Here is a 54,674-nt window from a genome sequence, read left to right on the forward strand (position 1 = left end):
GCCTTGAGGAGGCGCGAAAAGCCCGTCCGTGTTTCCGTCGCGACCGATATCGGCGGCGGTTCCAGCTATTCGATGCTGAAGACCATGGACGAGGCCTACAAGATCCAGCAACTGCTGGGCGAACGTCTTAATCCGCTCGAAAGCTACTACCTGATGACCCGCGGCAATGCCGAGGCGCTGGGCATGGAGGCCGACATCGGCACGCTCGACATCGGATCGATGGCCGACCTCGTCATCCTCGACGCCGGATCGACACCCGCAATGCGGCTTCGGATGGAAACGGTGAAGACCCTGCCCGAAGAGCTGTTCCTGCTACAGACCATGGGCGACGACCGCGCGGTGGTGGAAACCTATGTTGCGGGCAAGGCGATGAAGACGGGGCTGGGCGGCGATGAAATGCAGACTGGTGCCGCCGTGGAGGCCTGACGTCTCGAAGTAGCCGGGCTGTCGGGACAGGATACCCCATCCCTCCGGGCGCAACCGGCGAACGAAACACCAAGTCTAGAATCCAGTCGTGATGCATTTTCACTGTAATATCAGCGCTTAATTATATTTAAACTATAACTTATTACGCCTGTCTGCGACAGAATATCCCCTGGCAGCCATGAAGGCAGAGCGCAGCTGTCATGCCACACAAGTTTGCCTGACCAATCGATCAGTTTGCATGCGCTCCAGCGATCCCGGCTGGCGCCAGCAACGCTGATGGAATGGAGGCTTCTCCGCTACTCCACGAGGGGTTCTATGTCGTTTTTGAAAAATGCGAGTATTCGCACCAAAATACTGTCTGTCCTTATCCCGCTCTGCGTCGTTGGCCTGGGCGCTACAAGCTTCGTTGCAAGCCGCTACAAGGCTGCCGATACCAGCTACTCCGATTTTATTTCGACAGACACCGTTGCGGCTGTGGAAATGGCCCGCGCCAACCGCAATCTTGCGGCGACGGGCTATGCCGCCTACCAGACCCTTGCCTATCCCAGGGGCAGCGAGGGGATGACGGCTGCCACTGCTTTCTACAAGGAAAGCAAAACCAACCTGATGGTGCGTCTCGAGCATATCCGTACACTCGTGCCAACCAGAGCGGCAGACCTCGACCCGCTCGTGACCCGCGTCAAGGCAGTCCTTACGCTGACTGACGAGGCTGTTGCCCTCGGTGAAAACGACCAGGACGAAATCGCCAAGGCAGCTCTTGTGAAGGTCGATCAGCAGGTTCTGCCGCTGGCGAAGGACCTCGCGGCATTCCTCGAGCGGCTGAGCGCAGATGTGAATACCAAGAGCAACGCGATCACCGACGAAACGAACTCGACGATCTTCAACGCACTGCTTGTTCTCGCAGTCGTGTTTTCGGCCGGTATCGTCGGAGCGCTCCTCGTCTCCGCCAAGGGCATCACCAAGCCGATTGCCAACCTGCGCGAACGCATGGCGTCGTTGGCACGGGGTGAAACAGAGGCACCGATCGAAGGTCAGGATCGCCGCGACGAGCTTGGCGCCATGGCGGCAGCCGTTGCCGTGTTCCGCGACAACGCGCTGGAGCGCATCCGTCTCGAACGCGAAGCCGATGCCAACCGCAGCCTGTCCGATCGCGAACGCATCGAACGCGACGCGCAGAAGGCAAAGGACGCAGCTGACACACAGTTCGCGGTGGACCAGCTTGCCGGCGGACTGGCAAAGCTTGCGCAGGGTGATGTCGCCTACCGCCTCGACACGCCGTTCGTCGCGCATCTTGATGCGCTGCGCAACAACTTCAACGATTCGGTTGCCAACCTTCAGGAAACCCTGCAGGCCGTCGGCAACAACGCTCGCGGCATCGACGGCGGCGCCAATGAGATCCGTGCGGCCGCCGATGATTTGTCCAAGCGCACCGAACAGCAGGCTGCATCGGTCGAAGAAACCGCAGCCGCCTTGGAGCAGATCACCACCACGGTGAAGGATTCCAGCAAGCGCGCCGAAGAAGTCGGCAACCTCGTCACCAAGGCCCGTGCCGGTGCCGAGCGTTCCGGCGCAGTCGTGCGCGATGCGGTCACCGCCATGCAGGGGATCGAAAAGTCCTCGGGCGAGATCTCCAGCATCATCGGCGTCATCGACGAAATCGCCTTCCAGACCAACCTTCTCGCCCTGAACGCCGGTGTCGAAGCCGCGCGTGCCGGTGAAGCGGGCAAGGGTTTCGCCGTCGTCGCACAGGAAGTCCGCGAACTCGCACAGCGGTCTGCCAAGGCCGCCAAGGAGATCAAGGAACTGATCACCGCATCAAGCGAGCATGTCCGCTCCGGCGTCCACCTCGTCGGCGAGACCGGCAAGGCGCTGGAAGTCATCGTCGCCGAAGTTCAGGAGATCAACCGCCACGTCAACGCGATCGTCGACTCCGCGCGCGAACAGGCGGTCGGACTGCAGGAGATCAACACGGCGGTCAACACGATGGACCAGGGCACCCAGCAGAACGCCGCCATGGTGGAAGAATCGACTGCGGCCAGCCACTCGCTTGCCAAGGAAGCAGCCTCGCTGAACGACCTCCTGTCGCGCTTCAACCTCGGCCAGAGCGAAAACCGCTCCGCATCGAACGGTCGTCGCGGCCATGCTCCGTCGGCTCCGATGGCCGTATCGCCGGCCTCGCGCCAGACACCATCGCCGGCACGAGCGCTCGGCAACCGCATCGCTTCAGCCTTCGGCGGCGGTTCGTCATCGGCCGCGGCACAGGCCCAGTCCTGGGAAGAATTCTGAGGCTCAGCCACAAAACCCGGCCACAGATTGAGTAGACTACGACGGGCGGCCTTGGCCGCCCGTTTTCCGTTGCGGCGCGGCACCTGCGGTGAGGTTGAGAAAACTGCTCCCCCAAACCGACGTTTCCGCTGGCAAGGTCGCCCGGATATGGTAGTTGTCGGACAACCATCGAGGAGGAAGTTTTGCGCATGTCCAAGCCGCTGACCATTGCCGATCTGAAGACCATGGCTCGCCGTCGTGTGCCCAAGATGTTCTTCGATTATGCCGATAGTGGCGCCTGGACCGAAGGCACCTACCGTGCCAACGAGGATGACTTTTCCAAGATCAAGCTGCGCCAGCGGGTGCTGGTCGACATGACCAACCGATCGCTGGCGACGACGATGGTGGGACAGGCGGCGGCCATGCCCGTGGCGCTCGCACCGACCGGAATGACCGGCATGCAGCACGCCGATGGCGAAATGCTGGCAGCGCAGGCGGCCGAAGAATTCGGCGTTCCCTTCACGCTGTCGACGATGAGCATCTGCTCGATCGAGGATGTGCGCTCGGTCACCACCAAGCCGTTCTGGTTCCAGCTCTACGTGCTCAAGGACCGCGGCTTTATCGAACGGCTGATCGGCCGCGCCAAGCAGGCCGGCTGCTCGGCGCTGGTCGTCACCGCCGATCTGCAGATCCTCGGCCAGCGCCACAAGGACATCAGAAACGGCCTGTCGGCGCCGCCGAAGTGGACGCTCAACAGCGCGCTGCAACTGGCGACCAGGCCGCAATGGTGCCTGGAAATGCTGCGCACCAAGCGTCGCGGTTTTGGCAATATCGTCGGACATGCGAGCAACGTTTCGGACCTGTCGTCGCTTGGTGCCTGGACGGCGGAACAGTTCGACCCGCGCCTCTCCTGGGACGATATCCGCTGGATCAAGGACCTGTGGGGCGGCAAGCTGATCATCAAGGGCATTCTCGACGAGGAAGACGCGCGGGCCGCCGCCGACACCGGCGCCGATGCGATCATTGTCTCCAACCACGGCGGCCGCCAGCTGGATGGCGCCCCCTCCTCGATCAGCATGCTGCCGAAGATCGTCGAAGCCGTCGGTGACCGTATCGAGGTGCATTTCGACGGCGGTATCCGCTCCGGTCAGGATGTGCTGAAAGCCGTGGCGCTGGGGGCCAAGGGCACCTATATCGGCCGCCCCTTCCTCTATGGCCTCGGCGCGATGGGAAAGCCGGGCGTGACTTCAGCGCTCGACATCATCCGCAAGGAAATGGACATCTCGATGGCCTTGTGCGGAAAGCGCGATATCGAAACCTGCGGCCGCGACATCATTGCCGACGTGAGGCTCTGATTTCTTCTTCTGAGCCTAGGCCCACAGTCTGCCGCAGGGCCAGGCCTGGGACGACCGGGTCGATGCCTGGGCAATCCGTGCCGCGAGCATGTCGAGCATTTTCGGCAGGTCATAGGGTTTGGGAATGAACGCGCAGCCGGGTTGAAGCTCGGCTTCGCACAGGACATGACCGCCTGACGTGACGATGACGGCGGTATCCCGGTAGCAGCTGCAGATCAGCTTCATCAGGTCGAAACCGTCGAGGGCGCCGGGCATGTCGATATCGGTAATGACCGCGTCAACGGATCGGGACTGCCCAAGGACGGCCACCGCCTCGAGCACGTTCGATGCCTCGAGAACCGTATAGCCGGCATCCTCCAAAGTGTCTGCCAGATGCAGCCGGATTAGGGGCTCATCTTCTACGACAAGCACGGTACGCTGATACAAAGCCATGTTCGCCTCCGATGTAGTTCGCTCCCTCAACGCCTGCCATCTGATTTCGATGTGTCCCGTCCGTCAGTCTTTGCTAACAATATTAATAAAATGCGAACAATCGCATATTCGCCGCGTCTGCCGGTGGAACCGCGCCCCGTTCCTGCCCGTTCGAAGCCTTGGAGGATGGCCCTAACAGCATCGCTTACAAGGAGAATTTCATGCAGCGCTTCAGCGAAAAAGTCGTCATCGTCACGGGCGCGGGATCGGGCATCGGCAAGGCGACCGCAGAACGGTTTCTGGATGAGGGCGCCTTCGTCGTGATCGCCGGCCGCACCCCCGAAAAGCTCGAGGCGGTTGCAGCGCCCTACCCCGAGGACCGCGTTCTCGTGCAGGCCTGCGACATGGCGGACGAGGACCAGGTGAACGATCTGGTCGAGGCCGCGGTCAAGACGTTCGGTCGCGTGGACACTCTCGTCAACAATGCAGGTGTAGCGGTGCAGGGCGATGTGTCATCGCTGTCGACCAGCGACTGGCGCAAGGTGATGGCGACCGATCTCGACGGCGTGTTCTTCGCAAGCCGCGCGGCAATCCCGCATTTGAAGACGACCAGAGGCTCGATCGTCAACGTCGCGTCTGTTTCCGGCACCGGTGGCGACTGGGGCATGGCGGCCTACAATGCCGCCAAGGGTGGTGTCGTCAATCTCACCCGGGCGATGGCGCTGGATCACGGCAAGGACGGCATCCGCGTCAACGCGGTCTGCCCGAGCCTGACCCGCAGCGGCATGACGGACAGCATCATGGACAACCAGGAACGGCTGGCCCAGTTCAACGCGCGCTTTGCGCTGGAAGGTCCCTGCGAGCCGGCCGATGTCGCCGCTGTGATCGCGTTTCTGGCGAGCGACGATGCGCGCTTCGTGACGGGCGTCAACCTGCCGGTCGATGGCGGGATCTCTGCGTCCAACGGCCAGCCTTCGAAGTAAGGTGGAGGCCCGGCGAAAAGCGGCTGAGGCTCAGGAGCACCAGCCGGACGTGCCGGCGCCCGGGCGCTTCGCCAGTCCCTCTTTGACGAGGATATCGGCAAGCGAGCGGCCGTTGCGGGTGACTTCGCGCAACTGGTGACCGTCCACCGCCGCATCATTGCCGCGCCAGCTCATCAGGTCGAACGGACCGGAATCGAGGAACGCGCGGACCCGCAGCTTGGCATCGCTTGCCTTGATCCGCTCGGCCTCGCACCGGGGCTTTGCGATATTGGGGACTTCGACGCCGACCAGCCGGATCTTCTGACCATGGAGGACGAAGCGGTCGGCGGACACGACGCAGTCGTCCTGCTTGGCGGTGCCGCAGAGAAAGAACTTTGCCTCATAGGCACCGGCAAGCTTTTCGCCCAGTCTCGGCGCCCCCGGCTGAGCAGCCGACTGTGCGGCAACCGCGTCCAGCCCCGGCTTGCCGATCGGCGCCGGCGGAATGATCGCGGCCGTCTGGCTCTGGTCTATCGCAGCCGCCGGCCGCGGCGTGACCGGGCGATGCAGGGGCGCAGCGGCGACGACCGGTTTCGGCGGCACCGGATGATCGTCGCGCTGGGAGGGCCGTGCCGCCGTTTGAACCGGCTTCGTGGTGGTGAGACCGGTCACGAACCGTCGCGCGGCAGTCGAATGATCATAAAGCGCGATCGAGCCGCCGACCACGACAAGGGCAGCCCCCCAGAGCCAGAGCGAACCGCCCGAACGCGAGGAAGAGCGTTTGGTCCCGGCGCTGCGCTTGCGCTTAGCAGCCGGTTTTGCGCGTGATTGAGCCATCGAATCATCCCCTGTCTCGTCGCAGGGGAGTATCTGGAAGAAGCCTTGCGGAATGGTTTCCGTCGGAATTTTTGCAGTGGATGAAGACTGGAGGGGGAGCCGGCCGCCCCTCACACCCTGCCGGTCGCGAGTGCGCTTGCCCAGTCGGGACGGTCGTTTTTCGCGGCAAGCCGCGACATTGCCATGTGGTCGTAGGCAGCGGTGCGCAGTGTGGGCGTCCAGCCTTTGTCGGTCTTTTCGATCACCGCGTAGGACGCCAGAGCATGGCCGGTTTCGACCTTGTGATAGACGGGGGCATCGTCGTCATAGGCGGGCTGGCCGACGCTGCCGGGATTGACGATCAGCCGGCCATCGGAAAGCTGAACGATCCGGGCGACATGGCTGTGACCGCAGAGGATCAGCGATTGCGCGATGCCTTCGGCCAGCGCTTCGATCTCGGCTTGCGGCCGCAGCGTCACGTGGCTGTCAGCCGACACCGTTTCGAGCCAGTAGAGATTGTCGTTCTCCGGGGTCGCGTGGCACAGGTAAACGTCGTCGCGCCAGACCTTGGTGAATGGCAGTTTGCGCAGCCATTCGAAATGCCGCGGTGCCAGCTGCCCGTGCGCGTGCCGATCCGAGGCCGCCAAGGCGTCGGGTGGCGTTTCCAGGAGGTAGCGATCGTGGTTGCCGCGCACGGTCTGCGCTGCGGCCTCATCGAGAAGCAGCAGCAGGTCACCGGTCCTGTCAGCCTCCAGTGGGCCGCTGAAACAATCGCCGAGATTGACGATGTCGCGGATGCCGAGGTCTGCGATGTCGTCGAGCACCGCCTGCAGTGCGGCGCAGTTTCCGTGGATATCGGCGATCGCTGCAAAGCGCATCAGCTTCCCCTGTAGGTGGAATAGCCATAGGGCGAGATCAGCAGCGGCACATGATAATGCGCCGAGACATCGGAAATGCCGAAGCGGATCGGGATGACGTCGAGAAAGGCCGGCTCGGTGAGCGCGACGCCGCGGGCACGCAGGTAGTCGCCCGCATGGAAGACAAGCTCGAAGATGCCGGTGACGAAGGTGTCGCCGGAGAGGATCGGTCCGCCATCAATGCGGCCATCGGCATTGGTCGTGACCGTCATGAGTTTTTCGCGGGCGTCGCCGTCGATCCGGTAGAGGTCGATGACGAGCCCGGAGGCAGGCGCACCGCTCGCGGTATCGAGCACATGGGTGGTGAGGCCGGTCATAGGCTGGGCTCCGTGATGCGATAGGGTTTGTCGAAGAAGAATTCCTCGAGGTTTGCCGCCGTGTTGTCGCGATCGACGACGAGAAAATCGCTGACCTCGCCGAGTGCCATCAGCGGATGATGCCAGGTATTGGCGAAATAGTTCACGCCCTGATGCGGCTGCGCCAAAAAGATTTTCGGACGCCCCGGCCGGCCGTCCTCGTCGTCGGAGACGCCCACCAGAAACGGCCGCCCCGACAGCGGCATGAAACTCTGGCTGCCGAACGGATGTCGCTCCATCATCCCGACCTCGTGCGGGAAACTCCGCGGCTGGCTGCGAAAAATGTTGAAGATCAGCCGCTCCGGGGCCCCGACTACGACCGGTGAGGCCAGCCCATGGTAGCGCTCCGTCGTGCCGTTGTTGATCAGCCGCATCGTCGCCGGATCGGCCTCGATCACGTCGCCATAGGCTGCGAATGCTGCTTTGGTGAGCGGGAGGATGTGGAGGGTTTCGGGGTCGGTCATATCATTCGCCTTGGGCATGGAAGTTGCGCAGAGAGTGGAGTTGGTCGAGAAGGTCGGGAATGGATGTCTGAACCGTATCCCACAGAGTTTCCACATTGATGCTGCGATAGCCGTGCGCGATGCGGTTTCTCATTCCGCGGATCTTGATCCACGGGATATCCGGATGGTCGGCCACGAATTCGGGAAACTCCTTGGCAAGCTGCATGGAGGCTTCGCCGATCATCAGCAGGTTCATCCCGATGCCCCGCTGCGCGAGAATATTGCCGGCGAAGTCCTCATAGGTCATGCCTGCGACAAACGTCCGGATCTCCTGCCCGATCTCAAGCATTTCATCGATGTAGGTCTGGAGCCGCTCGATGCTCATACCGGCTTGGCTTCCCGCAGTATCCGCTCGCGCAGGCGCTCGGGAAGATCCCCCGGTGTGAGAAGGTCGACATCGGTACCCGACATCATCTCCTTCAGCTCTTCTAGCAATCCGCCGAGATCGAACAGCGTCGTGCCGGGCAGTGCATCGACGAGAATATCGATATCGCTGTCCGGACCGTCCTCACCCCGCGCCACCGAACCGAAGACGCGCGGGTTCGCCGCATTGAAGCGTTTCGTCGCTTCGCGGATAGCCACACGGTTTTTCTCCAGCACTTCCGACGGTCTCATGAGGGCGAGAACTCCTGTTGCGGTCACTATAGGCGAAGGACAGGCAAGGGAAAAGCAAACCCCTCACGTCTCCGGCAAAAGCGCCAGCAGCCGCAGATGCGCGATCCTTTCCACCTGGGCGCAGGCGGTCTTGAACTCCTGGTCCGCATCGTTGCCGACGCGGGTCTCGAAGGCGGCGAGGATGTCGTCCCGTGTCAGGCCCTTGACGGCGATGATGAAGGGGAAGCCGAATTTTGCGACATAGGCGGCGTTGAGTTCGGTGAAGCGTGCGTGCTCATCTGGGCTCAGACGATCGAGACCGGCGCCGGCCTGTTCGCTTTTGCTCTCTTCAGTCAATCCGCCGGCGATGGCGAGCTTGCCGGCAAGGTCCGGATGGGCGTTGAGGATGCCGAGCTTCTCCTGCGGGTCCGCGGCGCGAAAAACCGCCACCATCGCCTCATGCACGCCCTTGGCGGTCAGCGGCACGAAGATCATGCCGCCGTCATAGGCGCGCTCGGCGATAAAGGGCGAATGTTCGAACACACCACCGAAGGTCGCGACGAAATCGTTGCGGGCGGTCATCGTGCAGCCACCGTGCTGGTCATCGACGCATCTGAGGGCTTGTGATGGGCGTGCCAGTGGCGGGCGATCTCGATGCGTTGCGGCAGCCAGACCTTGTCGTGGGAGAGCACGTATTCCATGAACCGGCGCAGCGCAGCAACGCGACCCGGACGCCCGACGAGGCGGCAATGCAGGCCGACCGACAGCATCTTTGCCGCCCCCTCCTCGCCTTCCCGGTAAAGTGTGTCAAACGCATCCTTTAGATAGGTGAAGAACTGATCGCCGGTGTTGAAACCCTGCGGCGTGGCAAAGCGCATGTCGTTGGTTTCCAGCGTATAGGGGATGATCAGGAACGGCTTGCCATCCAACCCGGGAACCCAATAGGGCAGATCGTCGGCGTAGCTGTCGGACGAATAGAGGAAACCGCCCTCTTCCATGACGAGCTTCAGCGTGTTGTCGGATGGCTTGCCCTGATACATGCCGTAAGGACGCTCGCCGGTAAGCTCCGTATGCAGGCGCACCGCCTCAAGAATGTGTTCGCGTTCCCGCGCTTCGTCGAAATCCTTGTATTCCAGCCAGCGGTAACCGTGGCTGGCGATCTCCCAACCGGCTTCCTTCATGGCAGCGACAGCTTCGGGATTACGGGCCATGGCAAGCGTCACGCCATAGACGGTGGTCTGCACATTGAGTTCGGTAAACAGCCGGTGCAGCCGCCAGAAACCGGCGCGAGAACCGTATTCGTAGATCGATTCCATGTTGAGATTGCGCTGGCCCGGCCAGGCGGCGGCGCCGACGATCTCCGACAGCAAGTTTTCAGACGCCGGATCATCATCCAGGATCGAGCTTTCGCCGCCCTCTTCGTAGTTGATCACGAACTGCACGGCGATATTGGCGCCGCCGGGCCATTTCGGATCAGGCGTATGGCGGCCATAGCCGACGAGGTCGCGGGGATAGTCTTTTATGGTTATGGGCATGGTCCACCTCGATTATCTCTTGTGGAAGGTAGCCCAGCCTTTCCGCCGATGTCGAGACGGAACGTGATCGCTCAGGCGATCTTGCGGGCGGAAACGCGCCCCATCGGATGCAGAGAATGGACATGGAACGGCGCACCGGGCTCATTCTCGACGAACAGCGCGATATTGGCGATTTCCAAGGGACGCAGCAGATACGGATTGAAATGGGCGCGCAAGGCCGTTTCGAAACGCGGCATCTCGGCCGGTGTCATCGGGCCCGTCAGCGTCATGTGAAAGCGGTATTCTTCCATCACGTAAGGGTTGCCCCAGCGATGAAGATTGGAAAACTGCGGTGCCGAGAGATCGCCGGGATCGGCGCGTTCCAGTTCGCCTTCCGAGAGAGGCGCCCGAAACGCATCGAATTCCTGCACGACGGCGCAGGCGAGAAACCGCATCCGCTCGCAGGGAAGCGCCGGCACGAGCCCGAAATAATTGCCGAGCCGCGCCACTTCGAGAGGCGGCAGTTCGAACGGATCATGGGCACCGGCAAAGCGCATCAGATGGCGCAGCAGCATCTGTTCGGTAATATCGGGCGCCAGCCGGAACGGCGCCTTCAGCGTGGCGTGAAAACCGCAGCGGCGTGGCAGCGCGGTATGATAGGCGATCTCGTGCAAACCAAGGTTGCAGATCTCGGGCGGCTCCATCGCCTCGCCGGAATAGGCACTGCGGCCGAGCCATTGCGCCGCAGCAAGCGTCAGCGGATCATGCGCAGGTGGCGTAAAATAGAGTGCGTAGCGCATGCGTCACCTTTTCTGCCCCTGTTCGTTTATTCACGCATGCTCATCAACCCCACGAATTGGGTTACGCGATTTGCGTGACAGATTAACGACGAGAAAGGGCCGAAACGCGCGTTTAACGCGTAGCAACCGAAAGATGATCCCAAAGTATAAAACTCTCGGGAAGCGAGTGCTCTTGACCGATGACGAAACCGAGCGCGGCATCCGCAAGCCTGTGGGCAAGCCCGAAGCTGACCTTGAAGCCGCCGGTGAGAGCGATGACGCTTGGATGGTCGGGATGCGGCCCCACCATCGGCTCACGGCCGATCGCCTTGGGCCTCAAGCCGGCCCAGCGCTCCACCACTTCCGCACCGGAAAGTGCCGGCACGAGCGCGCGGGCGCGGACCAGGAGATCGTCGAGCTTGGCATCGGTGGCAAACGGCGCGTCGAACTCCTCCTCGCTGGTGCTGCCGACCGCCACGTGGCCATCGTCATGGGCGATGACATAGAGGCCGTTGAGGAAGAGGATCGGCAGCGACGGATCGATATCGGCCTTCAACAGCGCCGCCTGCCCCTTCACCGGCTGTCCCAGCGGAACCGAGATGGATGGAGACAGGGGACCAAGCAGCGGAAACGACTGCGGGCCGGCCGCAATCATGCAATGGCCAAAACCGATCGAGCGTCCATCGGCAAATTCGACGCGGTTTGCCACCGGGTCGATCCGCTCCGCCGGCAGTCCTTCGATCAGGCTCACATGCCGGGCGTTGCCAAGGAAGGCGGCGAGCGCAGCCATCAGATGACGGGGGGAAACGCGGGCGGCAAACGTGTCGTGCACGATGCCGGCTTCGGTAAAGGCCGGGTCCGGCCATCCGTCGAAAGGCGACGCATCGAGCACATGCCAGTGGAACGGATCGCCGTCGTGCCGCCAGTTGACCTCTGCCTCCTGCTGATGGCGTAGGGCGATGGGTCTCAAGTGCGGCTTCGGCAGCGGGATCAGCCGACCGGAGCGGCGATAACCGCAGGACAGCCCGGCCTCGGCTTCGAGCCTCGCCACTTCGTCTTCGAGGGCGACGAGTGCGTCGAATTGCGCCTGTTTCTTGTCGTTCCAGCGGTCGGGCACATGCGACATCAGCGCGCCCAGAATGCCGCCGCTGGCACCCTGCCCCAACCGTCCGGCTTCGACCAAAAGGGTTCGGATGCCAAGCCGTTCCGCCTTGACCGCGGCCCAGAGGCCCATGATGCCGCCGCCGATGATCAGGAGATCGACATGATCGCCGGGGAGATGCGGCATCGCTGGCGATTGACCCCGGGGACCTCGAGGATTATCCGCATCTTCCATGAGCAATCACGATCCCGAAATTGTAAAAGACGACGCCACGCCTGAAGCCCCGGCGCTCGACTGGCATGACGGCGATATGCCGTATTCGACGGAATTTGGCGACCACTTTTATTGCCGCACCGATGGCCGGCTGGAATGCGGCCATGTGTTTCTGGCCGGAAACGGCCTGCCGGAGCGCTGGACCGAGATGTCGCCAGCTGGAGACACGTTCCGGATCGGCGAACTCGGTTTCGGCACCGGCCTCAACGCCTGCGAGACCTGGCGCCAGTGGGCGCTTTTCCGCAAACCCGGCACGCGGCTGCATTTCACATCGTTCGAGCTCTATCCAATGCAGCGCGACGAGATCGGGCGGGCACTGGCGCGGTGGCCGGAAATCGATGCGCAACGGCAGGCACTGACGCAAGCATGGCCGGATGAGCCGAGCGGCCGGATCATCATCGACCTCGACGATCAGACGACGCTGACGGTTGTCTGCGGCCCGGCGCTCGACGGCGTCACGGCTGCGGGAGACGAGTTCGACGCGTGGTTCCTCGATGGCTTTGCGCCGTCGCGCAATCCGGACATGTGGTCGCCGGAGCTGATGCAGGCGCTGTTCGACAAGACCCGCATCGGCGGCACGTTCGGAACCTATGCGGCAGCAGGCTTCGTCCGGCGCAATCTGGCGGCGGCCGGCTTCACCGTGGAGCGCCAACCCGGTTTTGCCGGAAAGCGAGAGATGCTGAGCGGACGCAAGGGCTGAGGCTCCAAGACCTCAATTGCCGTCGAGCGCCGAAACGACGACTGCCCCATCCAGCCAGTGACGGATCTTGTTCTCCAGCGCTTCAGGGCTAATTGGCTTCGACAGATAATCGTCCATGCCGACCTGGAAGCAGAGCTCGCGGTCGCTTTCGAGCGCGTGGGCCGTGACGCCGATGATCGGGACATGCGTGCCGGTCGATGTCTCGAGTTCGCGGATCTTGCGGGTCGCCTGATGGCCGTTCATCACCGGCATCGACACGTCCATGATGATCACTGCCGGATCATACTTCTGCCAGGCCTCGACGGCTTCCGCCCCGTTCTTGACGATCTGGAACAGCCATCCGGTCATCTGCAGGATCTGGGTAAAGACGATCTGGTTGACCTCGTTGTCCTCAGCCACGAGAACATCGAGCGTTGGTTTGACGATGGGAGCGACGGTGTTTTCCTGCGCCACCGGTTCTGCAGGCTTTGAGCCAGCTGTGTCGACGGCTGGAGTAGACGACGCAATGAGCGGCACCGCCTGCCCGGATGCGCGGCGCCGGGTGCGGATGACGCGGACGACGTCGATGATCGTGCTGCGCAAAAGGGCTGCGCGGGCGGGCTTCATCAGATGCGCCTGAACATTGAGCTCGGCAAACATCGTCTCGTCGTTTGCCATGTCCATCGACGTCAGGAAGACGATGCCGGTGAAATCGAAGCGCCTGTCGCGCCGGATCGCCTTGGCGCAGTCGAACCCGTTCATCTCCGGCATGTGATAATCCAGCACGACCACATCGATGACGATGCCGAGCCTGGTTGCTTCGTGCAGGAAGGCAAGACCCTCCGCCCCGTTTTCAGCGGCAACGGTCTCGAAGCCCCACATGCTCAGCTGCTCGGTGAGGATGCGGCGGTTCACAGCGTTGTCGTCGATCACGAGCACCCGGGCACCGCTGGTGCTGACCGGCAGCGTCACTTCCATCTTGCGTTCGGCAACCACGGCAAACGGCAGGTTGACGGTAAAGACCGAACCGCGGCCAAGCTCGCTCTCGACCTCGACGGAACCGCCGAACAGCTCGACCAGACCGGACGTAATCGCAAGACCAAGCCCGGTGCCTTCATGACGGCGGGTGGACGACGTATCCACCTGGCTGAACTTTTCAAACACCGACCGAAGCTTTTCTTCGGGAATGCCAAGGCCGGTATCCTCGATGCGGATCGACAGCATCAGCTGGTCACCATCGATCGGCCGCGACTTCAAGTCGATGAAGACATGGCCCTTTTCGGTAAATTTGACGGCATTGCCGACCAGATTGGTGACGATCTGGCGGAAGCGGCCGGCATCGCCGAGGACCGTTTCGCGCACCGAAACCTCGCCGCGGACAATCAGTTCGATATCCTTGTCGGCGGCGGCCGACGACAGAAGCGTCGCCACGTCCTCGATTGCCTCAACAGGATCGAACGGCGCCTTGCGCAGCTTCATCTGGCCGGCATCGATCTTGGAGAAATCGAGAATGTCGTTGATGATCGTCAAAAGCGCATTGCCGGATTTGACGATGATGTCGACGAAGGTTTTCTGGCGGGTATCGAGGCTGGACTTGGCGAGCAGTTCGGCCATGCCGAGCACGCCGTTCATCGGCGTGCGGATCTCGTGGCTCATGTTGGCAAGGAATTCCGACTTCGCCCGGTCGGCCGCTTCCGCCCGGTTGAGCAGGCGCGTCAGGTCCGCCTCGCGTTCCTTGCTCTCGGTGACATCCGTGAAGACGGCAAGCCAGTGGTCGTCCCCGGTCGGGCGGGCCTCGAGCTGGATCCAGCGGCGGTCCTCGACGCGGAACGAGGTAAATACCGGCTCTCCAGAGGCAACGCTCGCTTCCCATTCGCGCAGCGCCGCGGTCGAGGTGCGCGCATCGCCAAGATCGCCGCGTTTTGCGCAGTAGCCAAAGACGTTGCGCCAGCTTTTGCCGATCGACAGCATGTCGGCCGGCATCTCCAGCATGGCGGCAAGCGCATCGTTTGAAAAGATAATCGCGCCGTCGTGCAGGATGAGCAGCCCCTGAGACATTGCGCTGGTTGCGTCGCGCATCAGCGCGCCGTGTTTCTGCAGCGCTTCCTGCGCTTGCCGGATGTCCGCATCGCGTTGGCGCATCGCGGTGATATCGGTATGGCTGATGAGGATCTTGCCATCGGTCAGTTGCGTGCCCGAAATCAGCAGGTAATGGCCGCCATGGGTGCGGATCTCGATCGGCGGATGATCGTTGCTGGCTGTCAGTGCGGCGATGCGGGCATTGTAGATCGCATCGAAATCCAGGTCCGAGCCGGCATAGATACCGTTGTCGTAATTGACCTTCATGAAATCCCGGTAGGAACGGCCGGCCAGATCGAAGCGCTTGTCCGTATCCCAGGATGTATAGAAGGCGGGGTTGGCGTATTCGAACACCAGATCCGCATCGAGAATACCGATGCCGACGGGCTGGGCCGACAGGATCGTCTGCAGATCCTGGCTGACCTTTTCCGCCTTTTGCTGCGCTTCCTTGATCAGCGACACGTCCGTGCGCGAGCAGACCAGATAGCGGCTGCCGTCGTCGACCTCGATCGAGCGCAGGCGTGTAAGAACCGGAATGACCGAACCGTCCGGGAAGGTCATATCCTCCGACTTGTCGATCGCCTCGCCGTCCAGCACGCGGGCGTTTTCGTTCCAGAACCGCTCCGCCGCCCAGGGAAACATCTGGGCTTCCGTCTTGCCGAGATAGTTTTCCCGTTCGCTGCCCAGCATTTGCTCGTAGGCGTGGTTGGCATAGGTCAGCTCGTGCTTTTCGTTGCGAACGAACACGGGGGCCGGCAGGTCTTCCAGGATGGCGCGGAAAAGCCCGGTTTCCGCCACCTGGCTGCGCAGCAACATCTCCTGGTCCTTGAAGTCGGTGACGTCGTGGCGGATGGCGATCAGCAGGCCGTTTTCCAGCCGTTTGTTGAGACTGCGCATCCAGCGCCCATCCGGCAGCTTGTCGATCCGCTCGTGATAGGGAACGAGGAAGGCACGGAGACGCTGTTCCACCCACTTCTCGCGCGGCGCAAGCGTTACGGACGCATTGCCGCTTGCCGCACGTTCCCGCTGATCATAGGCGCGGTGGATGATGTCCTCCAGCGCTATGCCCGGCTTGATGACAATGCCACAGGCATCGAAATGGTCGACAAGCTGCGAATTGCAGTAAACGAGCACATTGTCGCGGTCGTAGATGCCGATGCCCATTTCGAGCATGTCGATCGCGTCGTCGAGAAGACCGTTCTCAAACAGCGAAAACGGCTTCGCTGTCGTTTCGAGCGGCGCGGGGACGCCATTACCCGTTGGGCGCGATGCAGCGCCGACCGGCAGGAAATGGCCGAAGACGTAGGATTGATCGTCTTCCGTCAGAAACCGTTCGATATGGATCTCGTGGGAGAAAATCCCGTCGGCGTTGAACGCCAACGCCTTTTCTTCGGCACCGAACACCAGGGCGCGGCATTCCTTTTCCTTGCGCTCGTCCTTTTCGCCATCGCTGCCGAGGCTGCGGCTTGTCTGGCCGACGAGCTCCTCCGGGCGAGCGCCGACCATGGCCGCATAGGCGGGGTTGACGGCGACGTATGCGAGCCGGCAGTTCTTGATATAGGCGGGTTCGGGGAGATCCACGATGCGGGCGCAGGCCCGCTCCAGAAACTTGCTTTCCAGGCGTTCGCTCTTCGTGTGCACCCTGCCCCGCTCACTCCCGCGCATGCGGGATCCCACCATTTTTCGGAAACCGACCCGATAACACCATAGCGAGTATTAACAACACGTTGCCCGGAACACAGGGTTGTTTAATATTTGCGTTTTCGCAAGTTCGAATGGAGTGCGGCCGGGGGCGTTTCACGCATCGAGGATCAACGCAATGACGCTAAATCGGCAGCATCAGGCAACCTTGGACGCCGACGCCGGTTAACCCTGACGTGAAGCGAACAAAGGAAATTTTCGATGATGAAACTTGTGACGATTGCCACGCTGACGCTTGGCCTTGCAACATCGGCATTCGCTCAAGGTGCACCCGGTGGATCCGCAGGTTCCGGCGCGTCTGGCGCAGGCGCTGCATCCGGAACGAGCAGCGGCACAACCGGCCAGACGCCGTCCAACACACCGTCCAAAACGCCGTCCAATAGCGCCAACGATGGGACGACCACGGGCAGCACGGATTCCAAGAGCATGACGACCGGAAACGGCACGAGCAAAGGCGGCTGCGACACGACGGGTGTCGGTGGCGCACCTTCGGCAACCAGCGGTTCGACCGACGGTTCCGGCACCACGACGAACAACTGCTGATCATCTCCGGCGCCGGGTTCAGACCCGGCGCTTTTTCTTGCCCGCCAAAACCGCCAGACAGCTCGAGCCACAATTCCTCCCGCAAATTGCCGGGTTTTCGCCGCAATTCACTCTCCGGGCAGACCCTGGGTTGCCGACACCTTTCGAAAAGCAATTTTTCCACGGTGGAGTCTGAATAGGCGTTCAGACTACGGCGATAAAACTTCCATCAATCCGCCGTGATTGAGAGCGACGCTCTGATCGTACCTCGAAACACCACGGGGAAAGGAACCAGGCATGTCGATCATGAAAAAGACCATTACTGCTGGCATTGCGGCTCTCTCAGTCGCCGGCGCACTTGCTGCGACGGCACCGGCAGCGCAGGCCCGCGATCACTACCGTCACCACGGCGACGATGTGCTGCTGGGTGCCGCGGCAGGGATTGCCGGCGGCCTGATCGGCGGCGCGATCGTGTCAGGATCGCAGCGTCCGGTCTATGTGGAGCCGCAATACGAATATGCTCCGCCACCACCGCCGCCGGTCGTCTATCGTCGCGCCTATTATGCCGCACCGCCACCACCACCGCGGTGCCACCATGAATGGGTGGAAAACGAGTATGGCGAAGCCTACCGCGCACGGGTCTGCTACTAGAGCGTCCAGGCGTCCATCAAGATTTGCGATACGGCGGTGCGATGCACCGCCGTTTTTCGTTTTGTGCCGCCACTCTGCGCGACTATTACCTTGGGGATCGCCGTCCGTGTGGCCGCCGCTCGGAGGGCTGACGACGCGAGAAAATCCCCTGTGACGTGAGTGCCTACCGGGTCGCAGCTAGCGGACAGCCTGCGTCGTTTTGCAGAAGAACCTTGACTTTCGGCGGCAAATCAACCAAATGCATGCCAGCTTTCACCTTCCGGCAGCCGCGTGAGCTGCCCCGCGTCCATACTGACAGCGCGAAGAAGGAACAAGGCGCACAGATAGATCGCCCTCGGGATGAGGGTTCAAGCGCTGGAAAGTAATTTCCAACACACAAGTTCCCAAATCACGCGGGGTTCTTGACGCCACAAGCAGCCCGGATGGCATGGTGCCATTTCGGAGCGTCCGCTTTTGGCGCCCCGAAAGGTATTCGACTTGACGAATTTTGAATCTCTTGGCGTGTCCAAGCAGATCGTCGCCACGCTCACCGAGCTTGGTTTTGAAACCCCGACGCCGATCCAGGCCCAGGCAATTCCGCTTCTCCTCGAAGGCCGCGACCTGATCGGCCTTGCGCAGACCGGCACCGGCAAGACCGCAGCTTTCGGCCTGCCGCTGATCGAGCGCCTGATGGCCGACGCGACCCGCCCCGACAACCGCACCACCCGCGCGCTGATCCTCGCGCCGACCCGCGAACTGGTCAACCAGATCGCCGCCAACCTGAAGACCTTCATCAAGGGCCGCCCGCTCAAGATCAATCTCGTCGTCGGCGGTGTCTCGATCAACAAGCAGCAGCTGCAGCTGGAAAAGGGCACCGACATCCTGGTCGCCACCCCTGGCCGCCTGCTCGACCTGATCTCGCGCCGCGCTATCGGCCTGACGACGGTTCGCTTCCTCGTGCTCGACGAAGCCGACCAGATGCTCGACCTCGGCTTTGTGCATGACCTGCGCAAGATCTCCAAAATGGTGCCGAAGAAGCGCCAGACCATGCTGTTTTCGGCCACCATGCCGAAGGCGATCGCAGATCTCGCCGCCGACTTCCTGACCGACCCGGTCAAGGTAGAAGTGACGCCTGCAGGCAAGGCTGCCGACAAGGTGGACCAGTTCGTCCACTTCGTGGCCGGCAAGGGTGACAAGACCGACCTTCTTCGCAAGTCGCTGCTCGACAATCCGGATGGCCGCTCGATCGTCTTCATGCGCACCAAGCACACCGCTGAAAAGCTGATGAAGCACTTTGAAAACATCGGTTTCTCGGTCGCCTCGATCCACGGCAACAAAAGCCAGGGCCAGCGCGAACGGGCACTCAAGGGTTTCCGTGATGGGGAGATCAAGACGCTGATTGCGACCGACGTCGCGGCCCGCGGCATCGATATCCCGGCCGTCAGCCACGTCTACAACTACGATCTGCCTGATGTCGCGGAAGCTTATATTCACCGCATCGGCCGCACGGCCCGTGCCGGCCGCGAAGGCATCGCGATCGCCTTCTGCGCACCGGACGAAACGATGCTGCTGCGCGACATCGAAAAGCTGATGAACATCGAGATCAAGACGCTGACCGGCGAGCGCCCTGAGACGATGAACCGTCCGGTTCGCGCCAACGGCAACAACAACCGTGGCGGCGCCAATGCCCGCGGCGGCAACAAGGGCGGCCGTGGCGGCCAGCCACGCGGCAATGGCGGCGGCGGCGAAGGCCGCGGTGCCGGTGCTGCCGGCGAAGCCCGTGGCCCGCGCCGCGAACGTCCGGCGCGCAAGCCGTTCTTCGCTGGTGACGGTGCAGAAGCGCCAAGAAGCCAGGCTCCCCGTTCACAGGCTGCACGGCCGGCAGCGGCAAGCGTAGCGCCCGACAACGATCTGTCCTCGACTTCGGATTTCCGTCCGGTCAAGAAGCAGTTCGGCAACCCGGGCGCAAAGACTGGCGGTCGTCCTGACAACCGTGGCTCAGCCAAGCCAGCCGGTTCCGGCAACCGCGACCATGCAAGCCACGGCGCGCATGAAGCCGGCAGCCAGCGCAAGGCCCATCAGGGCAATGCGGCCGCCGCATCCGGCGAAGCCAAGCCAAACCGGCACACGCCGGCCGCAGCCCCCAAGGGCGACGGTCGCGGCCCGGTCCGCTTCGGCAACGACAACCGCGGCCAGGCCCCCACCGACCACCGCGCCGCCGGCCATCAGGGCCGCAAGCGCACCACGCGCGCTTAACGCGAGACGCGGTTGAGAGAGTTCAGACGGCCGGGAGAAATCCTGGCCGTTTTGTTTGTGGGGTATTGGGGTTGGTTGGTGAGGCCGCTTTCACCCCGGCACTCAGGATTTCTGCGACAACCGGATCGCTCGATCACAGTTCATTCCATCCGCGCAGAAACATGTATGCGGCAATCGCAACCAGCACCACACCAGCCACCCTCCCTGTCCAGATCGTCAAAGTGGGTTTGGAGACGATGGCATCGCGTCCTCTCGCGGCGGCCAGAGCCAGTCCACCGTAGACGGTAAGCTGAACGAGCACGGTCATCAAACCCATCGCAAGTGTCTGGGGCCAGAGCGGCCCGAAAGCAGGCTTCAGGAACTGTGGATAGACGGCGAGAATGAACAGCCATGCCTTCGGATTGAGGAGGCAAGTGACGACGGCCTGAATGAAGACCCGCCCGGAAGATCGAGCCGCACCGCTGTCAACGGACCCGATCACGATCGAACTGCGGGCAAGACTGACTCCGATCCCGATCATATAGGCCGACCCGATGATGAGCATGGGGCCGGAAACAGCCGGGATCAACCTGGTAAGCCCGGCAACGGCGAAAGCGCCGAACAAGGTGTGGCAGGCTCCACCGGCCATCATCCCGAAAGTCGCTGCGAGACCGGCGCGTCTTCCACCCGCAAGAGTGTTCGCAAGGACAAACACCATGTCCATGCCCGGAACTGCGATAATGCCCGTCAGCAGAAGGAAGAAAAGCCAGAGGTTCTCGACGTAGGTCATGTCAGTTGCCCCCCGTTCCATTCGACTGACGGTCTCGATACCGCCTGTTTTTCAGCGTGTTGCGGCATGCTATACAGGGGCTCAACTGACAGGGGTGTGTCAGTTGTGATGGGGTAATCAGCATGCGCAAAGCTTCCAGGCTCTTCGAGATCATCCAGATTCTGAGACTGGCAAAGACGCCTATAACGGCGGCGAAGATGGCAGCCCAACTGGAAGTCAACATGCGCTCGATCTATCGGGACATTGCCGGCCTTCAGGCGATGCGCGTGCCGATCGAAGGCGAGCGCGGGATCGGCTATATTCTCCGACCCGGCTTTGATCTTCCGCCACTGATGTTTACGGCTGAGGAGACCGAGGCTGTCGTTCTCGGCATGGCGCTGATCGAGCGTACAGGCGACACTGACCTCAAAAAGGCATCCGAACGGGTCGTCGCTAAAATCGCAGCTGCCGTGCCCGCGCCGTTGCGCGAAGCACTGACATCGCGTGCCCTTCACGCCTGGGGCGGAAGCACTCCAGCTCCGGAAGGCATCGATTTCGGGATTGTCCGTCGTGCGATCCGCGACGAGGAAAAGCTGTTGCTCGACTACCGTGACCAGCAGAACAATCCAACGCGTCGCATCGTCTGGCCGCTGGCGTTGATCTACTATCTGGACAATGCCGTCATCGTCGGATGGTGCGAGCTGAGACAGGCAATTCGGAATTTCCGGATTGACCGCGTGGAAAGCTGCAGTTTGACGGGAAACCACTTCCCCAAAGAGGGAGATAGGCTGCGCAGCGTCTGGATTTCCGGCTGGCAGATCGATCAGAGAGACCCAGCATATCCGGCACCCCAATTGTGAACCAACGCCGCGTGTCGGGAAACTCGCGATGAAAGCGACATTTGTGTTTCTGCTTTTTGCGACGTGGCAGACTAGGGAGTTCTACGATCGTCCGCAGTGTCGCGTGTAGGGGCAGAACTGCCGAGGTCGGCTGTTGGCCCAATGCGGACGCAGACCTCCAACCCAGTAGCAGCATCAGCAATCCATGATGTCGCGTTCGTTCAATGCGTCGTATTTCTTGAGTTCGCCTCGCATCTTACCGATCCAGCGGCTGACGAACGCGATCGTGTCGGCTGCCTGCAAATGAGCGCTAAGCGCGGCCTGATCGACCCAACGTTCCGATATCAGCAAGCGACCTGATTGTGGATCGTCCACAGCAGCGTCATACGTGATGCTTCCCGGACGCTTTCGTGTTGTAGATGCCAGCGAATTCAGTTCCATCATGCATTGCGCCAGATCGGCTGGATCGACGTGCATGTAGCCGGTGATAATCAGCATGTGATAGCTCCTCTATCAGCGCCCCGACCAACTGTTCGCGGCGGCCTGGGCTTGACTGGTCAAGTGGTGATCAGATGGCGACCAGCACGATCTTGCCCTGGATGCTCCCTTCGGAAGCACGACGATGCGCTGCCGATGCCTCGGCCAGCGGATAGGTGCTGTCGATCACCACCCGTATGGAGCCGTCCTCAAGCAGGCGGCCGGCCTCTGCCAGTTGCGCGCCGTTCGAGCGCACCTGCGTCGTCGAGACGGTGATCTTTCGCCGGGCGGCTTCGTTATGGCCTGAAAAGCCCAGCGGGTTGACGAGAAACAGAGCGCCATACGGCTTAATGCTGGGGAGAAAGCGTTCCATATTCGCGCCGCCGACGGCATCGAGCACCAGATCAACATCCTTCGCCGCTATGTCGGCAGACGTCTTCGTGTAGTCGATGAACATATCGGCGCCAAGATCATTGAGAAGCGCCTCGTGTTTGCCGGAAGCGACGGCAACCACCTTCGCGCCTTGCCATTTCGCGATCTGGACTGCGAGATGGCCGACGCCGCCGCCGGCGCCGTTTACCAGGACGGTCTTGCCGTCGAGCGGAGCCGGTGCATGCGGGAAGGTCTGGAAAGGGTTCGGCGCATCGTGTCCCAGATCGACCAAAAATTGCCAGGCGGTCAGAAGCGACATCGGCGCGCCGGCGGCCTGGATGTGGTCGATCCCGACGGGCTTCAGCGCCAGGTCCGATGCGGGAACACGCACATATTCGGCATAGGCGCTGCTTCCCGTCATGAGGTCATGCGGGAACCGGACCATCGCATGGACCTCGTCGCCGACCTTGAACTGCGACACGTCTTCGCCGACGGCCGCAACCGTGCCGGAAACGTCCGTACCAAGGATCAGCGGAAAGCTTGGATTGGGCTGCCATTTCGGCGGGAGAGCTCGGTAACCGTCGCGCAGATAGAGATCCGGCGGGTTGAGGCTGGTGGCATGGACGCGAACAAGCACGTCGACAGCCGAGATTTCCGGTCGGGGCGCATCCTCGTAGAGGAGTACATCTGGTCCACCGAACTCGTGCAATCGCACGGCTTTCATCATGTCAGTCATCATGGCCTCGCTTGGATAGTCGTTTCGATGACTGAAGATACGATCAACTCCTTCGATTGATAATCACCAGATAATTCGCTTTAGTAGTGCCATGAAGGAACAAATGGGAATTGATAGGCTGACGGGGCTGATTGCATTCGCTCGCGCCGGCTCGCTCGGAAGCTACACTGCCGCTGCCCGCTCCTTGTCCATCTCACCCTCGGCGGTCAGCAAAAGCATTCAGCGGCTGGAAAAACAGCTCGGCGTTTCGCTTTTTGCGCGCACGACACGTTCCCTGACCCTGACGGCCGAAGGGCGCGATCTGCATGAGCGTGCGCTCAGGCTGCTGCACGACGCCGAAGAGATCGAGCAGGCGGCAAAAGCAGCGCGCACCGAGCCCGCCGGCACATTGCGGATCGCGGCATCTCTGCCGATCGGCCTGCACGTCATAGCGCCGGTGCTTCCTCAGTTTCGCAGGCTCCATCCGAAGGTTAACATAGACCTGCGTTTGAGCGATCACATGGTTGATCTTATCGAAGGCGGCTTCGATGTCGCGGTCCGCATTGGCGATCTGGCAGACTCGCGCCTGCTTTCACGCCGCCTCCTGCCGCATCGGCTATGCTGCTATGCCTCGCCCGAATATTTGGCCGGGCGCGGTCCGCCGACCCACCCGGACCAATTGGCAGAGCATGAAACTGTCAGCCTGCGCTACCAGAGTAGCGGCCAGCTATTCCGCTGGCCTTTCCGCGTTGGGGACAGGGAGGTCGAGATCGTACCGTCCTCGGGTATTATCGTGGACGCGAGCGAAGCCGTGCTTGCGACGATCGCAGCGGGTAGCGGCATCGGAATGGCAACCAGTTTCATGGCAAGCGCTTGGGTGAGGCGTGGAGCCCTGGTGCCGGTTCTGGCCGATTATGCGGTAGACCGGCACAATATCACGGCGCTGTGGCCCGAGAGCCGACGGTCGAACCCCGCCGTCCGCGCCTTCCTCAACACCCTGGCAGCGTTGTCGTAAAATTGGCAGTGAATGACCGCAGTTGGGCCGGAAGCGGACACGTCCATTTAGTCATCAATCCATAATGGGTGGTGGGGCAGTCTGGGGCTAACCTTATTGTTGCGTTCAATGCCGGATGCCGCTATTTCGCAATGGGTTATTTGAGACCTTTGATGATGGCCGTCGATGATGTTGGCGACCTCCGGCGGAGAGACATGAAGCATGGCTATCGGTGATATTACGGGTCTCCCGACTGAGATCAGAGAAAATACGAAAGCAGGCACGGTCGTCGCGACCCTGGGGGTCGAGGGCTACGATACGGCGGAACTGCAGTTCGATTTCAGCATGTATGCCATGGTCTGGTACGGCTCGGTCGGCAACGTAGATACATTCAGTGACCTCTTTGCTCTGGAAGGCAATCAGATCGTTGCCGTGAGGGACGTGCGCTACCAGGCTTACGACCTCAACTCTTTCCACTATGAGCTGGAAGTTTCCGCACACGACAAGGCGGGCAATCCTGTTGGCGCTCTCACGGGTTCTGCTGTGAACGTTGTGGATTATCTGGATGATATCAGGGGAACCGCACGTGCCGACACGCTGAAGGGCGACACAGGCATGAACAAGCTCATCAGTGGCGCCGGTGATGACAAGCTCTACGCTGGTCGCGGAGACGACGTGCTTTACGGTGGCGCCGGCAAGGACGTTTTGTCGGGTGGCTGGGGAGAGGACACGTTCCTCTTCAAGTCGGTTAAGGAAAGCACCGTCAAGGCGGCGGATGTTATTACCGACTGGGAGCATAATTCCGCTACGCGCGACCTGATCAACCTCACTGCCATCGATGCCGATACCAAGATCAGCGGAAACCAGGATTTTGACTGGATCGGAGCCAAGAAATTTACCGGCAACGCCGGCGAGCTTCGCTACGAGAAAGAAAAGTCGCATACCTACGTCTATGCCGACGTCAACGGCGACAAGAAGGCCGATTTCATGATCGACCTGCATGGCTCTCACAAAATGTATGCGGACGACTTTCTGCTCTGATGCGGATCGACGCTGTTACGGCGCGATGGCGGCGGGTGTATGGAGTGCGAGATCGATAGTCTCGCATGCATTGCTGATCCTCATCTTGAATAAGATGAGGATAGCCGTCGCTATGAAATGTCATGATTGCAGCGCATCCTCCCGGTTAGCGTTTTCGGTTGCCCCGCATTTGATGGTGGGGAGCCGGGGACAGTTGCCCGGAGCGCACCTTAGGCGGCGTGCGATCAATTCAAAGACATGCGCTCATCATTCCTGAGCGGCGCCTGCGTCAATCCGAAGGATCGTTCCAGAATGATCGATATTGAAGAACGCATTCGCGAAGTGCTCGTGAGAAAAGGACGAGCTTTGGTTGAGCGCAACGCTTTGAAGCTCGGTGAATTGCTTCATCCAAACTTCGTCTATCTAAATGCCAGGGGCAAGTCGTTCCATAAAGCCGGATACATCGACACGTTCTGCACATCCACATCATTGGTGTTTCTTGACCAAAGCGTGGTTGAGGTTGCGGTGAGGCCAATCGATGATTTCGCGGTGGCGACACTGGTGCTGTCGGATAGGCTGGCAATCGATGGGATCGAGCAATCCGGGCGTGTACGATCGTTGTGCGTGTTCACCAAGGCAAAAGGTGATTGGCTTTGGGCAGCAGGGCAAACAGTGTCCGAAAGTTGAGCCCTGGCCAACGTCGCCTTATGGTCCGTTGTGGACATGGCTGTGGCGACGATCTCACCTCCCTTTGCTCAATTTTGATGTGGTGAAGCCTATTAAGTTACCAAGCATAGCCGAAAGCACGGCGATAACTGGGACCATCGAAAGAAACGTCCACGGAAGCGAAAAACCACCCATCAGGTAAAACGGGAGAATAAGCGGAAAGAACAGCGGAACTAATATTACTGCTATTAGCAGCGAAGCGCCGAATAGGATGGCGGAAATCATATTAGCCATCGACTCATTTGTCTGCATCCCACTTGCATCAACAAATGGACCAATGCTTAGAATAAGCGCTGCCATTATAAGTATCAGTGCGGGCAACACAATTTGCTCGAAAACTGCAAATTTACCCAAATTGCCCCGCGCGAGACGCCTGTGCATCAATAACGCAGCGAGAGATGCGGAAACGCCTGCAATCAACCAGAGAATTAGGTGCTGTTTCCAATCCACTGTTCACCTCTTCGACGAGCAGAATGATTGCTCCATGCTCGACATTCTTCGACAACGAACCGAGCATACGCAATGGACCTCCCGCTGACTACGTCCGCTTCTACCGCGAGCGGACTTCAGACATGCGAGATAACATTGCATTTCCATTGCGAAGTTAAGAAGTTTCCAGAACAGACTCCGCTATCCTTCGCGAACGAATTCCGCGGAGAGTGTAATGAGTCGATTTGCTTTTACTCTGCTAGTTGCTCTGGCGGTCGCCGCAATTGGATTTGGCGCAAGACATTATGTTCAAGCGTTAGGACCCTACGGGCTTGTCGCTGTGATGTGGGCAACCATTGCGATCTTCATGGTGATCTGGCGTCCGCTTTCGGTCTCAGCGTTTATTTCAAGCATCACTATTTCCAGTGCGATCTGTCTGCCTATCGTTGCATACCTGATCAACCAGTGGCTAGGTTTTGGAGTAGGTGCGGTAATTTTCTATCTAGCCTCTAAATGGGCTGAAAAACTGAAGGATCGGTCGTCACCAAACGCTGGTCAATGACCGGATCCCGCCGCAAAACTGCCAAAGCGCATTCGTCCGATAGCGGCTTAAAGCCAAGTCGGCTCATTGCCCACGTGCCAGCGATCACGCCGCTTGCCCCCGCACATCCCACTACTTCTTCTTCTCTTGATCCCTATGCCACTTGATGGCGAAGAACATGCCTGTGCCGAGGACGATGATCTTGAGCGGGAAGAAGACGATCGGGAACCAATCCCACATGTCGCTGATATCCAGGCTTTTGAGTGCATTAACGGGCGTCGCGGAGCAGTACATGAGAACGGCTGCGTACAACATCCGCCATGTTGACGCAGAGGAGGTCGGAGCGAGAGAGGTTCAGCCTCAAATGGCCCTCACCCCGCCTTCGCCTTGCGGTTCACCAGATACACGCCGAGAACCACGATCGCGGTGCCGGTGACCATGGGGAGGGTCAGGGGTTCGCCAAACAGGATTGCTGCTTCGACGGCAACGACGGGGGGCACGAGATAGATCAGCGAGGCTGCGCGTGAAACCTGCCCGCGGCGGATGAGGTAGAGGAGCAGTGCGACGGCACCGAGCGAGATGCCGATGACCGACCAGGCCATGGCGGCGAGTGCCTGGGTGGTCCAGTCGAAGCGCATGGGCTCGATCAGATAGGCGACCGGCAGCGTCACGAAGAACGCTCCGACATATTGCAGCGTGCCGATGGCAACGAGGTTGCCCTGCTGCAGGTAGCGCTTCTGGTAGATCGTGCCGTAGGTGACCGACCCCATTGCCATGAGATTGAGGAGAAGCGGCAGGCCGAGCCCGGTCATGCCGGCCGACAGGCTTGCAAACAGCTGCGGCGAGATGGCGATGAAGATACCGGCAAAGCCGAGCGCGAGGCCGAGCTTCTGCCGGCGGCTGAGCGTTTCGCTAAGCAGGAACGGCGCGAGCGCCGCCGTCATCAGCGGCTGCAGCCCGGCAATGATGCCCGACAACCCCGAGGGCACGCCCTGCCCGATCGCATACCAGACGCCGGCGAGATAAAGCCCGTGCAGAAAAATGCCTGAAAGCACCGCATGGCCGATCTCGCGTCCGGTCTTTGGCCACGTGACCCGCAGAGCAAGCCCGAGACAAAGGAAGACGACGGCCGCCAGTGCATGCCGGGCGGCCAGAAAGGTGACGGGGTCCGCATGGGCGGACGCATATTTGGCGACGATCCACCCGGTCGACCACAGGAAAACAAAAACGGCCGGAGCCAGACGGTCGAGCATCGGAATGTTCCGGAGAGTGGCTTTGACAAGGCCAGTGGACGGGAAATGATCCGGCGTCTGATTAGGCTGTGGCGGCGACGCGGTCAAAGTAGAAATACTCACCGTTCCCATCAGCGCATCTGACGGTGTGCGACTAAGATCCGGTCTCCGGTGTGATCAGCGATGAGGCAGTTGCTGTTTTGACGAGCGGTCTTTCTACGACCGAAGATGAGCCGTCGCTAATTCCATCGGCAGTTGCCCTTTTTGATCGTCGTTCAGGCCCTATCTCACCGCATCAGGACGGGTCGTATATTTGTCATACGCAACTGAGCATGGTTCTTGCATTGCCAATGCCGTTGTATTCTTATGACCAAAAATGGGGAACATACCTTTGGCATTTGATGAAATGTTAACCGCGGACGACCAGCCGCGTCTGCCCTATAAGACCTACCACGATTGGTATGCCAGCCAGGATACGGCGCATCTGATCCGCAAGACGCAGGATGCCGAAAACATCTTCCGCAAGACCGGCATCACCTTCGCGGTCTATGGTCACGCCGACAGTTCCGAAAAACTCATCCCCTTCGACATCATTCCCCGCATCATTGCCGCCCGCGAATGGCGCAAGCTCGCGCAAGGCATCGAGCAGCGCGTCGTGGCGCTCAATGCCTTTCTCGACGACATCTACCACAAGCAGGAAATCATCAAGGCCGGCCGCATTCCGCGCGAGCTGATCGAGAAGAACGTGGCCTTCCTGCCCGAAATGATCGGCTTCAAGCCGCCGGGCGGCGTCTATACGCACATTGTCGGCACCGATATCGTGCGCACCGGCGAGGACCAGTTCTACGTGCTGGAAGACAATGCCCGCACCCCGTCCGGCGTCTCCTACATGCTGGAGAACCGCGAAACGATGATGCAGATGTTCCCCGAGCTGTTTACCCTGAACAAGGTGCAGCGTGTCGAGGATTATCCGCGCCAGCTGCGCCAGTCGCTGGCCTCGCTCGCACCGCCCGGCTGCAAGGGCCGGCCGCGTGTCGCGGTGCTGACCCCCGGCATCTACAATTCCGCCTATTACGAGCACTCGTTCCTGGCCGACCAGATGGGCGTCGAACTGGTCGAGGGATCGGACCTTCGTGTCATCGACGGCAAGGTGAAGATGCGCACCACGCGCGGCTATGAGGCGATCGACGTGCTCTACCGCCGCGTCGACGACGATTACCTCGATCCGCTGACATTCCGGCCGGATTCGGCGCTCGGCGTTCCCGGCATCATGGATGTCTACCGCTCCGGCAACATCACCATCGCCAATGCGCCGGGCACTGGCATCTGCGACGACAAGGCGATCTATTCCTACATGCCTGAGATCGTCGAGTTCTATACCGGCCGCAAGGCGCTTCTGGAAAACGTGCCGACCTGGCGCTGCTCGGAAGCCGGCAGCCTCAAATACGTGCTTGAGCACCTCGAGGAACTCGTGGTCAAGGAAGTCCACGGTTCGGGCGGCTACGGCATGCTGGTCGGCCCGACCGCGACGAAGGCCGAGCGCGCCGAGTTTGCCACAAAGCTCAAGGCGCGACCAACCAACTACATCGCCCAGCCGACGCTGGCTTTGTCCACCGTGCCGATCTTTGTCAACAAGGGCGTTGCCCCCCGCCACGTCGATCTGCGCCCTTATGTCCTCGTGTCCGACAAGGTGAAGATCATTCCCGGCGGATTGACGCGTGTGGCCCTGAAACAGGGTTCGCTGGTGGTCAATTCCAGCCAGGGCGGCGGCACCAAGGACACATGGGTACTGGAAGATTGAGGGCGTAAAACATGCTGGGAAGAACTGCAAACGGCCTCTACTGGATGTTCCGCTACATCGAGCGTGCCGAAAACATCGCCCGCCTCGTCGATGCCGGCCTGCGCGTCTCGCTGACGCGGGCCGGATCCTCCGACGAGGACTGGCACGGCGTTCTGGAAAGTGCGGGCGTGCGCGATGCCTATAAGCAGGTGCATGCCAAGCTGACGGCAGCCGACGCGGTGGATTATCTCCTGCGCGACACGGCCAATTCGTCGAGCGTCCTGTCGTGCATCGAATCGGGCCGCAACAATGCCCGCATGGTCAGAACTGCCCTGACGCGCGAAACCTGGGAGGCCACCAACGAGGCCTGGCTCGATCTCAAGGCACGGCTTTCGCGCAACCTCAAGGCCACCGAACTGCCGGAACTGATCGACGTCATCAAGCACCGCTGCGCCCTCATCCGCGGTGCCTTTCACGGCTCCATGCTGCGCAACGATCTCTACAATTTTTCGCGCATCGGCACCTTTATCGAACGGGCCGACAACACGAGCCGCATTCTCGACGTGAAATATTACGTGCTTCTGCCCTCCGTCAGCCAGGTCGGCGGCGCGCTTGATAATTTCCAGTGGGAATCGATCCTTCGCTCGGTTTCCGCACACCGCTCCTATGGCTGGGTCTATGACGGCGACTATCAGGCCGGCAATATCGCCGACTTCCTGATCCTGAAAGTTCAGATGCCGCGCTCGCTTGCCTATTGCTACGAAAAGATCGTCAGCAATCTCGGCTACCTGCAGCGGGAATACGCAGAGCGGCACACGGCCCACGACACGGCCGACGCGATCCGCGCGACGCTGACGCGGGGATCGATCACCGAGATCATGGATCACGGCCTGCATGAGTTTCTCGAGGAATTCGTATCGCGCAACAACCAGTTGAGCGCCGAGATTTCGCAAGGCTATCGCTTTTACCAGTAGGACGGGCCGAGTGGCGTCCCTTGAGGATTTGAAACAATGCGCCTGAAGATTTCCCATACGACGGAATATACCTATGACGAACCGCTGCCCTATTCGCTGCAGCGGCTTCGCCTGACGCCGACCGCAGGATCCACCCAGAAGATCATCAACTGGACGGTGAGCGTGGACGGCGCCACGGTTGAGGCAGGCTATGCCGACCAATACGGCAACCGCGTCGAACTGGTGTCGTCGGAAGGCGGCGAGAACACGATCCGCATCGTCGCATCCGGCGAGGTGGAAACCGTGGACAAGGCCGGCGTTTTCGGCACCCATCAGGGGTTCTGCCCGCTCTGGCTTTTCCTGCGCGAGACCCCGCGCACGGCAGCCGGCCCGCTGGTAAAGGCGCTGGCAGAAGGCCTGACCGGCGACAGCGAGCTTGCCCGCATGCATGCGCTGATGGAAACGATCCACGAGACCGTGGCCTATACGCCGGGCACCACGACGACAGAAACCACCGCCGAAGAGGCGCTTGCCGTAAAGACCGGCGTCTGCCAGGACCACACCCACATCTTCCTTGCCGCCGCGCGGTTGCGCGATATCCCTGCCCGCTATGTTTCCGGCTATCTTCTGATGGAGGGCACGACCGAACAGGTGGCGACGCATGCCTGGGCGGAGGCGCATATTCCGGGCCTCGGCTGGGTCGGCTTCGATGCGGCCAACGACGTCTGCCCGGACGAGCGCTATGTGCGGCTCGCCACCGGCCTCGACTACCGCGACGCAGCCCCGATCTCAGGCATGCGCATCGGCCGGGTCTCCGAGACGTTCGGCGAAAACCTCAAGGTGTCGCTGACGGTGGAGGATGAGGGCCAGACTCAAGCTCAAGGCTCACAGACCCAGGGTTCTCAAAGCCAGAGCGGTGGACAGAGCCAAAGCCAAGGTGGACAGAGCCAGGTTCAGGGCGGGCAGAGCCAGACCACGCAAGGACAAAACCAGTCGTGACATCAGGATCGGCTGCCTAAGACAGCCGTCGTTGTTTACGTAAATTTAACCGACTCTCGCGCAAGCCCGGCACCATCCAGGCATGATTGTCTGCGCCGATAGCAAGGGAGCGGAAATGCTGCTGGGACAATCGATCTTCCAGTCGGTGCTGACACGGCTGAAGCGCGAGCGCGACGACGACCAACCTGTCGAGGCGGCAGCGGATTTCCGCGTCCGCGGCCTTGGAACGGGTTTCGTCATCTCGACGACCGACGAGGAACCAGAGACAGGTGCGACTGGCGACACCAACGCCTATTTCGCAGACCTCGCCGACATCTCGGAACTGGAACCAGGAGCCGGCACGCAGCAAGAGATGGAGGCGCAAGCTCCGCCTTCGCCAGGTGATTTCACATCCGAAACCCCGCAGCCGCAGCCGGTCGAACCGGTAGAACCGTCCATACCTGTACACCTGACCCGGTTGACGACGGATGAGATTGCCGGCGAACTTGCTATTGTCGACGTCGACACGGAAGCCACGCTTAACGACAAGCGAAGACGGTTTGCCAAGACCAACCATCCGGACGGCGTGGCCGAGCGGTTCCGTCCGGCGGCGACCACGCGGATGCAGATCGCCAACCTGCTGATCGACCAGGCGATCAGGGCGCGGGAAATCCACGCGCGGATGTTCGGCTGATTTTAAAGTTCAGGTCTTGTCGAACGTCCTGTCGGCAGGCTGTTCAGGCGCATTGCGCAGCTGCGCATCGTCGGCCAGCGCATCCTGGTCCTGTGCAGGGTCGGCCATCGTAACCGGTGCAGCCGGCCGCTTTTCGAGGAACAGCTTGTAGGCCGCATAAAGGCCGAGACCCCCGGAAATGACCGCCCAGGTGACCGAACCGGCATAAAGCTCGAACACAGCCCAGCCGAAGCAGATCGCCGGAATGAGGATCCGCCGCCAGAGCGGCCCATAAAACGGGTGGTTCGGATCGATCATGCGTGCCTGCTCCCCTCGCGGCCAGATACGGCCCTTCCCCGACGATATCCCTGTCCCCAGCGAAAATTGCAAGGGATCACTCCCACTTTCCCTCTCCCCGACGCAGCCCCGCGGGACGCCCACGGCCGCTATCTTGCCCACAGGCTGCGATTTCCCGATTTTGCCAATTGATGCCGCAAGCATCCTGGGTTAAGAACCGTCTCATCGGACGAAGCGAGTCATCGCTTTTCGGCATGCACCCGTAGCTCAGCTGGATAGAGTGTTGGATTCCGATTCCAAAGGTCACAGGTTCGAATCCTGTCGGGTGCGCCATTTTCTCTTTGAGTTCCTCCACATGAGAAGCAATCGGTCACCACTAGCCTATGGTGAAAATCTCGTTTTGCTTTACAACCATTAACTTGACGTTAGTCAAGTTTGCGGCACATAGATACCTGAAGTGCTCGATCTAAGATTGTAATAACGACACTCGAGCAGCCCTAGCCTCTCCGGCATAGGGACGGTCTTGCCATGATGGCAGGCACCCTGAGGGGGTTAACCGTAAACGTGATCCGATCATTGCTAGTCTTTCATCGATCTGCGGCGCAGTTCGAAGCGCTAGCCCATGCTTGTGGGGCTCTACGTGACCAGTATTTTGACCAACATCGCTGCAACAAATGCGCTTCAGACCTTGCGCACACTGAATTCGAACATGGAGCGCACGCAGCAGCAAGTCAGTTCGGGCCTAAGGGTTCAGACCGCCGCCGACAATGTCGCGTACTGGTCGATTTCGACGACGATGCGATCCGACACCGACGCCATAGCAGCCGCCAGCGATGCGCTCGGGCTCGGCACCGCCAAGGTGGACACTGCCTATCAGGGCATGGAGGCTGTGATCGATGTTCTGGATGAGTTCAAAGCCAAACTCGTCACCGCAAAAGAGACCAGCGTCGACAGGGGGCAGATCCAGCTTGAACTGGACAAGTTGAAAGAGCAGGTCGTCTCCATCGCCAACGGCGCGAGTTTCAGCGGAGAAAAGTGGCTGAACACCGACATTGCCGACATCTATGACAACACGATCAACAAGTCGTCCGTGGTGTCAGGCTTCACCCGGACTGCATCCGGGGTATCAGTTCAGAAAATGGAATCTGATCTCTCATCGATTTCTCTGTTCAACACCACCGGTGGCGGCCTGCTTCAAGCCGATGCGCGCGATGCCTATACGGTCGGCGGAATCCGCTATCCGACCTCCTATTCCAGCTACTCCGACGCGACGGTATACTATACCGATGACGGGTCTATGGATTGGATGAACCCGAGACGATCCACTGGCAGTGCCGGCCTCTTCGCTCTGAACGATTTTCCCGATGAAGCGCCTCTCGATTTCAACACGGCCGGGTCGAACATCAGCTTCACACTCCTGCGTGACAAGGAAGTGGAGGACCCAAGCCAGCTTCCCGGGCCCTACTTTGGAGGAGTGAGCACTACGATCACAATCACCAAGGCTGACGTGGACGCCTATGATGCCAGTCTTGGTGGAGTCATATCGACCAACACGCAGTTCGCAGGCGTCCTCAACAGGCAGTTGAATCCACTCGGCGCCTTGGTTTCAGCCGACTCCTTCATGTACGATCCCCCGGATTCAAAAAATCGCGTCCACGATCCCAAGAAAATGAGCATCATGACGCTCCAGAAAAATGGTGACGGATCCTATGTCGGCATCTCGAACCTGAGTAGCACTGGCGTCAGCAACGGTGGTTTGAAAGAGAATTCTGCCTATGGCTTACGTGGGTCGAGCTTAAGCCTCGAGTTCCGAGACTTCACTCTATACAATGACGGCGAGAACGAAGACGGTATCGAGATCAACTTCAATTTCGCGGTCAATGGTGCGTCCCAGAAATCCTATTCCTTTGATCGCACCTATGTGAATACGCTGCTGAACAAGACCGACGGTACGGTCGCGACCGCAGAGGAGATGGAAACTCTGCTGCACTCGCTGCTCGACGCCGATTGGCCAAACCTAGTCATCGAGGCGACGGATGCCACCCACGTCACCATCAAGTCAGATCCCGCAGTCGATCGGAAATGGGGAAGCGGAACAAGCATAACGTTCAGCCAAATCCGCGTCAGCAACGAGCCTCGTCCGGCGCTCGACTTTATCGACATCGACATCGAAGAGAACCCCGACAATATCGACAATTATCTGAGCTACATCGAAACCGCGAAATCGAGGGTTGTCGACGGCGCCGCGTTCCTTGGTTCGCTCCAGCAGCGTCTCGACATGCAGACAAGCTTCAACTCAACCCTCATGGACAATATCGAAAGCGGTGTAAGCCGCCTTGTCGACACGGACATGGAGGAAGCCTCTGCTAGGCTGTCCGCAATCCAGACGCAGCAGCAACTTGCCGTTCAGACGTTGCAGATCGCCAATAGCAGCAGCGAGACGATTATGCAGCTCTTCAACTCCTGAACGCACCTGGAGCGCTGGCCGAAGTTCTTTCACGGATCCAGCCCTCCTTTTCATTCTCTGGTCGACATCGTCATGACCAGGCGTTCGCCGGTTCACCGCGGTTCCGCTGTGGCGCGTATCGAGACCACCCTGCCCTACACCATTGCCACCATCTGGCCGCTCACGGCACCGGACGCCCTCTTGCCGTGCAAGGCGATGCCTCAGGCTCCACATCCACCAGCATGTCGTCACACTCGAGACAGGTCATGCAGATCCCGCAGCAATCCTGATCGAACTCCTCCACGGATCTTGGCTGTCGACAGCAGTCGCAGATGGGCGAGCCCGGGCCGGCGACCCGGGTGGGAGACAGAATTTCCATGACGTTGCCATCGCGTGCGTGCGCAGAGGTATCTGCCATCGCAACCTCCCTATTTCAGTTGATGATCATAAGATGGGAGCGACTAGCTCAAGAATCCAGAGAGGGCGTACAGACAGGAAGCACCTGAACCATCACGCGTTTGTTGCGTTCCTTCGGTAGATCTGGAGATGACCGCATGAAACGAACACTCATCGCCTTCGCCCTCTCGCTCGCAACCTCGCAGGTGTTTGCCATGGACAGCCTTTCACACCTCGAATGGAAAAAGCGTGTCCTCATCCTTTTCGGTGACAAGGGGAATGCATCGATTGCAAGACAGGTCGGCATCCTGACATCGCAAAAGGCGGAATTGGCGGAGCGCGACATGGTTGTGCTGCAGGTTTCCGGAGATGTCGTGGAAACGATCTATGGTGACGCCGACCGGATCGACGCGGGCAGGCTGCGCGCGGAGGCAAATATTGCGGACGGTGCGTTTCATGTCGTCCTTGTCGGCAAGGATGGCGGCGTGAAGCTGAAAAGCGATACGGTCGTCAGCGACGTCGAGATGTTCGACCTGATTGATCGCATGCCGATGCGCCGCGGCGGAAAAGGCTGAATGACCTCAGACGACATTGGGGTATCCGTGGCACGCAACGGCTCTGATTCGTTCAACTTTTCGCGACCATTTCGGAAAACGCGGGCATATCCCCGATCGACATTTGCGTTGCGACGCGTTCACCCTACCTTAGGCGCCTAGGCCATGAATTGAAGGAGACGATGACAGATGAGCGCCGAATTCGGTCCGTACGTGCAGATGGGTAAGCTTGCTCAGGTGATGGCCCACCAGTACCAGAAGGACACCAACCTCGCTTTGGCGCCCCTGCTGTCGCATTACATGGACGAGGTCGAGGTCAACGTGGCCGCCGACAGTTTCAACCACTCCGGTTTCATGAACAATATCCGCGGGCCGCTCAAGGTCACGGCTGACGCAACGACGGACGAGCGGCGCAAGGCGTTCCTGCAGGCCGTCGTTGATGCGCTTCAGGAGCGCATGCAGCGCGTATAGGCCCTGCGGCAGCAGGATTCTTCCAAGACTGAACTCATAAGATCTGATGCAACGCGCCTTTTCGCGCACGTGCCGGCGTTGCGCTGTGCACGGCGCGGATGGTCGTGGAAGACGGAGGGGTTGCCATCAGAATACGGTCTCGGCACAGCTGTTAGGCGGACGATCGGCCTTAACAACCGCCCTGATCACCGCGTCAGTTCACGAATCGACATACTTGGACACGCAAAATGAGTTCCCATTTCGCGTTTTTATGGTGCACTAGGTCTCAAAGATATTCGAGGGATCGATTCCGGTCCTTTTTGAGAGAGTTTGCGCCATGGAAAATCCGATCCCCCTGAAACGCATTTCCCAAAATGTCGTCTTTCGCAAAGGTGACGTGTTTGTTCTGTTCGGCGAGCTGTTCGGGCGCGGTTACGCGACCGGGCTGATCGAAGAGGCCAAGCGTGCGGGCATGAAGATCGTCGGCATCACCGTCGGGCGCCGCGACGAGAACAACGCGCTGCGTCCGCTGACCGATGACGAACTGCAGGCTGCGGAAACGCAGCTCGGCGGCAAGATCATTAACGTTCCGCTGATGGCGGGCTTTGATCTCGACTCACCGGCCGGCACGCCGACCCCGACCGATATTCTGGCCGACATGACGCTCGAAAGCTGGCAGACCGACAAACTGGACTGGGATCACATCGAGGCATGCCGCACAGTCGGCGTGGAGCGCTTCCGGAATTCGCTGACGAAAGTCATGGCGATCCTCGAAGACATGATCCCGGCCGGCAAGAATGTCTTCTTTGCTCATACGATGGCGGGTGGCATTCCCAAGGCGAAGGCTTTCCTCGTCATTGCCAACCGCATCTACAAGGGCCGCGGCGCCCGCCACATGTCCTCGCAGACACTGCTCGACAGCGACATGGGCAAGCTGATCCTTGCAAACTTCGACGAGGTTTCCGCCAATACCTATCACCACCTGATCGAGCTCAGCACCGCCATCCGCACGCGGATCGAAGCCGCGGGCAACCAGGTGCGCTACACAGCCTATGGATATCACGGCACCGGCATCCTGATCGGCGACGAATATCGCTGGCAGACTTACACCAACTACACGCAGGGCTATGCCAAGATGCGGCTTGAGGATGTAGCGCGCAAGGCCTGGGCCGATGGCATCAAGGCGACCGTCTACAACTGCCCGGAAATCCGGACCAACTCGTCCGACGTGTTTGCCGGCATCGAACTGCCGCTCATCCCTCTCCTTCTCGCATTGAAGAAGGAAGGCGGCGGCGCCTGGGCTGAAGAGCTGTGGCAGGCCTGCCAGGAGCGCCTGGCAGACGGCTACACGGTTGAAGACACGCTGCAGAAGATCATCGATCTTCAGGCAGACGAAGTCATGCAGCCCTTCTACGATTTCAAGCGTTGGCCGATGCCAAACAGCCAGGGCCAGTCCGATCTCACCATCGGCACCTCGGCCGAGATCACGCAGATGCACAAGGACAGCAAGGTTCTGATCAGCGATCTGCTGAGCACGCTGGTCGTTGAGGCAACCGGACAGCTGATCTTTGCGGAAACCTCGAACCCGACCGGTCCTGTCGTGTGGCTCAACCACGACATCGTCGCCCGCAAGCTCAATTCGACCCATGAGTCGAATGCGGATGCAGGCGTGACCGAAAAGGTCAGAATGCTCGCCTGAAAAAGGCCGCTGCACTCCATCGTGCCCGCCGACCCCGCGTCGGCGGCACCATCGATGCAAAGATACTCCCTGACCGTCGCCCGGCATCGCTTTGCCCCTCAGGCCCTAGTCCGGGTCTTGCCCTGACGGTTGCTCCGGCCTACCAAGCCTTGAACGATCAACCACCCTTGATCCGTCTAAGACGCCGGATGGGTGAGCCATGGAAACCGTGATGGCAGACGAGGACAGGCAGACCACATCCGGCGAAACGATTACTCTTTACGAGGCGATCGGGGGTGATGCGACGGTTCGGGCCCTCGCGGCGCGCTTCTACACCCTGATGGATACGCTGCCGGAAGCTGCCCGCTGCCGGGCCGTTCATCCGCAAAGTCTGACGGGAAGTGAAGCGAAGTTCTATGACTATCTGACCGGCTATCTCGGCGGCCCGCCCGTCTATGTGGAAAAACACGGGCACCCTCGCCTTCGCTCGCGCCATTTCGGGGCTGAGATCGGACCGGTGGAGCGCGACGAATGGTTGCTGTGCTTCCGCCGCGCCATGGACGAGACGATCGCAAGCCCGGCCCTGCGCGACATCATCTGGCCGCCGATCGAGCGGCTGGCTCATCACATGCAAAACAGGGAATAGAGCCTTGGCGAGACTCGATAAACTGCGGCCGTTCATTCTCTTTACGAGCGGTCTGATGGGCGCCTGCGGCGTAGGCCTTGCGGCTGCCGCAAGTCATGGCGGCGATACGCTTCTGCTCGGCTCTGCCTCGATGATGTGCCTGGCGCACGCGCCGGTGCTGCTCGCTCTTTATCTTGGACATCAGCAGATCCGCACAGCGACGCTGGCCGGTCTCATTCTGGGCCTTGGGACGATCGTGTTTGCGGGTGATCTGGTGGCGCGTCATTATCTCGGAAGCCGACTGTTTCCGTTTGCCGCGCCACTCGGTGGCAATCTTATGATTCTCGGCTGGCTCGCAATCGCGATCGGAGCGTTTTTGCGCGCCGTGGCCCGGCGCTAGAACGTCCGGGTTCGGCTCGAAGGTATCGATCTCGGCACAGCCGTATCCTGCGAGCGGTCCATCGCGAGCCGGTAAAGCTCGGTCACCATGCCGTCGCCGCTCTGCTCGGCGAGCTTGTGCAGGACGGCCATCGCGTCGAGATCCCGCCCCTCGCGATCGAGAATAGGCTGATCAGGATAACCTGTTTTCATCATTGCGATCCTTGATGGTCTGCAGCGCCCGCTCAAGGCTTGACTTCGACCCGTTGCGCAAGGGGATGAAGGTGACGCCGAACTTCTTGCATCCGGTCTTTACCCGCAGACACGCATCGTGGCTGATACAGTCGATCGGGCAGAACACGCAGTCAACCGAGGGAAGCACCGTATCGATGCGGGAAACCGCCTCGCGCAACCCACCGTCGTGATGGATCAGTTCCGCGCCGTGGCGGGTGGCGATGGCGCGCAGATGGGCCACCTGGCAGTCCCGACCGCCGACATAGAGAAAGCTGCGGATGTCGACCACTTCCCCGCCGATCCCGGAGGCGCCGTTGGCAGCGCTGCGGTTCGAGGATGCCGCGGCATCGGATGCGGCATTGCCGCCACTCGTGTTTTTCCGCTTCTGTTTCTTCGCCATGATGCTCTCCGTATTGGGCCGGAATAATTCGGGGCAAACCCCGTCGTTGGCGAACCATATGAAACTTGAATTTAAGAGTAAAGATTAAAGTCGACTCTTTCACACTCATATTAATTTAGGGACGCAGCCCGCGTCGTTTTCGACCGACACGCGCGCCGAATGGCAGTTTTTCTGCTCACTTAGCGTATGTTAGCGGACCGTGGTTTTCAGGGGCATCGATAGGCGAGGCCGGCGTGGGCTTACAGCTGGATCAACGAAGCCTCGGGATTCGCAGCAGTTTTAGCGTACCCTATACTGAGCATTTGCTCAAAACCGAGAATAAATTCAAACCCTGGCGTGTACTGTCAGTTTTCGCCCAAGTCCGGACAAATATTCGCCCGCTATTTTAACCAGCGATTAGCGCAATTACGGCAATAGGTTAGGTGGGCGTCCTCGCGCATGCCGAGAATTGGCGGGTTGGGATGTATTGTTGGGCAAGTTGAAGTGGTGTGCACTATGGCAATTCGGGATATGGCTATTTCGAAGAAACTCGGCCTCGTTACCGTCGTAATGGGCCTTTCTTCTCTTATTATTGCAGGCGTTGCGGGAAGCGGGCTCTATGGGCTGCAAAAGGCAATCATTTCAGTCGGCGCGCGTGAAGAAGTCGCTCGTGAAGCGATGGATCTGCGGGTCGACATTATCGCAATTAGCCGCATGACCTATCAGTTGGCCGCGGCGCCGGACAAAGCCAAGGATTTCCGCATCGACGCCGAAAAGCGCGCCGGCGAAATGCTGGCCCGCCTGCCGAAGATCGAAGCAACCGCAGACGCTGCCGAACAGGATCAGCTGAAGACGGTAAGAGCCGCCCTCGACAGCTATTTCGTCTCGATCCGCAGCATGGTGGACACCGCCGAAAAGAATGCAGCCGACACCACCGCCATCTCGGCTGCGCTGAAAAAGGCGCTGGATGGCCAGAAGGTCGTCACCGACTCCGTCAAGGTCTACAGCACCTATTCGGGCAAGGAACTGGCTGTGGCCCGCGAAGAAGCCGTTGCGTCCTCGACCACCGCCATGCTGGTTTCGGCGCTGTCGGCCCTCGCCTTCATCATCATCGGCGCCACGATCAGCACGATCGTCGCACGCCGTGGCATCGTTCGCCCCATCCGCGAGCTGACCGAAGCCATGACCCGCCTTGCCAAGGGCGATATGAACATCGATGGCGTCGACGCAAGCCGCGGCGACGAAATCGGCGCAATGGCCCGTGCCGTCGAGGTATTCCATACCAACGCTGTCGCCATGACCGACCTCAAGGCACAGGAAGCAGCCCTTCACGAGCGTTCCAGCGACCTGCAGACGTCGATTTCGAAAGTTGTCGCATCCGCTGTCGCCGGCGATTTTTCCGGCCGCATCCGCAAGGACTACCAGAACGAAGACCTCAACCGCTTTGCGTCGGGCGTCAACCAGCTGGTGGAAAGCGTCGACAATGCCGTCACGGAAGTTCGCCGCGTCATCGCAGCGCTTGCCGATGCCGACCTGACCCAGAGCATGAACGGCCAGTTCCAGGGTGCATTTGCCGAGCTTCAGACCAACGTCAACTCGACGATGGACCGGCTGAGCGCCACGATGAGCAACGTGCGCGGCGCAGCCGGCACGATCAACGACAATTCCGCCGAACTGTCTTCGGCGGCAAACGACCTCTCCAAGCGGACCGAGCAGCAGGCTGCAGCGCTTGAAGAAACGGCAGCCGCCCTCGACGAGATCACCACGACGGTGCGTGCCGCCTCTGCCCGCGCCACCGAAGCCCGCGACATGGTCTATGAGACCAAGCAGAGTGCGGCAAAGTCGGGCGAAATCGTTCGCAGCGCGGTCACCGCCATGAGCCGCATTGAAGACAGCTCGACGAAGATCAGCCAGATCATCGGCGTCATCGACGAGATTGCCTTCCAGACCAACCTGTTGGCGCTGAACGCCGGCGTCGAAGCCGCCCGTGCTGGCGAAGCCGGTCGCGGCTTTGCCGTCGTCGCTCAGGAAGTGCGTGAGCTCGCCCAGCGCTCCGCCAATGCGGCAAAGGAAATCAAGACGCTGATCAGCGCCTCGGCTTCCGAAGTCGCAGGCGGCGTTTCGCTGGTGCGCTCGACCGGTACAGCACTTGTCGAGATCGAAAGCCTGGTCAACAAGGTCAACGAACATGTGGAATCCATCGCCACGGCTGCCCGCGAGCAGTCGACGGCGCTGGCCGAGATCAACTCCTCGGTCAACCACATGGACCAGATGACCCAGAAGAACGCGGCGATGGTGGAAGAAACGACGGCGGCGAGCGAGACGCTTGCAGCCGAAAGCCGCCAGCTTCAGGCGCTTCTTTCCAACTTCAAGCTGGAAGGCGGCAGCGATCTCGGCGGCATGGCACGCCGGATGCGCGCGGCCTGATAAAAGCCTGGACAGTCAGACAGTAAATCCCGGGGGCAGCGATGCTCTCGGGATTTTTCAATTCGGATCGGCCATCCGGCGATGGCCCGCAACGCTCAGCAGGGTTTCGGTCCCTGTTCCGGCTTGGTGTCGACCAGCGCACTGCTTACTGCTTCTTCATGATACCAGCAGTGGTCCTGCACCGCGACCGGGTAGGTCCCGACCGGCACCGTGGCGCCGTTCTCAAGACGGATCCGTGGCGTCAATGGAAATTGCAGGATCTGCGCTGTCTCACGATGGATGCCAATAACCATCCTATCGCCTCCTCCTCAATGCGCACTCAAACGCATACCAACCAGAGATATGCACATTTTTTGTGCTTTCTGCACTATTTTACATCATTTGCCTGTTCGGCGCTAGGCACGAATGAAAGCAAACGAGCTCAGGGCGATATAGTTTCGTCGGCGGAACTCAGACGCGAAGCAGAATTCCTTGTTTCAAGACCCCCGGTGGGTGTGCGAAAAATCGATTGATTTTCAAACGGGCTGGGATGATGGCGTTACAGTCGTCACCCGCAGACATGTAAGCCCGGCCAATCATACGACTTTTTTATCGGGATTTTCGGGCAACGACAGAAACTGGCACGGTATGTGCGTTCTATGTCTCATGCCCGGGATGCAGCGCTTTCGCGTCGCAGTCTCTGGATGGCTCAACCATGAACACCACGGCCTGAGAGATAAAATATGACCAAGTTTAAGCTCGAGTACATCTGGCTCGACGGTTACACCCCCGTCCCGAACCTGCGTGGCAAGACGCAGATCAAGGAATTCGACACCTTCCCGACGCTGGAACAGCTGCCGCTGTGGGGCTTCGACGGTTCGTCGACCAATCAGGCCGAAGGCCGTTCGTCCGACTGCGTGCTGAAGCCGGTCGCCATCTACCCGGATCCGGCCCGCACCAACGGTGCGCTGGTCATGTGCGAAGTGATGATGCCTGATGGCGTTACCCCGCACGCGTCCAACAGCCGCGCGACCATCCTCGATGACGAAGATGCATGGTTCGGTTTCGAACAGGAATACTTCTTCTACGAAGACGGCCGTCCGCTCGGCTTCCCGGAAAGCGGCTACCCCGCTCCGCAGGGTCCGTACTACACGGGCGTCGGCTACAAGAACGTCGGTTCGGTTGCCCGCGAAATCGTTGAAGAGCATCTCGACCAGTGCCTCGCAGCCGGCATCAACCACGAAGGCATCAACGCCGAAGTGGCCAAGGGCCAGTGGGAATTCCAGATTTTCGGCAAGGGCTCCAAGCGCGCCGCCGACCAGATCTGGATGGCCCGCTACCTGCTTCTGCGTCTGACGGAACAGTACGGCATCGACATCGAGTTCCATTGCAAGCCGCTCGGCGACACCGACTGGAACGGCTCGGGCATGCACTGCAACTTCTCGACCAAGTACATGCGCGAAGTGGGCGGCAAGGAGTATTTCGAGGCGCTGATGGCGCAGTTCGACAAGAACCTGCAGGACCATATCGACGTCTACGGCCCGGACAACCACCTGCGTCTGACCGGCAAGCACGAAACGGCTCCGTGGAACAAGTTCTCCTACGGCGTTGCCGACCGTGGCGCCTCGATCCGCGTGCCGCATTCTTTCGTCAACAACGGCTACAAGGGCTACCTCGAAGACCGCCGTCCGAACAGCCAGGGCGACCCCTACGCGATCGCCTCGCAGGTTCTGAAGACGATTTCGGAAGTGCCGCTCGCGAAGTCGGCTGCCGCCTAAGATAAAGCGTCCTCCCAAGGACAACGAAGACGCCGGCCTCGCGCCGGCGTTTTTTTTGTTTCGGGGGTTCTGCACGTGAGGCTTTCCCGGCACGCTCCCCTGGATCGGCACCTCTCCGCCCTCAGGGCTCAGGGCTCACCCCTATCCGCCCTCATCCCCCTCTCCGCACCCTGAACCCTCTCCACACCCTAATCCCTGTGCTCGTCACAGGGATCCAGCAGCGTCGCGTCCGCGGCGCGGAAGGGTCTTCTCAGCCCAAGGACTTCGGCTGACTGGATTCCTGTGACGAGCACAGGAATGAGGGAGTGTGGGAGGGCCGCTCGCGAAGACGGCTGCCGCTTGTGATCCCAAGTCGGCTGTCGCTTAGGACGCTGGAGCCATTGCCGCTTGAGGCGCAAAAGCTCTCTCCACCCTCATCCCTGTGCTCGTCACAGGGATCCAGCAGCGTCGCGTCTGCGGCGCGGGAAGGCTCTCCTTAGCCCAAGGACTTGGGCAGCCTGGATTCCTGTGACAGGCACAGGAATGAGGGAGTGTGTGAGGGACGCCTCGCCAAGACGGCTGCCGCCGGAGATGCAACATCGGCCGCCGCCTGTGACGCAAAGTCCTCCGGGAAGCCCTCAAACCTTCAGCCCCTCCAGAAACAGCCCCTCCAGAAACCGTGCCGCATCCTCGAAACGGTCCTCGCCGTCCTGGTCCTGGCCGAGGACGGCGCGGACCTGGACGTCGAAATCGGCGTAATGTTGCGTGGTGGACCAGATCGAGAAGATCAGGTGATAGGGATCGCAGGTGCGGATCTTGCCGGCTTTCGACCAGGCGCGGATGACGTCGGCCTTTTCATCGACCAGGTCTTTCAGCGGTCCTTTCAGCTCGTCCTCGATATGCGGCGCGCCCTGCAGGATCTCGTTGGCGAAAAGACGGCTTTCGCGGGGGAAATCGCGCGCCATTTCGAGCTTGCGGCGGATATAGGAGCGGATTTCCGATGCAGGATTGCCCGTGGCGTCGAAAGCCCGGAGCGGCTCCAGCCAGGTGGAGAGCACCCGGTCGATCAGCTGGCGGTGTATCGCTTCCTTGGTGCGGAAATAATAGAGCAGGTTCGGCTTCGACATGCCGGCCGCCTCGGCGATCTGGTCGATCGTCGTGCCGCGGAAACCGCTGACCGAAAACACCTCAAGTGCGGCCTCGAGAATGACCTCTTCCTTCTCCTCCTGGATGCGGGTGCGCCGCTGCGTTTTCGCCGCTCGTGGAATGGCCATCCGTATCCTGCCTTGCAGTCCCAAACGCTGATCCAGATTCGTATCACGAGGCCCATTTTCAGGGCATGTGGCGCGAAAATAGGCGAGTATTTTTCGTGATTTACGGCTTGAGTGGCGGTCGGGACATTGTATGTTTTACCAGTCGGTCAAATTATCGATCACAGACAAAACAAACGCAATGCCGATATTTCAGATCGTGCAAACGTCGGTCTGGAACGCGGCTCAAGCAGGCATAACGGGTAAGGACAGGATGATGGCGGCAGCACCGGGCGAGAACATGCGTGTGAACGGCGACCGGCTGTGGGACATGCTGGAGGAGATGGCAAAGATCGGCCCCGGCATTGCCGGCGGCAACAACCGCCAGACCTTGACCGACGAGGACGGCGAAGGCCGCCACCTGTTCAAGCGCTGGTGCGAAGACGCCGGCATGACAGTCGGCACCGACAAGATGGGCACGATGTTTGCGACCCGCGCCGGAACCGATCCGGATGCGCTGCCGGTCTATATCGGCTCCCACCTCGATACCCAGCCGACCGGCGGCAAATATGATGGCGTGCTCGGTGTCCTGGCAGGGCTCGAGGTTATCCGCTCGATGAACGATCTCGGGGTGAAGACGAAGCATCCTGTCGTCGTTACCAACTGGGCGAACGAGGAAGGTGCGCGGTTTGCGCCGGCCATGCTCGCCTCCGGTGTGTTTGCCGGTGTTCATTCGCTCGACTACGCCTATAGCCGCAAGGATCCGGACGGCAAGACCTATGGCGACGAGCTGAAGCGGATCGGCTGGCTGGGCGACGAAGAGGTCGGTGCCCGCAAGATGCATGCCTATTTCGAATATCATATCGAGCAGGGCCCAATCCTCGAAGCCGAGCAAAAGCAGATCGGCGTCGTTACCCATTGCCAGGGCCTGTGGTGGCTGGAATTCACGCTGACCGGCAAGGAAGCGCATACGGGCTCGACGCCGATGGACCGGCGCGTCAATGCGGGCCTCGCCTTCGGCCGTATTCTGGAACTGGTGCAGGACGTGGCGATGGCGGAGCAGCCGGGCGCTGTCGCCGGCGTCGGCCAGGCGTTCTTCTCGCCCAATTCCCGAAACGTGCTGCCCGGCAAGGTCGTCTTCACCGTCGACATGCGCACGCCGACGCAGGAAAAGCTCGACCGGATGCGGGCGAAGATCGAGGCTGGCGCAATCGAGATCTGCGAAGCGCTCGGCGTCGGCTGCGCGGTGGAAGCCGTCGGTCATTTCGATCCGGTGACCTTCGATCCGGTTCTGGTCGGCCGGGTGCGCGATGCCGCGGTCAAGCTCGGCTACAGCCATCTGGACATCATTTCCGGCGCCGGCCACGATGCCTGCTGGGCATCCAGACTGGCACCCTCGACGATGATCTTTTGCCCCTGCGTCGACGGCGTCTCGCACAACGAGGCCGAGGAGATCTCCAAGGACTGGGCCGCCGCCGGCTGCGACGTGCTGCTGCATGCGGTGCTGGAAACGGCGGAGATTGTGGCGTGAGGAGATCCGAGCTACACTCGAACCCGGCAACAAAAGCGGAGCCAGCCGCATGTCACCCGCACCGGAAATTCTTATTTTCAAGCATCGCCGCGCCGTCAGCGCGACGGGCAAACGCGCGTGCGACGAGGTTCGAGCCATCGCATTGAGCTCGACCCGGAAAACTCGTCAGTAGCGCGGCAATGCGCCATCAGTGACAGGAGGCAATGACATGGGCAGGCCACGGGAAGTCTCTGAGGAAGAACGCGCCGAGCTGATCCGCAAGGGCTACCGGCCGATCGAGGTTTGGGTGCCGGATCTCGACAATGAGACCGTCCGCGAGCAGCTACAGGAAGAGGCCCGGAAGATCGCCGAAGCGGACAAGGCCGAAGGGGTCATGGACTGGCTCGATGCTGTCGGCCCCACGAATTGGGATAAGCCGTGAAGCTCAAGCGTGGAGATATCGTGATCGCGGTTTCCCCGGTGAGCTTGGAAAGCCAAGACCTGCCGTCATCCTCCAGCACGACGACCTCAATGAAATCCTCACGACGATCCTGGCATGCCCGATGACGACCCATGTCATCGAGACCCCCTGGCTTCGCCCGATCATCGTGCCCACCATCGACAATGGCTTGCAGGAACTGTCCCAGATCATGTCGGAGAAGATCTCGCCTTTGCGCAGGGAGGTCATTCGGCAGCAGATCGGCCGATTAGACGAAGACGATCTGAACCGGCTGGAAGTCGCGTTGCTGCACATTATCGGGCTGACGCACAAGATGCAGTTGCAGGCCCAGACATCAGAATAAGGGAGCGAGCCATGACCACCATCATCAAGAACGGCACTGTCGTGACAGCCGACCTCACCTACAAGGCGGATGTGAAGATCGAGGGTGGTCGTATCGTCGAGATCGGGCTGGATCTCCGGGGCGAGGAAGTCCTGGATGCGTCAGGCGCCTACGTCATGCCGGGCGGGATCGATCCGCATGTGCATCTGGAAATGCCCTTCATGGGCACTTATTCGGCCGACGATTTCGATAGCGGCACGCGGGCGGCGCTTTCGGGCGGCACCACGATGGTGGTCGATTTCTGCCTGCCGGAGCCGGGTCAGTCGCTGCTCGATGCCCTCAAACGCTGGGACAACAAGGCGACCCGCGCCCATTGCGACTATTCCTTCCACATGGCGATAACCTGGTGGAGCGAGCAGGTGTTTGATGAGATGAAGGCGGTGGTGCGCAACCATGGCATCAACACGTTCAAGCACTTCATGGCCTACAAGGGCGCGCTGATGGTCAATGACGACGAGATGTTCGCCTCGTTCTCGCGCTGCGCCGAGCTTGGCGCCCTGCCCCTCGTGCATGCGGAAAACGGCGATATCGTCGCCGCCATGCAGCAGAAGCTGATGGATGCGGGCAATGACGGGCCAGAGGCGCATGCCTATGCGCGCCCCGCTTCCGTCGAGGGCGAGGCGACCAACCGGGCCATCATCATCGCCGATACCGCGGGCGTGCCGCTCTATGTGGTGCACACGTCCTGCGAACAGGCGCATGAGGCGATCAGGCGCGCGCGCCAGTCCGGCATGCGGGTCTATGGCGAACCGCTGATCCAGCATCTGACGCTCGATGAGAGCGAATACGCCCATCCAGACTGGGATCACTCAGCCCGCCGCGTGATGTCGCCGCCGTTCCGCGACAAGCGCCATCAGGATTCGCTTTGGGCGGGCCTGGCGTCCGGTTCGCTGCAGGTGGTGGCGACCGACCACTGCGCCTTCACCACGGAGCAGAAGCGTACCGGGCGCGGCGATTTCCGCAAGATCCCGAACGGCACCGGCGGCCTTGAAGACCGCCTGCCGATGCTGTGGACGCACGGCGTCGAGACAGGCCGCATCACCATGAACGAGTTCGTTGCGGTCACCTCCACCAATATCGCCAAGATCCTCAACATCTACCCGAAGAAGGGCGCGATCCTTGTTGGAGCCGACGCGGATATCGTGGTGCTCGACCCGAAGGCCTCAAAGACGATCTCCGCCGCAACCCAGCAATCGGCGATCGATTACAACGTGTTCGAGGGTAAGCAGGTGACCGGCCTGCCGCGCTTCACGCTGTCGCGCGGCAATGTCGCCTATGCCAATGGCGAGATCCGCACGAAGCCGGGCGACGGCAAGTTCGTTTCCCGCCCGCCGTTCCCTGCCGTCAGCAAGGCGCTGTCGGCCTGGAAGGAAATCACCGCGCCGCGCAAGGTGGAACGCTCCGGCATCCCGGCATCAGGCGTATGAGCGGCTTGATGACAGCGGTACCCGGTAAGGCGAGGGCCGGTGGCTCAGTCCACCAACGCATCCAGCTCCGGCAGCAGGACGACGCTCTCCTGCTCGTTGGGATCGGTGCGCGCGATGATCGCGGTGCAGGGCGTGCCCGACCGGTTGGCTGGCAGATGCGGAACACCGGCCGGAATGTACATCAGCTCGCCCGCATGCAGCACGACGTGGTTCTCCAGCCGATCCCCATACCAAGTGTCGGCGGAGCCGGAGAGCATGTAGATCGCGGTCTCATGGGTTTCGTGCAAATGCGCCTTGGCTTTTGCCCCCGGCGGAATGGTCAGAAGATGCATGCAGATGCCCTTCGAGCCGACCGTTTCGGCCGAAATGCCCTGAACATAGGTGAGACCCTGCTTGCCGTCATAGGCGGCATCGGGCCTGACGATACGGCAGGTCGGTCTTGATGACGTGTCCATTGAAACTCCCCCTCTCCAGCAGAACCGCGGCAGCCTCCATGGCGCCGACGGCCGGATGTGCAGCGTGATGATACCAGAAAACCCGGCCTTTCAAACGATCAGCCACGCTTTCGACGGAGCGCGCCCATGACCTACTCCGTCGTCTCTGCGAGAAAGCTCGGCCTGACATTCGAGACCGGCGACGGGCCGGTTCATGCGCTGTCTGATGTCGATCTCGACGTGAAAAAGGGCGATTTCGTTTCCTTCATCGGCCCTTCCGGCTGCGGCAAGACGACGTTTTTGCGGGTGATCGCGGATCTGGAACGGGCAACCTCGGGCGAAATCCTCGTCAATGGAATGACGCCGGAGGAAGCGCGGAAAAGCCGCTCCTACGGCTACGTGTTTCAAGCGCCGGCGCTTTATCCCTGGCGGACGATCGAGAACAACATCGCCCTTCCGCTCGAAATCATGGGCTATTCGGCAGCGGAACGCGCGAGCCGCATCGAGCGGACGCTCGATCTCGTCAATCTCTCGGGCTTCGGCAAGAAATATCCTTGGCAGCTTTCCGGCGGCATGCAGCAGCGCGCCTCAATCGCCCGCGCGCTCGCCTTCGATGCCGATCTCCTTCTGATGGACGAGCCTTTCGGCGCACTGGACGAGATCGTCCGCGACCACCTGAACGAGCAACTCCTGAAACTCTGGGAGCGGACGCAAAAGACCATCTGCTTCGTCACCCACTCGATCCCCGAGGCGGTCTATCTCTCCACCAAGATCGTGGTCATGTCACCGCGACCCGGGCGGGTGACCGACGTGATCACGTCGACCCTGCCGAAGGAGCGCCCGCTGGATATCCGCGAGACGCCCGAATTCCTGGCGATCGCCCACCGGGTCCGCGAAGGTCTGCGCGCGGGGCATAGCTATGAGGAATAGGGATTTGTACTCTTCTCTCACGCTGAAGGCTCGGTCTCTTCCGGCGGCAAAAGGCGTTCATTGGGAGATCTCAGCATGAACGCTGCCTTCCTGCTCTGGCTGTGCGGCGCCATGGCGACATTTCTTGCGGCGGCGACCGCCTCGCGCGCCTATATCGCCTCCAGCAACATCCTCCTTCTCCTGCTATCGCTGGTGCTCTACTGCGCAGGCAACCTGATGATGGTGAAGCTGATGCGCGAGGGCGGGCTGGGGCTCGCCATTTCCGTTTCTGCGATCGCGCAGCTGCTTCTCATCAACGTCATCGCCTTTGCCGTTTTCGGCGAGAAACTGACGCCGCAGCAGCTGGCCGGAGTCGGTCTAGGGGTCGCTGCCATGGTGCTGATGCTGGTGCCGATGGGAGCGAAAGGCTGATGCACAAGGAAACCCTGTTCCGTCACCGCATTCTCCCCGTCGCAACGGTCGTCCTCGTCATTGTCGCGATCTGGTATGTCGGCGCATATTTCATGAATGCGCCGTTCCAGCGCGATCTCGACCGGCGCGCCGGTGTCACCTCGACGCCGATGGAATTCCTCGGCAAGACGATGTCGCAGCCGAAGCCGATCCTGCCGGCGCCGCACCAGGTGGCGTCGAATGTTTTCGAGAACACGTTTCTGCGCAAGCTCAACTCCAACCGCAGCCTCGTCTATCACGCCTGGATCACCCTCTCCTCGACGCTTGCGGGCTTCGGTTTCGGAACGCTTCTCGGCATCCTGATCGCGGTCGGCATCGTCCACGTGCGCGCGCTCGACCGCAGCCTGATGCCGTGGATCATCGCGTCGCAGACCGTGCCGATCCTTGCCGTCGCGCCGATGGTGATCGTCACGCTCGGCGCGATCGGGATTTCCGGTCTGGTGCCCAAGGCAGTGATCTCCACCTACCTCTCGTTCTTCCCCGTCGCAGTCGGTATGGTGAAGGGCCTGCGCTCGCCGGAACTGATCCAGCTCGATCTGATGCGCACCTATCATGCCAGCGCCGCACAGACTTTCTGGAAGCTGCGTGTCCCCGCCTCGGTGCCGTTCCTGTTTACCTCGATGAAGGTGGCGATTGCCGCAAGCTTGGTCGGTGCCATCGTTGGCGAGCTGCCGACCGGTGCTGTCGCCGGCATCGGCTCGAAGCTTCTCGCCGGCGCCTATTACAGCCAGACGATCGATATCTGGGCGGCGCTGGTTGCGGGCTCGGTGCTGGCATCGCTTCTGGTCGCAGTCGTCGGGATCGCCGGAAAGATCGTCAACCGCAACATGGGAGGAAAGCCGACATGAGCGCGCTGATGCGAACCTCCCTCCTCACGTCATGGCAGGGCTGGCTGTCCCTGGCGCTGTCGCTCGCCGCACTTGCGACCCTTCCGCTCCTCGATCCCGATGCGGTGGCGCGTTTAGCACCGATGGCACTATTTGCGATCTTCGCTCTGTCGATTGCAGGCGCGGTCGTTTCGTTTCTGCCGCTCCCGCCCCTGTTTCTCGCGGCAGCGATCTTCGTCTTCTGCCACCTCTCGACCGGCATCCTGATTTCAGGCCTTGCCGGAAACGAGGGCAAGGCGGCAATGGCGTTCTTCCTGATGATCGCCGCCAACTGGCTGCTGGCATGGCGCTGCGTCAGTCTCCTGTCGGAGATCCGGACCCGTTCCAGGTTTGCGGATGGGCTTCTGGGTCTTGCGATCCCGGCGATCTTCGGCGCATGGCTGCTGATCCTGTGGGAAGCGCTCACCCGCGGCTTCGGCGTGCCCTTCATCCTCCTGCCGCCGCCCTCCTCGATCGGGCTGCGGATTGCAGCGTCGCTGTCGATCCTCTGGGCGGACGTGCAGCAGACCATCTTCAAGGCGGTGCTGGCGGGGTACATCCTCGGCTGCAGCGCGGGCTTCGTGGTGGCGATCCTGGCCGACCGCTTCGCCTTCCTGCGCGCAGGACTGATGCCGATCGGCAATCTCATGTCGGCGCTGCCGATCATCGGCGTCGCGCCGGTCATGGTCATGTGGTTCGGTTTCGACTGGCAGTCGAAGGCCGCCGTCGTCACGATCATGACCTTCTTCCCGATGCTGGTGAACACGGTGGCCGGGCTTTCCGCCTCCGGATCGATGGAGCGCGACCTGATGCGCTCCTATGCGTCGGATTACCGGCAGACGCTGATGAAGCTCAGGCTTCCGGCCGCCATGCCGTTCATCTTCAATGCGCTGAAGATCAATTCCACCCTGGCGCTGATCGGCGCCATCGTCGCGGAATTCTTCGGCACGCCGATCGTCGGCATGGGCTTTCGCATCTCCACCGAGATCGGCCGCATGAATGTCGACATGGTCTGGGCCGAAATCGCGGTTGCGGCGCTCGCCGGATCGCTCTTTTATGGCGTCGTCGCCCTTGCCGAGAGAGCAACGACATTCTGGCATCCGTCTAACCGTGGGGGTTAGTCGCTGACGATCCGCATCCCGAAAACGGGGGCGGCAACAAAAGAGGGAAACGACAATGAAAAAGATGATCATGGCACTGATGGCGGGAGCGTTCTCGCTCGCTGCATCCAATGCATTCGCCGCCGACAAGCTGACGCTGCAGCTGAAATGGGTCGCCCAGGGCCAGTTCGGCGGTTATTTCGTGGCCAAGGACAAGGGCTTCTACGAGGAGGAAGGCCTTGACGTGACGATCAAGCCGGGTGGTCCCGATATCGCTCCGGAACAGGTGATCGCCGGCGGCGGCGCCGACGTGATCGTCGACTGGATGGGCGGCGCGCTGGTTGCCCGCGAAAAGGGCGTACCGCTGACCAACATCGCCCAGCCTTTCGCCAAGTCCGGTCTCGAGCTGATTTGCCCGAAGGACGGCCCGGTCAAGACGGAAGCCGATTTCAAGGGCAAGACGCTCGGCGTCTGGTTCTTCGGCAACGAGTATCCGTTCTTTGCCTGGATGAACAAGGTCGGCTTGAAGACCGAGGGCGGTACGGATGGCGTGACGGTTCTGAAGCAGAGCTTCGACGTCCAGCCGCTGATCCAGAAGCAGGCGGACTGCATCTCCGTCATGACCTATAACGAATACTGGCAGGCGATCGACGCCGGCTTCAAGGCCGAAGATCTGGTCGTCTTCAACTATACCAAGCTCGGCAACGACCTTCTGGAAGACGGGCTCTACGCTCTCGACACAAAGCTGGCCGATCCAAAGTTCAAGGAGAACATGGTCAAGTTCGTGCGCGCTTCGATGAAGGGCTGGAAATACGCGATCGAGAACCCGGAAGAAGCCGCAGAAATCGTCATGGACAATGGCGGCCAGGACGAGAACCACCAGAAGCGCATGATGGGCGAAGTGGCAAAGCTGATCGGCGACGGCAAGCTGGACATGGCGACGTACGAGCGCACGGTAAAGGCGCTGCTCGATCAGAGGATCATCACCAAGCAGCCGGATGGCGGCTACACGACCGATGTAACGACCGCCGCTCTTAAATAAGCAGGGCCTGATCGAGCTGATCTAACCTGCCGAAAACAGTATATGCCCGGCGCGCTGCCGGGCATATTTTATGGGGCGGTAACCATCACTGATCTTGGTCTTGGCATTTCCGCGAGCAGATTGATTTGCGGCGACGGAAGCCGTAAAAACACGGGACATGAATTTGTCGGATGACGGACTTGTGGCGGCTTTGGGTCGTCACCACCTCATCAGGAACTGCGCAGGGAGGGGCGCGGATCCCTGACAGCGAAATAAAGACCCTCTGGTGCATCGGAAGTCGTCGCATGTTTCGCATTTCGTCAAAGCTCGCGTTGTTGGCGGCGTCCCTCGCCCCTGCCCTGATCACGCTCCTCGCCTTTCCGGCATTGGCGCAGCAAGCACAGCCGACCGCACCGCAGAAGAACCTTCCGTCGATCATCGTGATCGAGGCCAAAACCCGCCCGATGACCGATAGGGTCATCGCGACCGGTACGATCCGCCCGATCGAGGAAATCTACATCCAGCCTCTGGTCGATGGTCTCTCTATCCGCAGCGTCGATGCCGATGTCGGCGACGAGGTGAAGCAGGACGCGGTTCTCGCAACCCTCAACGACGACTCGCTCATTC

56 protein-coding genes, 1 tRNA gene and 3 pseudogenes (2 of these 60 cut by a window edge) are annotated in these 54,674 nt (G+C 60.7%); 36 read left to right on the forward strand and 24 right to left on the reverse strand.

What is annotated here, in order from left to right; translation table 11 throughout:
- From guaD to ACQY1P_RS16760, 3 genes are all read left to right on the forward strand, one after another.
- A protein-coding gene (gene guaD / locus ACQY1P_RS16750; RefSeq protein WP_430254495.1) for a guanine deaminase crosses the window boundary here: on the forward strand, positions 1-426 show its 3' portion. The gene continues 921 nt to the left of window position 1, outside the view; 426 of the gene's 1,347 nt are visible here — the last part of the coding sequence; its start codon lies beyond the left edge, outside the window; the stop codon is at positions 424-426.
- A gap of 315 nt (positions 427-741) precedes the next feature.
- Positions 742-2,712: a methyl-accepting chemotaxis protein gene (locus ACQY1P_RS16755; protein ID WP_192086205.1), complete on the forward strand. Its 1,971-nt coding sequence runs from the start codon at positions 742-744 to the stop codon at positions 2,710-2,712.
- A gap of 188 nt (positions 2,713-2,900) precedes the next feature.
- A complete protein-coding gene (locus tag ACQY1P_RS16760) occupies positions 2,901-4,046 on the forward strand; it encodes an alpha-hydroxy acid oxidase (protein WP_430254497.1) in 1,146 nt (381 codons plus the stop codon).
- Between the two features lie 15 nt (positions 4,047-4,061).
- Here ACQY1P_RS16760 and ACQY1P_RS16765 read toward each other — a convergent pair whose 3' ends face one another.
- Entirely contained in the window at positions 4,062-4,478 is a 417-nt protein-coding gene (locus ACQY1P_RS16765; protein WP_249406410.1) for a response regulator, read from the reverse strand.
- A 200-nt stretch (positions 4,479-4,678) separates the two neighbouring features.
- On the opposite strand from ACQY1P_RS16765, the gene ACQY1P_RS16770 reads away from it, so the two are divergent.
- Positions 4,679-5,440, forward strand: coding sequence for an SDR family NAD(P)-dependent oxidoreductase (locus tag ACQY1P_RS16770; RefSeq protein WP_062455476.1), 762 nt, complete (start codon positions 4,679-4,681; stop codon positions 5,438-5,440).
- A gap of 30 nt (positions 5,441-5,470) precedes the next feature.
- On the opposite strand, the gene ACQY1P_RS16775 is transcribed toward ACQY1P_RS16770, so the two are convergent.
- The 10 genes from ACQY1P_RS16775 to ACQY1P_RS16820 form a co-directional block, all read right to left on the reverse strand.
- The gene (locus tag ACQY1P_RS16775) at positions 5,471-6,256 is read right to left on the reverse strand and encodes a hypothetical protein (protein ID WP_430254500.1); all 786 of its coding nucleotides are present in this window, start codon (positions 6,254-6,256) and stop codon (positions 5,471-5,473) included.
- 110 nt (positions 6,257-6,366) lie between these two features.
- Positions 6,367-7,113, reverse strand: coding sequence for a metallophosphoesterase family protein (locus ACQY1P_RS16780; protein ID WP_430254502.1), 747 nt, complete (start codon positions 7,111-7,113; stop codon positions 6,367-6,369).
- Entirely contained in the window at positions 7,113-7,469 is a 357-nt protein-coding gene (gene uraH, locus ACQY1P_RS16785; protein WP_062582770.1) for a hydroxyisourate hydrolase, read from the reverse strand. The genes ACQY1P_RS16780 and uraH overlap by 1 nt, the downstream gene beginning before the upstream one ends.
- Complete coding sequence (locus ACQY1P_RS16790; RefSeq protein ID WP_430254505.1) at positions 7,466-7,972, reverse strand: ureidoglycolate lyase; 507 nt, start codon at positions 7,970-7,972, stop codon at positions 7,466-7,468. The genes uraH and ACQY1P_RS16790 overlap by 4 nt, the downstream gene beginning before the upstream one ends.
- A gap of 1 nt (position 7,973) precedes the next feature.
- The gene (locus tag ACQY1P_RS16795; protein ID WP_192077407.1) at positions 7,974-8,336 is read right to left on the reverse strand and encodes a HepT-like ribonuclease domain-containing protein; all 363 of its coding nucleotides are present in this window, start codon (positions 8,334-8,336) and stop codon (positions 7,974-7,976) included.
- On the reverse strand, positions 8,333-8,626 hold the full coding sequence (locus ACQY1P_RS16800) for a nucleotidyltransferase family protein (RefSeq protein ID WP_430254507.1): 294 nt from the start codon (positions 8,624-8,626) through the stop codon (positions 8,333-8,335). Before ACQY1P_RS16800 ends, ACQY1P_RS16795 begins: the two co-directional genes overlap by 4 nt.
- A 63-nt stretch (positions 8,627-8,689) precedes the next feature.
- Complete coding sequence (gene uraD / locus ACQY1P_RS16805; protein ID WP_113166794.1) at positions 8,690-9,187, reverse strand: 2-oxo-4-hydroxy-4-carboxy-5-ureidoimidazoline decarboxylase; 498 nt, start codon at positions 9,185-9,187, stop codon at positions 8,690-8,692.
- Positions 9,184-10,140: an allantoinase PuuE gene (gene puuE, locus ACQY1P_RS16810; protein WP_430254509.1), complete on the reverse strand. Its 957-nt coding sequence runs from the start codon at positions 10,138-10,140 to the stop codon at positions 9,184-9,186. Before puuE ends, uraD begins: the two co-directional genes overlap by 4 nt.
- 71 nt (positions 10,141-10,211) lie before the next feature.
- On the reverse strand, positions 10,212-10,919 hold the full coding sequence (locus ACQY1P_RS16815; RefSeq protein ID WP_192086195.1) for a DUF1045 domain-containing protein: 708 nt from the start codon (positions 10,917-10,919) through the stop codon (positions 10,212-10,214).
- A gap of 112 nt (positions 10,920-11,031) precedes the next feature.
- Positions 11,032-12,234 carry an NAD(P)/FAD-dependent oxidoreductase gene (locus tag ACQY1P_RS16820; protein ID WP_430254511.1) on the reverse strand — a complete coding sequence of 401 codons (1,203 nt, stop codon included), beginning with the start codon at positions 12,232-12,234 and terminating at the stop codon, positions 11,032-11,034.
- On the opposite strand from ACQY1P_RS16820, the gene mnmD reads away from it, so the two are divergent.
- A complete protein-coding gene (gene mnmD / locus ACQY1P_RS16825; RefSeq protein WP_092660203.1) occupies positions 12,233-12,973 on the forward strand; it encodes a tRNA (5-methylaminomethyl-2-thiouridine)(34)-methyltransferase MnmD in 741 nt (246 codons plus the stop codon). The two genes, ACQY1P_RS16820 and mnmD, sit on opposite strands and share 2 nt — an antisense overlap.
- Positions 12,974-12,985: 12 nt before the next feature.
- On the opposite strand, the gene ACQY1P_RS16830 is transcribed toward mnmD, so the two are convergent.
- Entirely contained in the window at positions 12,986-16,696 is a 3,711-nt protein-coding gene (locus ACQY1P_RS16830; protein ID WP_430254513.1) for a response regulator, read from the reverse strand.
- 237 nt (positions 16,697-16,933) lie between these two features.
- Here ACQY1P_RS16830 and ACQY1P_RS16835 point away from each other — a divergent pair, with 237 nt between their 5' ends.
- The 3 genes and pseudogenes from ACQY1P_RS16835 (at position 16,934) to ACQY1P_RS16845 (ending at position 20,140) form a co-directional block, all read left to right on the forward strand.
- Positions 16,934-17,275: a hypothetical protein gene (locus tag ACQY1P_RS16835; RefSeq protein WP_430254515.1), complete on the forward strand. Its 342-nt coding sequence runs from the start codon at positions 16,934-16,936 to the stop codon at positions 17,273-17,275.
- A gap of 276 nt (positions 17,276-17,551) precedes the next feature.
- A complete protein-coding gene (locus ACQY1P_RS16840) occupies positions 17,552-17,905 on the forward strand; it encodes a hypothetical protein (protein WP_062455439.1) in 354 nt (117 codons plus the stop codon).
- 427 nt (positions 17,906-18,332) lie between these two features.
- A pseudogene (locus tag ACQY1P_RS16845) lies at positions 18,333-20,140 on the forward strand (DEAD/DEAH box helicase).
- Between the two features lie 133 nt (positions 20,141-20,273).
- Here the strand turns inward: ACQY1P_RS16845 and ACQY1P_RS16850 are convergent.
- Positions 20,274-20,909 carry a LysE family translocator gene (locus ACQY1P_RS16850; protein ID WP_430254517.1) on the reverse strand — a complete coding sequence of 212 codons (636 nt, stop codon included), beginning with the start codon at positions 20,907-20,909 and terminating at the stop codon, positions 20,274-20,276.
- A gap of 122 nt (positions 20,910-21,031) precedes the next feature.
- On the opposite strand from ACQY1P_RS16850, the gene ACQY1P_RS16855 reads away from it, so the two are divergent.
- Positions 21,032-21,748 carry a helix-turn-helix transcriptional regulator gene (locus tag ACQY1P_RS16855; protein WP_430254519.1) on the forward strand — a complete coding sequence of 239 codons (717 nt, stop codon included), beginning with the start codon at positions 21,032-21,034 and terminating at the stop codon, positions 21,746-21,748.
- A gap of 174 nt (positions 21,749-21,922) precedes the next feature.
- Here the strand turns inward: ACQY1P_RS16855 and ACQY1P_RS16860 are convergent, their stop codons facing one another.
- Together ACQY1P_RS16860 and ACQY1P_RS16865 are read right to left on the reverse strand one after the other, a co-directional pair.
- Positions 21,923-22,225 carry a putative quinol monooxygenase gene (locus tag ACQY1P_RS16860; RefSeq protein ID WP_430254521.1) on the reverse strand — a complete coding sequence of 101 codons (303 nt, stop codon included), beginning with the start codon at positions 22,223-22,225 and terminating at the stop codon, positions 21,923-21,925.
- A gap of 70 nt (positions 22,226-22,295) precedes the next feature.
- Positions 22,296-23,312, reverse strand: a complete 1,017-nt coding sequence (locus ACQY1P_RS16865) for an NADP-dependent oxidoreductase (RefSeq protein ID WP_430256723.1) — start codon at positions 23,310-23,312, stop codon at positions 22,296-22,298.
- 103 nt (positions 23,313-23,415) lie between these two features.
- Between ACQY1P_RS16865 and ACQY1P_RS16870 the strand changes: the two genes are divergently transcribed.
- The 3 genes from ACQY1P_RS16870 (at position 23,416) to ACQY1P_RS16880 (ending at position 25,992) form a co-directional block, all read left to right on the forward strand.
- Positions 23,416-24,306 (forward strand): LysR substrate-binding domain-containing protein, encoded by an 891-nt coding sequence (locus tag ACQY1P_RS16870; protein WP_430254523.1) that lies wholly within the window; start codon positions 23,416-23,418, stop codon positions 24,304-24,306.
- Between the two features lie 201 nt (positions 24,307-24,507).
- On the forward strand, positions 24,508-25,326 hold the full coding sequence (locus tag ACQY1P_RS16875) for a calcium-binding protein (RefSeq protein WP_430254525.1): 819 nt from the start codon (positions 24,508-24,510) through the stop codon (positions 25,324-25,326).
- 291 nt (positions 25,327-25,617) lie between these two features.
- Positions 25,618-25,992, forward strand: coding sequence for a nuclear transport factor 2 family protein (locus ACQY1P_RS16880; protein WP_325262079.1), 375 nt, complete (start codon positions 25,618-25,620; stop codon positions 25,990-25,992).
- Positions 25,993-26,046: 54 nt separating this feature from the next.
- Here the strand turns inward: ACQY1P_RS16880 and ACQY1P_RS16885 are convergent, their stop codons facing one another.
- Positions 26,047-26,481 carry a hypothetical protein gene (locus ACQY1P_RS16885; RefSeq protein ID WP_325262077.1) on the reverse strand — a complete coding sequence of 145 codons (435 nt, stop codon included), beginning with the start codon at positions 26,479-26,481 and terminating at the stop codon, positions 26,047-26,049.
- A gap of 214 nt (positions 26,482-26,695) precedes the next feature.
- Here ACQY1P_RS16885 and ACQY1P_RS16890 point away from each other — a divergent pair, with 214 nt between their 5' ends.
- Positions 26,696-27,022 carry a hypothetical protein gene (locus tag ACQY1P_RS16890; protein WP_184653704.1) on the forward strand — a complete coding sequence of 109 codons (327 nt, stop codon included), beginning with the start codon at positions 26,696-26,698 and terminating at the stop codon, positions 27,020-27,022.
- A gap of 350 nt (positions 27,023-27,372) precedes the next feature.
- Here the strand turns inward: ACQY1P_RS16890 and ACQY1P_RS16895 are convergent, their stop codons facing one another.
- Positions 27,373-28,254 carry a DMT family transporter gene (locus ACQY1P_RS16895; RefSeq protein ID WP_325262074.1) on the reverse strand — a complete coding sequence of 294 codons (882 nt, stop codon included), beginning with the start codon at positions 28,252-28,254 and terminating at the stop codon, positions 27,373-27,375.
- A 370-nt stretch (positions 28,255-28,624) separates the two neighbouring features.
- Between ACQY1P_RS16895 and ACQY1P_RS16900 the strand changes: the two genes are divergently transcribed.
- The 4 genes and pseudogenes from ACQY1P_RS16900 to ACQY1P_RS16915 all read left to right on the forward strand — a co-directional run bounded on the left by ACQY1P_RS16900 (position 28,625) and on the right by ACQY1P_RS16915 (position 32,638).
- Complete coding sequence (locus ACQY1P_RS16900) at positions 28,625-30,034, forward strand: circularly permuted type 2 ATP-grasp protein (protein WP_430254528.1); 1,410 nt, start codon at positions 28,625-28,627, stop codon at positions 30,032-30,034.
- An 11-nt stretch (positions 30,035-30,045) separates the two neighbouring features.
- Positions 30,046-30,987 (forward strand): alpha-E domain-containing protein, encoded by a 942-nt coding sequence (locus ACQY1P_RS16905; RefSeq protein ID WP_192086185.1) that lies wholly within the window; start codon positions 30,046-30,048, stop codon positions 30,985-30,987.
- Between the two features lie 36 nt (positions 30,988-31,023).
- Positions 31,024-31,848, forward strand: a pseudogene (locus ACQY1P_RS16910) (transglutaminase family protein); the annotation flags it as partial.
- Positions 31,849-32,080: 232 nt separating this feature from the next.
- The gene (locus ACQY1P_RS16915; protein ID WP_430254530.1) at positions 32,081-32,638 is read left to right on the forward strand and encodes a hypothetical protein; all 558 of its coding nucleotides are present in this window, start codon (positions 32,081-32,083) and stop codon (positions 32,636-32,638) included.
- A gap of 9 nt (positions 32,639-32,647) precedes the next feature.
- Here ACQY1P_RS16915 and ACQY1P_RS16920 read toward each other — a convergent pair whose 3' ends face one another.
- Positions 32,648-32,935: a hypothetical protein gene (locus tag ACQY1P_RS16920; RefSeq protein ID WP_062455412.1), complete on the reverse strand. Its 288-nt coding sequence runs from the start codon at positions 32,933-32,935 to the stop codon at positions 32,648-32,650.
- Positions 32,936-33,170: 235 nt separating this feature from the next.
- On the opposite strand from ACQY1P_RS16920, the gene ACQY1P_RS16925 reads away from it, so the two are divergent.
- Together ACQY1P_RS16925 and ACQY1P_RS16930 are read left to right on the forward strand one after the other, a co-directional pair.
- A tRNA-Arg gene (locus ACQY1P_RS16925) sits at positions 33,171-33,247 on the forward strand.
- A gap of 307 nt (positions 33,248-33,554) precedes the next feature.
- A complete protein-coding gene (locus ACQY1P_RS16930; protein WP_430254532.1) occupies positions 33,555-35,381 on the forward strand; it encodes a flagellin in 1,827 nt (608 codons plus the stop codon).
- 160 nt (positions 35,382-35,541) lie between these two features.
- Here the strand turns inward: ACQY1P_RS16930 and ACQY1P_RS16935 are convergent, their stop codons facing one another.
- The gene (locus ACQY1P_RS16935; protein WP_192077420.1) at positions 35,542-35,778 is read right to left on the reverse strand and encodes a hypothetical protein; all 237 of its coding nucleotides are present in this window, start codon (positions 35,776-35,778) and stop codon (positions 35,542-35,544) included.
- A gap of 136 nt (positions 35,779-35,914) precedes the next feature.
- Between ACQY1P_RS16935 and ACQY1P_RS16940 the strand changes: the two genes are divergently transcribed.
- The 5 genes from ACQY1P_RS16940 to ACQY1P_RS16960 all read left to right on the forward strand — a co-directional run bounded on the left by ACQY1P_RS16940 (position 35,915) and on the right by ACQY1P_RS16960 (position 39,463).
- On the forward strand, positions 35,915-36,331 hold the full coding sequence (locus ACQY1P_RS16940) for a DUF4174 domain-containing protein (protein WP_325262067.1): 417 nt from the start codon (positions 35,915-35,917) through the stop codon (positions 36,329-36,331).
- A gap of 168 nt (positions 36,332-36,499) precedes the next feature.
- Positions 36,500-36,781: a hypothetical protein gene (locus tag ACQY1P_RS16945; protein ID WP_062455296.1), complete on the forward strand. Its 282-nt coding sequence runs from the start codon at positions 36,500-36,502 to the stop codon at positions 36,779-36,781.
- Between the two features lie 316 nt (positions 36,782-37,097).
- On the forward strand, positions 37,098-38,459 hold the full coding sequence (locus ACQY1P_RS16950; RefSeq protein ID WP_430254535.1) for an enoyl ACP reductase FabMG family protein: 1,362 nt from the start codon (positions 37,098-37,100) through the stop codon (positions 38,457-38,459).
- A gap of 199 nt (positions 38,460-38,658) precedes the next feature.
- Positions 38,659-39,084, forward strand: coding sequence for a group II truncated hemoglobin (locus tag ACQY1P_RS16955; RefSeq protein WP_244476126.1), 426 nt, complete (start codon positions 38,659-38,661; stop codon positions 39,082-39,084).
- A 55-nt stretch (positions 39,085-39,139) separates the two neighbouring features.
- The gene (locus tag ACQY1P_RS16960) at positions 39,140-39,463 is read left to right on the forward strand and encodes a DUF423 domain-containing protein (RefSeq protein ID WP_082472047.1); all 324 of its coding nucleotides are present in this window, start codon (positions 39,140-39,142) and stop codon (positions 39,461-39,463) included.
- Here ACQY1P_RS16960 and ACQY1P_RS16965 read toward each other — a convergent pair.
- Together ACQY1P_RS16965 and ACQY1P_RS16970 are read right to left on the reverse strand one after the other, a co-directional pair.
- Complete coding sequence (locus ACQY1P_RS16965) at positions 39,460-39,654, reverse strand: hypothetical protein (protein WP_062582724.1); 195 nt, start codon at positions 39,652-39,654, stop codon at positions 39,460-39,462. The genes ACQY1P_RS16960 and ACQY1P_RS16965 overlap by 4 nt on opposite strands.
- Positions 39,635-39,958, reverse strand: a pseudogene (locus ACQY1P_RS16970) (DUF2325 domain-containing protein); the annotation flags it as partial. The pseudogene ACQY1P_RS16970 and the gene ACQY1P_RS16965, both read right to left, overlap by 20 nt.
- Before the next feature lie 627 nt (positions 39,959-40,585).
- Here ACQY1P_RS16970 and ACQY1P_RS16975 point away from each other — a divergent pair.
- Positions 40,586-42,481: a methyl-accepting chemotaxis protein gene (locus tag ACQY1P_RS16975; RefSeq protein ID WP_430254538.1), complete on the forward strand. Its 1,896-nt coding sequence runs from the start codon at positions 40,586-40,588 to the stop codon at positions 42,479-42,481.
- 95 nt (positions 42,482-42,576) lie between these two features.
- On the opposite strand, the gene ACQY1P_RS16980 is transcribed toward ACQY1P_RS16975, so the two are convergent.
- On the reverse strand, positions 42,577-42,774 hold the full coding sequence (locus ACQY1P_RS16980; protein ID WP_062455286.1) for a DUF2735 domain-containing protein: 198 nt from the start codon (positions 42,772-42,774) through the stop codon (positions 42,577-42,579).
- A gap of 429 nt (positions 42,775-43,203) precedes the next feature.
- On the opposite strand from ACQY1P_RS16980, the gene ACQY1P_RS16985 reads away from it, so the two are divergent.
- Positions 43,204-44,238, forward strand: a complete 1,035-nt coding sequence (locus ACQY1P_RS16985) for a glutamine synthetase beta-grasp domain-containing protein (protein ID WP_062455284.1) — start codon at positions 43,204-43,206, stop codon at positions 44,236-44,238.
- A gap of 617 nt (positions 44,239-44,855) precedes the next feature.
- Here the strand turns inward: ACQY1P_RS16985 and ACQY1P_RS16990 are convergent.
- The gene (locus ACQY1P_RS16990) at positions 44,856-45,491 is read right to left on the reverse strand and encodes a TetR family transcriptional regulator C-terminal domain-containing protein (protein WP_062582717.1); all 636 of its coding nucleotides are present in this window, start codon (positions 45,489-45,491) and stop codon (positions 44,856-44,858) included.
- Between the two features lie 253 nt (positions 45,492-45,744).
- On the opposite strand from ACQY1P_RS16990, the gene ACQY1P_RS16995 reads away from it, so the two are divergent.
- The 4 genes from ACQY1P_RS16995 (at position 45,745) to hydA (ending at position 49,246) form a co-directional block, all read left to right on the forward strand.
- Positions 45,745-46,998: a Zn-dependent hydrolase gene (locus tag ACQY1P_RS16995; RefSeq protein WP_430254541.1), complete on the forward strand. Its 1,254-nt coding sequence runs from the start codon at positions 45,745-45,747 to the stop codon at positions 46,996-46,998.
- 208 nt (positions 46,999-47,206) lie between these two features.
- Complete coding sequence (locus ACQY1P_RS17000; RefSeq protein WP_184653757.1) at positions 47,207-47,419, forward strand: antitoxin MazE-like protein; 213 nt, start codon at positions 47,207-47,209, stop codon at positions 47,417-47,419.
- On the forward strand, positions 47,385-47,780 hold the full coding sequence (locus ACQY1P_RS17005; RefSeq protein WP_430254543.1) for a type II toxin-antitoxin system PemK/MazF family toxin: 396 nt from the start codon (positions 47,385-47,387) through the stop codon (positions 47,778-47,780). The genes ACQY1P_RS17000 and ACQY1P_RS17005 overlap by 35 nt, the downstream gene beginning before the upstream one ends.
- 11 nt (positions 47,781-47,791) lie before the next feature.
- Entirely contained in the window at positions 47,792-49,246 is a 1,455-nt protein-coding gene (hydA, locus tag ACQY1P_RS17010; RefSeq protein WP_430254545.1) for a dihydropyrimidinase, read from the forward strand.
- A 44-nt stretch (positions 49,247-49,290) separates the two neighbouring features.
- Here hydA and ACQY1P_RS17015 read toward each other — a convergent pair whose 3' ends face one another.
- Positions 49,291-49,701: a cupin domain-containing protein gene (locus tag ACQY1P_RS17015; RefSeq protein ID WP_113165702.1), complete on the reverse strand. Its 411-nt coding sequence runs from the start codon at positions 49,699-49,701 to the stop codon at positions 49,291-49,293.
- A 126-nt stretch (positions 49,702-49,827) separates the two neighbouring features.
- Here ACQY1P_RS17015 and ACQY1P_RS17020 point away from each other — a divergent pair, with 126 nt between their 5' ends.
- The 6 genes from ACQY1P_RS17020 to ACQY1P_RS17045 all read left to right on the forward strand — a co-directional run.
- Positions 49,828-50,610 carry an ABC transporter ATP-binding protein gene (locus ACQY1P_RS17020; protein WP_062582706.1) on the forward strand — a complete coding sequence of 261 codons (783 nt, stop codon included), beginning with the start codon at positions 49,828-49,830 and terminating at the stop codon, positions 50,608-50,610.
- A 75-nt stretch (positions 50,611-50,685) separates the two neighbouring features.
- Positions 50,686-51,021 (forward strand): hypothetical protein, encoded by a 336-nt coding sequence (locus ACQY1P_RS17025; RefSeq protein WP_113165704.1) that lies wholly within the window; start codon positions 50,686-50,688, stop codon positions 51,019-51,021.
- The gene (locus tag ACQY1P_RS17030) at positions 51,021-51,908 is read left to right on the forward strand and encodes an ABC transporter permease (RefSeq protein ID WP_430254547.1); all 888 of its coding nucleotides are present in this window, start codon (positions 51,021-51,023) and stop codon (positions 51,906-51,908) included. Before ACQY1P_RS17025 ends, ACQY1P_RS17030 begins: the two co-directional genes overlap by 1 nt.
- A complete protein-coding gene (locus tag ACQY1P_RS17035; protein ID WP_430254549.1) occupies positions 51,905-53,047 on the forward strand; it encodes an ABC transporter permease in 1,143 nt (380 codons plus the stop codon). Before ACQY1P_RS17030 ends, ACQY1P_RS17035 begins: the two co-directional genes overlap by 4 nt.
- A 55-nt stretch (positions 53,048-53,102) precedes the next feature.
- Complete coding sequence (locus ACQY1P_RS17040) at positions 53,103-54,068, forward strand: ABC transporter substrate-binding protein (protein ID WP_430254551.1); 966 nt, start codon at positions 53,103-53,105, stop codon at positions 54,066-54,068.
- A 284-nt stretch (positions 54,069-54,352) separates the two neighbouring features.
- Positions 54,353-54,674: the start of an efflux RND transporter periplasmic adaptor subunit gene (locus ACQY1P_RS17045; protein ID WP_430254553.1), read on the forward strand. Its footprint extends 923 nt past the window's final position; 322 of the gene's 1,245 nt are visible here — the first part of the coding sequence; the start codon lies at positions 54,353-54,355; its stop codon lies beyond the right edge, outside the window.

This window comes from Neorhizobium sp. DAR64872/K0K18 (assembly GCF_050500175.1).
In the GTDB taxonomy this organism is placed as follows: Bacteria; Pseudomonadota; Alphaproteobacteria; order Rhizobiales; family Rhizobiaceae; genus Neorhizobium; species Neorhizobium soli.

Excerpts from the sequence above, each read along its gene's own strand:
- ACQY1P_RS16905 (WP_192086185.1), top strand. The coding sequence starts at position 30,046 with ATGCTGGGAAGAACTGCAAACGGCCTCTACTGGATGTTCCGCTACATC.
- ACQY1P_RS16840 (WP_062455439.1), top strand. The coding sequence starts at position 17,552 with ATGTCGATCATGAAAAAGACCATTACTGCTGGCATTGCGGCTCTCTCA.
- ACQY1P_RS16755 (WP_192086205.1), top strand. The coding sequence starts at position 742 with ATGTCGTTTTTGAAAAATGCGAGTATTCGCACCAAAATACTGTCTGTC.
- ACQY1P_RS17030 (WP_430254547.1), top strand. The coding sequence starts at position 51,021 with ATGCACAAGGAAACCCTGTTCCGTCACCGCATTCTCCCCGTCGCAACG.
- ACQY1P_RS16875 (WP_430254525.1), top strand. The coding sequence starts at position 24,508 with ATGGCTATCGGTGATATTACGGGTCTCCCGACTGAGATCAGAGAAAAT.
- ACQY1P_RS16960 (WP_082472047.1), top strand. The coding sequence starts at position 39,140 with ATGGGCGCCTGCGGCGTAGGCCTTGCGGCTGCCGCAAGTCATGGCGGC.
- ACQY1P_RS16835 (WP_430254515.1), top strand. The coding sequence starts at position 16,934 with ATGATGAAACTTGTGACGATTGCCACGCTGACGCTTGGCCTTGCAACA.
- ACQY1P_RS16955 (WP_244476126.1), top strand. The coding sequence starts at position 38,659 with ATGGAAACCGTGATGGCAGACGAGGACAGGCAGACCACATCCGGCGAA.
- ACQY1P_RS16965 (WP_062582724.1), bottom strand. The coding sequence starts at position 39,654 with ATGAAAACAGGTTATCCTGATCAGCCTATTCTCGATCGCGAGGGGCGG.
- ACQY1P_RS16770 (WP_062455476.1), top strand. The coding sequence starts at position 4,679 with ATGCAGCGCTTCAGCGAAAAAGTCGTCATCGTCACGGGCGCGGGATCG.
- ACQY1P_RS16980 (WP_062455286.1), bottom strand. The coding sequence starts at position 42,774 with ATGGTTATTGGCATCCATCGTGAGACAGCGCAGATCCTGCAATTTCCA.
- ACQY1P_RS16920 (WP_062455412.1), bottom strand. The coding sequence starts at position 32,935 with ATGATCGATCCGAACCACCCGTTTTATGGGCCGCTCTGGCGGCGGATC.
- ACQY1P_RS16765 (WP_249406410.1), bottom strand. The coding sequence starts at position 4,478 with ATGGCTTTGTATCAGCGTACCGTGCTTGTCGTAGAAGATGAGCCCCTA.
- ACQY1P_RS17035 (WP_430254549.1), top strand. The coding sequence starts at position 51,905 with ATGAGCGCGCTGATGCGAACCTCCCTCCTCACGTCATGGCAGGGCTGG.
- ACQY1P_RS16935 (WP_192077420.1), bottom strand. The coding sequence starts at position 35,778 with ATGGCAGATACCTCTGCGCACGCACGCGATGGCAACGTCATGGAAATT.
- ACQY1P_RS16985 (WP_062455284.1), top strand. The coding sequence starts at position 43,204 with ATGACCAAGTTTAAGCTCGAGTACATCTGGCTCGACGGTTACACCCCC.
- ACQY1P_RS16950 (WP_430254535.1), top strand. The coding sequence starts at position 37,098 with ATGGAAAATCCGATCCCCCTGAAACGCATTTCCCAAAATGTCGTCTTT.
- ACQY1P_RS16850 (WP_430254517.1), bottom strand. The coding sequence starts at position 20,909 with ATGACCTACGTCGAGAACCTCTGGCTTTTCTTCCTTCTGCTGACGGGC.
- puuE (WP_430254509.1), bottom strand. The coding sequence starts at position 10,140 with ATGCCCATAACCATAAAAGACTATCCCCGCGACCTCGTCGGCTATGGC.
- ACQY1P_RS16975 (WP_430254538.1), top strand. The coding sequence starts at position 40,586 with ATGGCTATTTCGAAGAAACTCGGCCTCGTTACCGTCGTAATGGGCCTT.
- hydA (WP_430254545.1), top strand. The coding sequence starts at position 47,792 with ATGACCACCATCATCAAGAACGGCACTGTCGTGACAGCCGACCTCACC.
- ACQY1P_RS17005 (WP_430254543.1), top strand. The coding sequence starts at position 47,385 with ATGCTGTCGGCCCCACGAATTGGGATAAGCCGTGAAGCTCAAGCGTGG.
- uraH (WP_062582770.1), bottom strand. The coding sequence starts at position 7,469 with ATGACCGGCCTCACCACCCATGTGCTCGATACCGCGAGCGGTGCGCCT.
- ACQY1P_RS16915 (WP_430254530.1), top strand. The coding sequence starts at position 32,081 with ATGCTGCTGGGACAATCGATCTTCCAGTCGGTGCTGACACGGCTGAAG.
- ACQY1P_RS16880 (WP_325262079.1), top strand. The coding sequence starts at position 25,618 with ATGATCGATATTGAAGAACGCATTCGCGAAGTGCTCGTGAGAAAAGGA.
- ACQY1P_RS16795 (WP_192077407.1), bottom strand. The coding sequence starts at position 8,336 with ATGAGCATCGAGCGGCTCCAGACCTACATCGATGAAATGCTTGAGATC.
- ACQY1P_RS16995 (WP_430254541.1), top strand. The coding sequence starts at position 45,745 with ATGGCGGCAGCACCGGGCGAGAACATGCGTGTGAACGGCGACCGGCTG.
- ACQY1P_RS17020 (WP_062582706.1), top strand. The coding sequence starts at position 49,828 with ATGACCTACTCCGTCGTCTCTGCGAGAAAGCTCGGCCTGACATTCGAG.
- ACQY1P_RS17000 (WP_184653757.1), top strand. The coding sequence starts at position 47,207 with ATGGGCAGGCCACGGGAAGTCTCTGAGGAAGAACGCGCCGAGCTGATC.
- ACQY1P_RS16775 (WP_430254500.1), bottom strand. The coding sequence starts at position 6,256 with ATGGCTCAATCACGCGCAAAACCGGCTGCTAAGCGCAAGCGCAGCGCC.
- ACQY1P_RS16820 (WP_430254511.1), bottom strand. The coding sequence starts at position 12,234 with ATGGAAGATGCGGATAATCCTCGAGGTCCCCGGGGTCAATCGCCAGCG.
- ACQY1P_RS16815 (WP_192086195.1), bottom strand. The coding sequence starts at position 10,919 with ATGCGCTACGCACTCTATTTTACGCCACCTGCGCATGATCCGCTGACG.
- ACQY1P_RS16940 (WP_325262067.1), top strand. The coding sequence starts at position 35,915 with ATGAAACGAACACTCATCGCCTTCGCCCTCTCGCTCGCAACCTCGCAG.
- uraD (WP_113166794.1), bottom strand. The coding sequence starts at position 9,187 with ATGACCGCCCGCAACGATTTCGTCGCGACCTTCGGTGGTGTGTTCGAA.
- ACQY1P_RS16990 (WP_062582717.1), bottom strand. The coding sequence starts at position 45,491 with ATGGCCATTCCACGAGCGGCGAAAACGCAGCGGCGCACCCGCATCCAG.
- ACQY1P_RS16865 (WP_430256723.1), bottom strand. The coding sequence starts at position 23,312 with ATGACTGACATGATGAAAGCCGTGCGATTGCACGAGTTCGGTGGACCA.
- ACQY1P_RS16895 (WP_325262074.1), bottom strand. The coding sequence starts at position 28,254 with ATGCTCGACCGTCTGGCTCCGGCCGTTTTTGTTTTCCTGTGGTCGACC.
- ACQY1P_RS16945 (WP_062455296.1), top strand. The coding sequence starts at position 36,500 with ATGAGCGCCGAATTCGGTCCGTACGTGCAGATGGGTAAGCTTGCTCAG.
- ACQY1P_RS16855 (WP_430254519.1), top strand. The coding sequence starts at position 21,032 with ATGCGCAAAGCTTCCAGGCTCTTCGAGATCATCCAGATTCTGAGACTG.
- ACQY1P_RS17025 (WP_113165704.1), top strand. The coding sequence starts at position 50,686 with ATGAACGCTGCCTTCCTGCTCTGGCTGTGCGGCGCCATGGCGACATTT.
- ACQY1P_RS16760 (WP_430254497.1), top strand. The coding sequence starts at position 2,901 with ATGTCCAAGCCGCTGACCATTGCCGATCTGAAGACCATGGCTCGCCGT.
- ACQY1P_RS16870 (WP_430254523.1), top strand. The coding sequence starts at position 23,416 with ATGGGAATTGATAGGCTGACGGGGCTGATTGCATTCGCTCGCGCCGGC.
- mnmD (WP_092660203.1), top strand. The coding sequence starts at position 12,233 with ATGAGCAATCACGATCCCGAAATTGTAAAAGACGACGCCACGCCTGAA.
- ACQY1P_RS17015 (WP_113165702.1), bottom strand. The coding sequence starts at position 49,701 with ATGGACACGTCATCAAGACCGACCTGCCGTATCGTCAGGCCCGATGCC.
- ACQY1P_RS16780 (WP_430254502.1), bottom strand. The coding sequence starts at position 7,113 with ATGCGCTTTGCAGCGATCGCCGATATCCACGGAAACTGCGCCGCACTG.
- ACQY1P_RS16800 (WP_430254507.1), bottom strand. The coding sequence starts at position 8,626 with ATGAGACCGTCGGAAGTGCTGGAGAAAAACCGTGTGGCTATCCGCGAA.
- ACQY1P_RS16890 (WP_184653704.1), top strand. The coding sequence starts at position 26,696 with ATGAGTCGATTTGCTTTTACTCTGCTAGTTGCTCTGGCGGTCGCCGCA.
- ACQY1P_RS16830 (WP_430254513.1), bottom strand. The coding sequence starts at position 16,696 with ATGCGCGGGAGTGAGCGGGGCAGGGTGCACACGAAGAGCGAACGCCTG.
- ACQY1P_RS17040 (WP_430254551.1), top strand. The coding sequence starts at position 53,103 with ATGAAAAAGATGATCATGGCACTGATGGCGGGAGCGTTCTCGCTCGCT.
- ACQY1P_RS16860 (WP_430254521.1), bottom strand. The coding sequence starts at position 22,225 with ATGCTGATTATCACCGGCTACATGCACGTCGATCCAGCCGATCTGGCG.
- ACQY1P_RS16790 (WP_430254505.1), bottom strand. The coding sequence starts at position 7,972 with ATGACCGACCCCGAAACCCTCCACATCCTCCCGCTCACCAAAGCAGCA.